A 54,869-nucleotide genomic window follows, 5' to 3' on the forward strand; every position below is an offset into this window, starting at 1 on the left:
CGCTGGCGCCTATGAGGCGGCGGGGGATCTGGGTCGCGCCATCCCGCTGCTGGAGCAGACGCTCGCCGACTGCCAGCGGGTGCTGGGCGGTGACCACCCCACCACCCTTGCCTCCCGTAACAACCTCGCTGGCGCCTATGAGGCGGCGGGGGATCTGGGTCGCGCCATCCCGCTGCTGGAGCAGACGCTCGCCGACTGCCAGCGGGTGCTGGGCGGTGACCATCCCGACACCCTCGCTTCCCGTAACAACCTCGCTGGCGCCTATGAGGCGGCGGGGGATCTGGGTCGCGCCATCCCGCTGCTGGAGCAGACGCTGGCCGACTGCCAGCGGGTGCTGGGCGGCGACCACCCCACCACCCTTGCCTCCCGTAACAACCTCGCTGGCGCCTATGAGGCGGCGGGGGATCTGGGCCGTGCCATCCCGCTGTACGAGCAGGCGCTGGCCGAGCGGGAACGAGTGTTGGGCGGCGACCACCCCTCCACCCTCGCTTCCCGTAACAACCTCGCCTACGCTTATCTGACGGCGGGGGATCTGAGTCGCGCCATCCCGCTGTACGAGCAGGCGCTAGCCGAGCGGGAACGAGTGTTGGGCGGCGACCACCCCGACACCCTCGCTTCCCGTAACAACCTCGCTGGCGCCTACCGGGTGGCGGGCGATCTGGGCCGCGCCATCCCGCTGTACGAGCAGACGCTGGCCGACTGCCAGCGGGTGCTGAGCGGCGACCACCCGACGACCAAGACGGTCCGGGCCAACCGCGATGTCGCCAGCAATCTGTGACACAGAATTAGATATTCCGTGTCACAGAGCCGCTTCTCTGCTCATCGCGGACTTGCGGTGCGAGGTCTCGGGCGGGAGGGCGACTCCGTAAAGTTCTGTATCACATCCCGGCCGGAGGTCAGCCGATGTCCGTCGCCCCGCCTCCCGCGGCCGCTTGCGGCCTGCCACCTCGAAGCCGGCCTGCGGCCCCTCGTAGTTGTCCGGCCAGGAGCCGGGCAGCCGCGGTCCTGGCCGGACTACTACGACAGCCTCACGTTGTTCCCCGGTTCGCTCGGAGGCGACCATGCGTTGAAAAATGTGGCCGCGTATTTGCCGTGACTGGCCGGAGATAGCCGTAAGAAGACGTAGACCACCGGAGCAAACAAGAGAGGCTCGCCACCGCGTTTCCGCTGGTGGCGAGCCTCTTCTCGCTGGTGTGGCAGGTCCAGGGTTCGAACCTGGGTAGGCTAAGCCGACGGATTTACAGTCCGCTCCCATTGGCCACTCGGGCAACCTGCCGTGTCATCCGCTCGCGGCGACAGACAGAAGAATAGCGGACTTTGGAGGCGCACGTGACATCGGTTTGTCCCGCGCCCGGTCCCCACCCCGGCGCCTCGCGGTCGCTAAGGTCAGAAGGGACGAAGAGAGGACACTCACACCGATGGCCGACAGCAGCTTTGACATCGTCAGCAAGATCGACCGCCAGGAGGTCGACAACGCGCTGAACCAGACGGTCAAGGAGATCGGACACCGCTTCGACTTCAAGGGCACTGGGGCAGCCATCAGCTGGTCCGGGCAGAACAACATCGAGCTCAAGGCCAACAGCGAGGAGCGGGTCAACGCCGCGCTCGACGTCTTCAAGGAGAAGGTGATCAAGCGTGGCCTCTCCCTGAAGATCCTCGACGCCGATGAGCCGAAGCTGTCCGGCAAGGAGTACCGGATGCTGGTCGCCCTCAAGGAGGGCATCGACCAGGAATACGCCAAGAAGATCTCCAAGATCATCAGGGATGAGGGTCCCAAGGGGGTCAAGGCTCAGATCCAGGGCGAGGAGCTCAGGGTCAGTTCCAAGAAGAAGGACGAGCTGCAGGACGTCATCGCGCTGCTCAAGGGCAAGGACCTCGACATCGCCCTGCAGTTCACGAACTACCGCTGAAAGGCGAGTTGATCACGGCGCTGACCTGGGCGACCAGCGCAGGGAGGCGCATCCGGGGCACACGATCGAGCACGCTGTCCACGAGGGCGCGCGTCTTCTCGTGTGCCTCGGGCCACTCCCTGACGTACGTGCTGAGCGTGCCCATCGGCGACGAGTGGCCGAGGGCGAGTTGGACGGTTTTCACCGAGGCGCCCTTGTGGATCAGCAGGGTCGCGAAGTAGTGCCGTCCTGCTCAGCCGCGTCGGCGGGCTGAGACCCGGGCAGGAGAGCGAGCCGGACGAGCCGGGATGGGCTCTCGAGGAGCAGGCGTTCGCCTGGCTGGAGGCCAACCACGCCAGGAGCGAGGCCGGGGGCGTCATCGGTGCGCTGGTGTCCCGCCTGCTGCGCGCCCCGAACATCGACGACGTGGTGGTGCGGCGCGCTCTGGGCTTCGCGCTGACCTGGCTGGAGGAGTACTCGGAGGAGTTCACGAGCCGCCACGTGCTCCCCGTCCTCCTCGACCACCAGGAACGTTTCGCGGAGCACGAGCGCCGGCTGCTGGGCCTCGCCCTGCGCTGGCTCGCCCGGCACCATGCGGTCTTCGGCGCGTTGCAGGTGTTGCGGCATTGCGTCGACCATCCCGGGCTCACCCCGCTGGAACAGCAGGAGTCGGCGCGGTACGCCTTCGCATGGCTGGGGGAACACGGGACGAAGAAGCGGGCGTCCTTCGTTCTCCGGCCGCTGGCGGAGCTCGACCACCTCAGCCTGGACCAGGTACGGCTCCTGACCGACCGGATTCTGGAGTGGTCGTCGCTGATGGTGGACCGGCTCGAGGACCTCAACAGGAAAGGGCAGTTGCGCAATCCGAGCGTGGAACGTCCTGACCCGCGTTACGTGCTGCAGCGGCTGCTCGCGCGGGCCGACCTTCCGCCGGGACAGCTGGCCAGGGTGGCGGGCGCGGCGCTGGACACCCGGCTCCTTCCCGGCCTGCAACCCGGCTTCGACTGGGAACTACCTGGACCCGCCTCCCTGCCGGACTTCGCGCTCGACAGCATCGAGGCGGCCGCGCATCTCGCTGAGGCAGGTGACGCGATCGCGAGCCTGCTGGGCGCGCGCGAACTCAAGGACCACAGGCCACAGCTCATCAGCCTCTCCCTGCGCTGGCTCGGCGAGCACAGCCGCAGGCCGGAAGCCGTGACGGTCTGCACAGCGGTCTTCAGGTTCCTCAGGCCTCTCGCGGACGAGCACGACGCGGTGACGCGGTTCGCGCTCGACTGGCTGGACGCGCACCCGGCCGATGCGAGGAGCGCCGTTCTGCTCCAGCATCTCCTCGGCCCGTCCGCCGCCGGGACATCTGCGGCGGCGATCCGGCACGCGGTCGTCTGGCTGGAGGCCCACGCCGGCGAGTACGCCGCGACGTTCGTCCTGACCCCGCTGCTCCGCCGTCCGGAGCGCTCCCCGCAGGACGAGGCGATCACCATCCGCCAGGCGCTCGACTGGCTGGAGCGGCACGGGCTCCGTCCCCGGTCGTCCTACCTGCTCGACAGCCTGCTGCGGCACGCGGGGCTGACCTCGGCGCAGCGCGACCAGGTCATCAGGCACGCCCTGGGCTGGGTGCGGGCCCACCAGAGCCGGCCCTCGGTGAGCACCGTGCTGATCTCCTGCCTGGGGTGCTCCGCGCTGCCCGCTGACCAGCTCCGCGAGATCTGCGGCGCGGTGCTGGCCTGGCTGGGCGGGCACGCCGGGGAGGCCGCCGCGCCCGACGTCGTCCGGGCGCTGCTGAGCCGCGACGACCTCGCCCACGACCAGGCCGTCCGCGTACGGCAGTATGCGGACGACTGGCTCGCCGTCCACGGCCTGGAACCTTCGGCCGGCTCGCTGCTCCCCGCCTACCTGGCGCGCTCCGACGTCGCTCAGGAGAGTGTCAGCGCGCTGGTCGGGCATGGCCTGGCATGGCTCGACGAGCACGTCACGAACTATGCGGCCCACCGGGTGCTGGGCGCGCTGCTCCGCCAGGAGCACCTGGGCACGGGTCACGCGAGACGTGCCGCGGCCCTGGCCCTGACCTGGGCGGACGAACACCGGGGAACCCCTCCTGTGGCCATGCTGCGCGACCTTCTCCTGGTACGGGACGACCTGCGCGCGGACCAACGCCGGAGAGCCATGGCGCTCCGGGCCGAACCCGGCGAGGAGTTCGAGGGCCGCGGGCGCCGGTGAGAGGCGGTGGGGACGGAGGACGCGACGTTTGGGCCAGGCCATCCGTCCGCCCGGCGGCGGGTCGCCCGCCCGCGCCGGGCGGCGGCATGACCGGCCCGATCGCCTCGCCAGGCGGCTGGCACCGCGCCCGCCCGACGGTACGGCGGTGCCTGCCGAGATTGACATCGAGACACCGGCGGAAAACGGCGTTTCGCCGGATCCAGTGGGTAAGCGTGGAGCATGAGTGATGCGCCGCGACACGTCGTCGAGCTCGCCGAGCGGCGGGCCAAGGCCAGGGCGGAACGGCAGTACGGGGCCGCCGACGCGCTCAGGCGTGAGATCGAGCAGGCCGGCTGGCTGGTGCGCGACACGGCGGCGGGGTTCGAGCTGAGGGAGAAGCCGCTGTTCGAGGTGTGGCCGTCGGTGCGGTCGATCCCCATCAGCGCGGTGACGGACGACCGCGTGGAGGGCCGGCTGCCGCCGATCGATCATTCCCTCGAGTGGGGCGCCGGCGAGGAGGAGAGCGAGGGCGCGCATACCTGGGAGCCGCATCCGGTGGCGGACGCCATGGTCCACGCGCAGCAGATCTGGGACTCCACGCTGGCCGTCAACCGGCTCGACGAGGCGGGCATCGACCTGGAGCGGCAGCGGATCGAGACCCATGAGGTGAAGGTCGGTGTGGGACTGGTGGTGGACGGCTGGGGGGAGGACGTTCGCGAGTGCGTGAGCGCGCTGCTCGAGCACACCACCGCCAAGATCCTCGCGCTGGACCTCGGCGACCTGGAGGGCGCGGGCACGGCGCTCCACGAGCTCGCGGAGGGCCATCACGAGCGCCTCACCGTGTGGCACGTCGCCGAGACGCCGCACTGGCGAGGGGGCACGGCCGAGTGGGGCGCGTGCCGTATGACGCTGATGCGGCTGGACACCTCCGACGTGCACGTCCTGATGGAGACCTCGACCGTCCTGGAGGGCGACGCGCTGACGCCGCTGGTCGCGGCGATCAACGACGGGGCCGTGGCGGCGGGCTGGAAGGGGGTCGAACCCGCGGAGGGCGGCATGGAGTGGCACGAGGCGGGTCCCGGCCGGGTGCGGGGGCTGCTGGGGTATCTCATGGCGGTACGGCGGGGCGCCGCGCTCGGCGCGTTCCCCGAGCAGGCGCGCTACTACCGCAACGCCGACCTGGAGCTGTCGCTCGCGCTGGAGGGCCCGCTGGTCGTCCCCGGCAAGAGGCTGCCGGTACGGCAGGGCCGCCACCACACCTACCACGACGTTTCCCACGACTACCGGGACAGGGAATCGCGCCGGACCTACGACAGGGTGCTGCGCATGCTGCGTTCCTCGTAGGCTTGGGGCTTATGCGAGACCAGAGGCTGCTTGCGCCGTACACGACACTCCGGCTGGGCGGGCCCGCGCGGGCCTACGCGGCGGCGACCTCGGCGGAGGAGCTGGTGTCCCTGGTGGCCGACGCGGACCGGCGGGAGGAACCGACGCTGCTGCTGGGCGGCGGCAGCAACCTGGTGGTGTCCGACGACGGCTTCGACGGCCTGGTGATCAAGGTGGCCACGCGCGGGGTGAGCGTCTCGCGCGACGGCGACCAGGTGGCGGTCGAGGTGCAGGCCGGGGAGGACTGGGACCCGCTGGTGGCCCGCGCGGTGGCGGAGGGCTGGGCGGGCCTGGAGTGCATGTCGGGCATTCCTGGTCAGGCCGGGTCGACACCCATCCAGAACGTGGGCGCGTACGGGCAGGAAGTGTCGCAGACGGTGCGCTGCGTGCGGGTATATGACCGGCGCACGCGCGAGGTGCGCGACGTCGAGGCGCGGCGGTGCGGCTTCGCCTACCGGACGAGCGCGTTCAAGCAGGACCTCGGCCGGTACGTGGTGCTCGCTGTGACGTTCTTGCTGGACATTTCCGAACTGTCGGGCGCGTTGACCTATCGGGAACTCGTCACCAGGGTCGGCGAGCGGGCGCCGCTCGACGAGGTGCGCTCGGCCGTCCTCGATCTGCGCAGGGGCAAGGGCATGGTGCTCGACCCCGCCGACCCCGACACCCTCAGCGCGGGCTCGTTCTTCACCAACCCGATCATCTCCGCCGAGCAGGCAGCCGCGCTCGGCGCCGGCACCCCTCGGTGGGAGATGCCCGGCGGCACCGTCAAGGTGTCCGCGGCCTGGCTGATCGAGCAGGCCGGGTTCCCCAAGGGCTACGCGCGCGGCCCCGTCCGCATCTCCACCAAGCACACCCTCGCGCTGACCAACCCCAACGGCGAGGGCACCACCGCCGACCTGCTCGCCCTGGCGCGGGAGGTGCGGGAAGGGGTGAGGGAGAAGTTCGGCGTCACGCTCGTCAACGAACCCGTGATGGTCGGCTGCGCGCTCTGAGCGCCGGGAGACCCGCCGTCCTAGCCGTGTATCCAGCGGGTGTCGGAGATCACCCAGTACTCGACGAACCTGCCGTTCTCCGCGCGGAGGATGTCGTGCCCGCTGAAGGTGATCCTGGTCACGCCCACGCCCGGGATGACGCCCGTGTGGTCGCCGGTGAACGTCCAGCGGGCGGCCACGGTGTCACCGTCGACGATCGGCCCCACGTCCAGCGTGACCGCCACGTTCGCGAACGGCTCGAACCCCTGCGCCAGCGCGCCTTTCAGCCCCTCGGGGCCGTGCACGTCCATGCCCGGCCAGTGCCCCACGAAGTCGGGCGAGACCAGCTCGTCGGCGAGATCGAAGTCGCCGTTCCACATCTCCAGCAGCCAGCGACGGTAAAGCTCGTCCATCGGGTAAGCTCGTTTCCGTATTCCGAAGGGGAGTAGTCCTCAATTCGCGCGATCGACATGCTGGCATCTGCCCGGTCGCGCGGGCCTGTAACAGGCGGACGAGACCTTCGGCCTGGCAACTCTGCCGGGCCGAAGTGTGCTGCCCTCGTTGAGTCGCTTCCGGTCCGGCCGTTTGGAAGAGGACCTGTGGAAGCTTTCTGGATCAGCCTTGCGGTGATCTTCGTCGCCGAGCTGGGCGACAAGAGCCAGTTGATGGCGATGACGTTCGCCACCCGATTCAAGCCCTGGCCCGTGCTGGCGGGCATCACGATCGCGACGACGGTGGTCCACCTGGTGAGCGTCGCCGTCGGCGGGCTGATCGGCGACGCGCTGCCGACCACCGCCATTTCCATCGCCGCGGGCATCGCGTTCCTCGGGTTCGCGCTCTGGACACTCCGCGGCGACGAGCTGACCGAGGAGGAGTCGCAGAAGGCCAAGCGCGCCACGCGCCACGTGCTGATCGCGGTGACCGTGGCGTTCTTCCTGAGCGAGCTGGGCGACAAGACGATGCTGGCCACGATCACGCTGGCGACGCAGCACGGGTGGCTCGGCACGTGGATCGGGTCGACCGTCGGCATGGTCGCCGCCGACGCGCTGGCGATCGTGGTCGGTCGGCTGCTCGGCCGGCACCTGCCCGAGAAGGCCATCCGGTACGGCGCGGCCGCCGCCTTCGCCCTGTTCGGTGTGCTGCTACTGGTGGAGCCGCTCCTCTGACGGCCCGAGCCGTCGATCCCGGGGCCGAGCCGTCGATCCCGGGGCGAGCCCTCGATCCCGGGGCCGAGCCGTCGGCCCCGGGTTCAGACGGTTAACAGGGCCAGGCGGTGGGCCGCGGCCGTCGCCTCACCGCGGGTCGAGACGCCCAGCTTGCCGAGGATGTTCGACACGTGCACGCTGACCGTCTTCGCCGAGATGAACAGCTCCGTCGCGATGTCCCTGTTGGTCCGCCCGAGGGCGACCAGCCGCAGCACCTCCAGCTCGCGCGGCGTCAGCAGGTCGGGCGCGGGCCCGCTCTCCTCCACGAGCCCGACGCCGAGGCGGCGGGCCAGGTTCTCGATCTCGATCACCAGCGGCGCCGCGGACAGGCCGCCGGCCAGGGGGTAGGCGGTGCGCAGCCGCGCGGCGGCGCCGTCCTTGTCGCCGGTCTTGGCGAGTGCCGTGGCGGCCCGCAGGAGTGACTTGGCGTGCGGGTGGGGCCGGTCGAGCCGTTCCCACGCGGCGGCGGCGGCGTCGAAGTCGCCGGTGAAGGTGAGGCGGTAGGCCTCGGAGACAGGGCCGATGACCACGAGCGACGCGGCCACCTCGGCGGCCATGGCGCGGACGGCGGCGGCCCGCTCGGGCACGGCGGGTGCCGCGGCGTCGCAGACGGCGCCGATGAGGGTCAGCAGCCGCCAGACCAGCCCTGCCTTGCTCGCCTGGGTGGGCCTGCTGAGCATCCGTTCGGCGACCGCGAGCGCGTGGTCGGGTTCGCCCCTGAGCAGGTGCCAGCCGATGTGCAGGCGGGTGCTGTTGGTGATGTCCTGCACGAAGGTCTCGGGGCGCTCGGTGAGCACCCCGAGTTCGGACAGGATGCTCTCCACCAGGTCCAGCTCGCCGCGGGCCATCGCGATGTCGGCGCGGGCGCGCAGGACGTGGTGGCGGACCCTGATGGTGGGGCCGAGGGTGAGCGCGTACTCGATGACCTGGACCGCCTCGTCCCACCGGCCCAGCGCCTCCAGGCACTCGGCCAGGTTGTTGAGGATGAAGGTGCCGGAGGTCCTGATCCTGCCGTACTTCTTGGCCAGCAGCTCGCCCTCGTGGGCCAGCTCGATGGCCTCGACGGAGCGGCCGAGGTCGTTCAGCGCGTCGACGTTGTTGGCCAGCGCGCGCAGGATGACCTGGCCGGAGCCCACCTCCTCGCCGATGCGCATGGCCCGCCGGTTGCTCTCGAAGGTGCGCTCGATGTCGCCGTCGAGGGAGTACCCGAGGGCCAGGTTCATGATCAGATCGGCTTCGATGACCTGGAGTCCGAGCGTCCTGGCCAGCTCCAGGCCCTCCTCGGCGAGCGCGGTGCCCTCGGCGAGCTCGCCCTTGAGCATGAGGTGGCGGCTGAGCTTCACCAGCACGTCGGCGCGGGCCGGACCGGGCTCGGGCACCAGGCTGAGCGCGTGCCTGAACTTCTCCTGCGCGCCGCGCTTGGCCTTGGCCAGCTGGAAGTTGCCCCAGCGGACCAGCAGCGCGGCCACCCGCTCGGGTTCGGCGTGCTCGTCGAGCTGGTCGAGCGCGGCCTTGACGAACTTGACGCCCTTGTCGATGTCGCCGCAGGCGTGGCTGGCCTCGGAGGCGCGTTCGAGCACGGCGGTGTGGTCCACGCCGATGTCGCCGCAGGCGCCCGGCACCTTGTCCCACAGCATGAGGACGCGTTCGAGCAGGGGGATGGCCTCGGTGTAGGCGAAGGCGCGGAACGACTTCTGGGCCGCCTCCCAGGCCGAGATGAGCGCCCACTGGTCGTTGCGCGCGCCGTACCAGTGGTGGGCGATCTCGACGGCTGCCCTGCCGGGCGGCACGAGGCCGCGGTCGCGGGAGATCTCCTCGGCGTAGCGTCCGTGCAGGCGCTGGTGCTCGCCGGGCAGCAGCTCGTCGTGTACGGCCTCGCGGATGAGCGCGTGCCGGAAGACGTAGGCCCGGTTGTCGGCGATCTGGAGCACGTTGCCCGCGATGGCGGGACGCAGCGCCGTCTCCAGGTCGATGTCCGACAGCCCGCTGACGGCCGAGAGCAGGGCGTGGCCGACGCGGATGCCGCCCGCGGCGGCGATGCGCAGGACGCGCTGGGTCTCCTCGGGCAGCCGTTCGACCGAGCCGAGGATGAGGTCGGTGAGGGAGTCGGGCACCTCCCCGGCGCCGTCGTCGCAGTCCATCAGGGCCTCGACGAACAGCGGGATGCCCTGGCTGCGCTGGTAGACGGTCTCGATGCGGGAGTACAGAGGGGGAGCGCCGAGGATCCCGGCCATCTGCTCGGCGACCTCGTCGCGCGACAGGCGCGGCAGGTCGAGCCGGATCACGCCCGCGACCCGCCCGAGCTCGGCCAGGACCGGCCGGAGGGGATGCTGGCGGTGCAGGTCGTCCGAGCGGTAGGTCAGGACCATGAGCAGCTGCGACTCGCGCAGGTTGCGGCTGAGGAAGGCGATCAGGTCGCGGCTGGACCGGTCGGCCCAGTGGATGTCCTCGATGACCAGCACGACGGGCCGCGGCTCGGCGAGCCGTTCGAGCAGGGTGAGGAACTGCTCGAAGAGCCTGGCCCGGCCGGTGTCGGTATCGCCGTCGGCGGACGGCTCGCCGAACTCGGGAAGCAGCCTGGCCAGGTCGCGCTCCGCGCCGTCGGGCAGCAGCGCGCCGATCCTGGCCGTGCCCATCTCCCTGACGAGCTGGCGGAGGGCGGCCGTGAAAGGGGCGTAGGCCAGCCCGTCGGTGGACAGCTCGACGCAGCCACCGAACAGAACCTGCGCGCCGTCGTTCGCGGCGCGCTCGGCGAAGCTCTGCACCAGTCTGGTCTTGCCGACTCCCGCTTCCCCGCCCAGGAGCACGGCGGTGGCCGCGCCCTTGCGGGCTTCGTCGAAGGACTCGGTCAGGACTGACAGCTCTGCTTCCCGTCCTACGAAGACGGGACTTACGGAACGCCCCAACACGTCCTCAAGCATGACATATGACCCTTACCGGTTAGGGGGGTTGAGAGGCCCGGCCGCGAGGGAGGATGCGGCCGGGCTCTCGTGACATGGTCATGACTTGCGGAGCTTGCCGAAGACCGAGCGGTGGCGACGCTCGGACTCACCGGACCGCTGGGCCTCGCGTACTCGGCGGTGCGCCGCGGCGGCCTGGCGGAGCTCCTGGGCGTGGGACTGCATGAGCTGGTATTCGATCTCGGGGTTCATGGCTACTTTCTCCTGTCTTTGCCGACATGTTTAGATTCGGGCTAAGGCCCACCCCGTCACATCGGTCGGATGCCTTATCTCTGCCGAACCATCGGCTTAGGACTACCTAGGACACGCCTGGGCATCGCCTTAGACAGGCCACGATGGTGCGCCGTGAGGCTATGGATGATCACCGCGGTGGTGGGCGCGTTGCTCGTCGCGGGCTTTCCCGTCGCAGCTCAGGACCATGAGTGGCGTGTCTCGGCCACGGCTGAGGCGAACATGTGGGGCGGTCTCGGCGAGGTCGGCGCCGGCGGGCCCGACGACGCCTGGGTGGTACGCGCGGGCCTGCCGGTCCTGCGCTGGGACGGCACGGCCTGGCAGGACGAGACCGACCAGCCCGTGCCGTACCTGGTGACGCCGGCCGGGCCGGGGGTGAGCTGGAGGTTCGAGGAGCATCCCGACCACATCGAGGTCCGCCGCCACGCGGCGGGCAGGTGGACCAGCCTGCCGATCGCGGTGGAGTCCGCGCACGTGACGGCGGCCGCCGCCACCGGAGCCGACGACTGCTGGGCGGCCGGGCTGCGGTTCGGCCCGTACGGCATGACCGACGAGCTCTGGCACTGGACGGGTACGGCCTGGCGGACGGTGCCCGCACCGCTGCCGATCAGCGACTTCGCCGCGGCTGCGCGGCGGGTGTGGGCGCTGAGCAGCCCCGGCGAGGACAAGCTCGGCTACGAGGGCGAGCGTGTCGCCTCGATCATGCGGTGGACCGGCACGGAGTGGGCGCGCACGCCGCTCCCGCGCGTCGACCTGCCCGAGGGCGGCTACCTGGAGCTCAACGACATCGTCATGCCGTACCCGGGGCTGGGGTACGCGGTGGGGGCGATCACGGTGGGCGGCCTGCCGCGCGAGGCGGTGCTGCTGCGCTGGAACGGCAGGGCGTGGCGGTTCCTCCGCCACCGGGCGCCCGCCACCGCCTACACCCGCGTGGCCACGGACGGAGGCAGCGGGCTGTGGCTGGCCGCGGCCCGGCCGGGCAGGCCCGACGCGCTCGTCCGCTTCGTGGACGGCGCCTGGACGGAGATCGTCGTGAACCCGCCGGGCACGGCACGCGCCGAGATCAGAGGTCTGGCCAACGTGCCGGGCACCACGCGGATGTGGGCGACGGTGGAGGAGAGCGCCCCCACGGGGGTACGGCAATTGGTGCTGACCTATCAATGAACATTCCGGCAGGTCCGGTTTGGAACTACCCGTCCGGGTCGGCGATGCTGTGATGGTGTCAACTGTGACTACCTCGCTCGCGGACGTGGCCTCCTCGGACGCCACGCTGCGCGCCTTCCTGCACGGCCTGCCCGGTGTCGACCGGGTGGGCGCGGACCAGCGGGCTGCCATGCTCTCCACCCGCTCCATCAAGACGACCGCCAAGGCCCAGGCCATCGACCTGGCCATCTCGATGGTCGATCTGACCACCCTGGAGGGCGCCGACACCGCCGGCAAGGTCCGGGCGATGTGCACCAAGGCGATGTACCCGGGCGCGGGCGCGCCGCAGGTGGCCGCCGTCTGCGTCTACCCCGACCTGGTGCCGGTGGCGGTCGAGGCGCTGCGGGGGTCGGGCGTGAAGGTGGCCTCGGTGGCCACCGCGTTCCCCAGCGGCCGATCCTCGCTCGAGGTCAAGGTGAGCGACACCGCGCTGGCCGTCGCCGCCGGCGCGGACGAGATCGACATGGTGATCGACAGGGGCGCGTTCCTGTCCGGCGGCTACCTGAAGGTGTTCGAGGAGATCGTCGCGGTGAAGGCGGCCTGCGGCGAGGCCCACCTGAAGGTGATCCTGGAGACGGGCGAGCTGGCGACCTACGAAAACGTACGGCGCGCCTCGTGGCTGGCCATGATCGCGGGGGCCGACTTCATCAAGACCTCCACCGGCAAGGTCGCCCCCGCGGCCACGCTCCCGGTGACGCTGGTCATGCTGGAGGCGGTGCGCGACTTCCGCGACCGGACGGGCCGCCAGGTCGGCGTGAAGCCCGCGGGCGGGATCCGCACGACCAAGGACGCGATCAAGAACCTCGTGCTGGTCAACGAGACCGCCGGCGACGACTGGCTCACCCCCGACTGGTTCAGGCTCGGCGCCTCCTCGCTGCTGAACGACCTGCTGATGCAGCGGCAGAAGCTCGCCACCGGCCGGTACGCCGGTCCCGACTACTTCACCCTGGACTGATCACGATGGTGTTCGAGTACGCCCCCGCACCCGAGTCGCGCGACGTCGTCGACATCCAGCCGTCGTACGGGCTGTTCATCAACGGCGAGTTCGTGGACGGCTCAGGGCCCACGTTCAAGACGGTCAACCCGGCCACCGAGGAGACGCTGGCCGAGGTCGCCACCGCCACCTCCGACGACGTGGACCGCGCCGTGCAGGCCGCCCGCAAGGCCTTCGGCGTCTGGTCGTCGCTGCCCGGCGCCGAGCGGGCCAAGTACCTGTTCAGGATCGCCAGGATCATCCAGGAGCGGGCCCGCGAGCTGGCCGTCCTGGAGTCGCTGGACAACGGCAAGCCCATCCGCGAGTCGCGGGACGTCGACGTGCCGCTCGTCGCCGCGCACTTCTTCTACTACGCCGGCTGGGCCGACAAGCTCGCCTACGCCGGCTTCGGCGACCGGCCGCTGGGCGTGGCCGGCCAGGTCATCCCGTGGAACTTCCCGCTGCTGATGCTGGCCTGGAAGATCGCCCCCGCGCTGGCCTGCGGCAACACGGTCGTGCTCAAGCCCGCCGAGACCACGCCGCTGACCGCGCTGCTGTTCGCCGAGATCTGCCGGCAGGCCGAGCTGCCGCCGGGCGTCGTCAACATCGTCACGGGCGCGGGCGAGACCGGCGCCGCCGTCGTCGCGCACCCCGACGTCAACAAGGTCGCCTTCACCGGCTCCACCGAGGTCGGCAGGATCATCGCCCGTACGGTGGCCGGCACGTCGAAGAAGCTCACGCTCGAGCTCGGCGGCAAGGCCGCCAACATCGTTTTCGACGACGCCGCCATCGACCAGGCGGTCGAGGGCATCGTCAACGGCATCTTCTTCAACCAGGGACACGTCTGCTGCGCGGGCTCCCGCCTGCTGGTGCAGGAGTCGGTGCAGGACGAGCTGCTCGACTCGCTCAAGCGGCGGCTGTCCACCCTCCGTCTCGGCGACCCGCTGGACAAGAACACCGACATCGGCGCGATCAACTCCGCCGCGCAGCTGGCCAGGATCAGGGAACTGTCGCAGGCCGGGGAGTCCGAGGGTGCCGAGCGCTGGTCGCCGGCGTGCCCGCTGCCCGACAAGGGCTTCTGGTTCCCTCCCACGATCTTCACCGGCGTGGCGCAGTCGCACCGCATCGCCCGGGAGGAGATCTTCGGCCCCGTCCTTTCCGTGCTGACCTTCCGCACCCCCGCCGAAGCGGTCGAGAAGGCGAACAACACCCCCTACGGCCTGTCCGCGGGCGTGTGGACGGAGAAGGGCTCGCGCATCCTGTGGATGGCCGACCGGCTCCGCGCCGGAGTCGTCTGGGCCAACACCTTCAACAAGTTCGACCCGACCTCGCCCTTCGGCGGCTACAAGGAATCGGGCTACGGCCGTGAAGGCGGCATCGCGGGGCTGGAGGCCTACCTTGACGTGTGATCATCGCCTGCGGCGCAGGCGGGCCCGGCGCGCCTACGCCACCCGCGGTCACGCCTACGCCCGCGCGGGCCGCCCTGTGCGGACCGGCTGGTTCGCCCACCGCTGCGGGGTCAGCCGCTGCGGCCAGATCTTCGTTCCCGTACGGCCGGCGGAGGAGAAGCGATGACCAGGTTGACCGTCCGCAAGACCTACAAGCTGTTCATCGGCGGGGCGTTCCCGCGTTCCGAGAGCGGAAGGTCGTACGTCGTGGCGTCCCCCAAGGGAGACTTCCTGGCCAACGCTTCCCGCGCCTCACGCAAGGACGCGCGCGACGCCGTGTCGGCCGCGCGCAAGGCGTTCCCTGGGTGGTCGGCGGCCACGCCGTACAACAGGGGGCAGATCCTCTACCGCGTCGCCGAGATGCTGGAGGGCCGCCGCGGCCAGTTCGCCGACGAGATCGTCGGGCTGGGCAAGAAGGCCGCCCTCGAGCAGGTGGACGCCGCCATCGACCGCCTCGTCTGGTACGCGGGCTGGTCGGACAAGATCGCGTCGGTGCGCGGGTCGGCCAATCCCGTCGCGGGGCCGTACTTCAACCTGTCGTCGCCCGAACCGACCGGCGTGGTCGCGGTGATCGCGCCCGCCGACCCGCTGCTCGGGCTCGTCTCCGTCGTGGCGCCGGTCATCGTCACCGGCAACACGTGCGTGGTCGTGGCGTCGGAGAGCTCGCCGCTGGCCGCGATCACGCTGGCCGAGGTCCTGGCGACCTCGGACCTGCCCGGCGGGGTGGTCAACATCCTCACCGGGCACCAGGCGGAGATCGCGCCCTGGCTGGCGGCGCACATGGACGTCAACGGGCTGGACCTCACCGGGGTGGCGGACGCCGACCTGGCGCTACGGTGCGAGCAGGACGCGGCGGAGAACCTCAAGCGGGTGATACGGCCTGCGGCGGCGGACTGGAGCGCGGACCCGGGGATCGGCCGGATGACCGCGTTCCTGGAGACCAAGACGGTCTGGCACCCGGCGGGGGTCTGACCGGCGACGGTTCCCGCCCGCCGACCACGCGGTTCGGCGGGCGGACTGCCGGGGGCTGTGGAAGCGGAACGGCTCACCCAGGTGCGCCGCGGCCGCGGGCACGTCGCCGCGGAAGCGGGCTTCGTGGTAGCCGCGGACGGCGCGGCGAGTCCGCTCCTGTGCGGTCATGGTCATGGCCGGGATCCGCTCTGGGCCAGGTGGTCGGCCAGGCGATGCTGGTTGGCGGCCAGCCGCAGGCACATGTCACGGAAGACGACCAGTTCCTCGGGCGTGAACCCGTCGAACATCGCCCGCATGGCGAGCTGCGCCGGCCTGCGGAACGCCTCGACCCAGGCGCGCCCGGCAGGCGTGATCTCGGCCAGGACGGCGCGCCGGTCTCCCGGGGCGGGGACCCGGCGGACCAGCCCGTCGCGTTCGAGCGTGTCGACCAGGCCGGTGACGTTGCGGGAACTGACGCCCGCGGCTCGGGCGAGGTCGCCGATGCTGATCCCCCGGTCGCCGGCGCTCAGCCGGACGAGCAGGTCGAGGGCGCCCGCGCTGACCCCTCTTCCCTCGGAGCCGTGGGCGCGCATGCGCTCGACCGCGTGATAGGCGGTGCGGACGGCCGCGGCCGCCTCCAGCGGCGGCAGGCCGTCCTCGTGGTCGGTGAACTGGGTCATCGCCGCTCTGACGCGGGGGTCGTAGAGATAACCGGCGGAGTCGGACTGGTAAGTATGTACGTCCTTCATAGTAAGAATGGAGATTAGTACCTACTTCCAGATCTGGCCAGTCCCGGGTGTCAGGTCAGTCATGCTTGTGGACCGTGACGGCCTGGATGGCCCACAACACGATCGTGTGCACGGGAGAGTCGTGCCGGGTCACAGCGGCGCCGTGCGCGTACTCGTCCAGGACGAGGACCTCGTTGACGCGGTCGAACTCGACGACGACGCCCTTGAGCGACTGGCCGCCGAGCAGGTGGACCGTCACGCGCTGCGGGCTTCCCTGCATGTCGGACAGCAGGTCCCGCCACACCTTCGCGGCGGCCATCCGTCGCCCTCTCTCGGACTCGGCCATGCGCTCACTTCCCTTCGGGGCACACGCACGCGCGGGCGGGGCTCACCGCTCTTCGATCGGCGTGTCCGACCAGCGGAGCAGGAAAGCCGCGGCGTCCCATCCGGTGTAGGCGATGTGGCGGATGATCTCGTCGCCGCGGTGGACGACGACCTGGAAGACGAAGTCCTTGTCGCCGAACTCGCCCATGATGCTGACCGTGGTCTCCTCGCCGGGCCGGAGGGGCTGGTCGGGCCAGGCCATGGCGGCGGCGTTGGCGGTGAAACGCGCCAGCATCGCCTTGACGATGGCCACGTCGTCGGTCATGAGGCCAGCCTGCCAGCGGCGTGGGCAAGAACCGGCAAAACCGGCTGCCCCGCCCGCGCGGGCGGCGGCAGGGCGCTAGCGGGGTTTGGCGCGGCGGGTGGGCTGGGCGGTGAGCGGGTCCTCGGGCCACGGGTGCCGGGGGTAGCGTCCGCGCAGCTCGGCGCGGACGGCGCGGTAGCCGTCCCGCCAGAAGGAGGCCAGGTCGGAGGTGACGGCGGCGGGCCGCCCTGCGGGGGACAGCAGGTGGATCAGCAGCGGCACCCCTGACACGCGGGGCGCCTCCTGCCAGCCGAACAGCTCCTGCAGTTTGACCGCCAGCACCGGTTGCTCGCCCGAGTAGTCGACGCGGATCCGCGAGCCGCTGGGCACCTCGATGTGCGAGGGCGCGTCGTCGTCGAGGCGGCGGTTCCACGGGACGAGCCGGCGCAGCGCGCCGGCCACGTCGAGGCGTTCGAGGTCGGCGCGGCGGCGGGCGCGGGACAGCTCGGGTTCGAGCCACCGGTCGGCGAGGCCGATCAGGTCGTCCATCGGCGGCCACGGGTCGCCGACGGCGCGACGGCAGAAGGCCATCCGGTCCCGGACGGCGACGGCCTCCCTGGTCCAGGTGAGCACGTTGTCCGTGCGCAGGCCGTGTAGGAGGGCGGGCCGGACGTCGGCGTCCTTCAACGGGCCCGACGACAGCTCGATGGCGCCCAGCCGTTCGACGACGCGGGCGCTGACGTCGCCGCGACGCCAGGCGACCTCCTCCTGGACGGTCACCGGCACGACCCGCCGGGCGAGGACCTCGTCGATGACGACCGCCTGCCTGATCCTGGCGGAGGCGGCACCGGTGGGGCGGTCGGCCACGGCGATGGCCAGCCATTCGGCGGTGCCGAGCCGGGAGCCCTCGGGCAGCTGTGCCCTGGTGCCCGAGGCCATGAGGAAGCCGCCGCCGCTTCTGCGGGCCACCCGCTCGGGGAAGGCCAGGGCGACCGCCAGGCCCGCGACCTCGTCGTCGGGGCCCTCGATACGGGCGCCGGTGAGCCGCCTGACCTCGCGCAGCCAGCGCGGGTCGCGGTCGCGGGCGGCCTTCCGCCAGACGTCCACGAGGTCGTCGCCGGCGTCCTTGGGGAGCTGCTCGGACAGCAGCGCCACCACCCCCGCGGCGCGCGGGCCCGCGTCGAGCAGGGCCCTGGCCAGGCGCGGGTGCAGGCCCGCCATGGCCATCCGCCGTCCCCTGTCCGTCACCCGGATCCGCCCGCGCGCGGGATCCCCTCCGGCGGCGTGGGGGAGGGCGGGACCGTCGTCACCCGGCGCGTCGCCGGCCGGGGGCGCGGCGATGCCGTCGCCCGGAAGGCCGGCCCCGTCGAGCGGTTCGACCGCGCCGAGGGCGCGGAGGGTGCGGACGGCGACCGACATCGCCGCCGCGGGCGGCCGGTCGAGCAGCGCGAGGCCGGCCGCGTCGGGGGCGCCCCAGCACGCCGCCTGCAACGCGAACTCCGTCAGGTCGGCCAGCAGGATCTCCGGCTGGGCCTGCGGGGCCAGCCTCGCGTGGGTGGCCGAGGTCCAGCACCGGTAGGCGGTTCCCGGGCCTTCCCTGCCCGCCCGGCCGGCCCGCTGGTCGGCCGCGGCGCGGGAGACGTGGACGGTGGTCAGCGAGCCGAGCCCGCGGGCGTGGTCGGTGCGCGGCTCCCTGGCCAGCCCCGAGTCCACCACCACACGGACGCCGGGCACCGTCAGGCTGGACTCCGCGACCGCGGTGGCCAGCACGACCCGCCGGGTGGCCGACGGCCTGAGCACCGCGTCCTGGACGTGGGCCGGGGCCTGGCCGTGCACCTGGAGGACGTCCACGGCGGTGCCGAGCATCGCGGCCACCCGGGAGATCTCGCCGACTCCCGGCAGGAAGCACAGCACGTCCCCCTCGCGCTCGGCCAGCGCGCGCCGTACGACGTCGGCCACGTGCGCCAGCAGCGCCGGGTCGACGCGCAGCCCGTGCGGGGGCGCGACGGGCCGTGGCGGCGGCGCCCACACGATCTCCAGGGGATGGGCGACGCCGGAGGCGGAGACCACCGGCGCGTCGCCGAGCAGCCGTGACCACGGCCCGGTGTCGGCGGTCGCGGACGCGGCGACCAGGCGCAGGTCGGGCCGGAGCGCCTCGCGGACGTCGAGCAGGAACGCCAGCGCGGTGTCGGCGTCGAGGTGGCGTTCGTGACACTCGTCGATCATGACGGCGTCGACGCCCGGAAGTTCCTGGTCGCGCTGGAGGCGCTGCAGCAGCACGCCGGTGGTCACGACCTCGACGCCGGGCCTGCGGCCCTCGCGGTGCTCGCCGCGGATGGTGTAGGCGACGTCCATCCGGCGCGCCGCCGCCCGTACGGCGAGCCTGCGCGGCTCGGCGACCAGCACGTTCATGCCCGCCTCCGCCAGCGCGAGCGGCACGACCGTGGTCTTGCCGGTGCCCGGCGGCGCGGTCAGGACGGCGCGCCCGCAGTCGTCGAGCGCCCGCAGCAGCGCGGGCAGCGCGCCGTGGATCGGCAGCGGGTGACCGGCCGGAGCCATCAGCCCGCCGCGCCGATGACCGAGTCGAGCAGGCCGGGGAAGCGGTCGTCGAGATCGCCCTTGCGCAGCGTCATGAACTTCTGCCGGCCCTCCTGCCGGGTCGAGACGACTCCCGCGTCGCGCAGGACCCGGTAGTGGTGGGACAGCGTCGACTTGTGCAGCCCGATCGCCTCGCCGACGCCCCGGCACGTCAGCTCGACCTCGGTCGCCAGCTTGACGACGACCTCGAGCCGCGCGGGGTCGGCGAGTGCGTGCAGCACCTCGGTGAGCTGGATGTCCTCGATCGCCGGTTGAGGTAGCAGGCGCATACCGTCACCCTGCCGCTTCGTTGGAAGGTTTGACAACAATCCAACTATACGCGAGCTTGGTCCCCATGACCCACAAGCTGTACGCCCTGGCCCTGGGGAACTTCTCCGTGGGCACCGGCATGTTCGTCACCGCCGGGCTCGTGCTCCCCATCAGCCATGACCTCGCCATCTCCCCCTCCGCGGCGGGCCAGCTCATGACCGTGTTCGCGCTGGCGTACGCGATCCTGTCGCCGATACTGGCCGCGCTGACCGCCCGGTTGTCCAAGAAGCGGGTGCTGCTCATCGGCTTGGGCGTGCTGGCGGCGGGCAACGCGTTGACGGCACTGGCGCCCACGTTCGGCCTCATGCTGGGCACGCGGGTGATCGCGGCCGCGGGGGCGGCCATGGTGACGCCCGTGGCCTCCGCCGTGGCGACCGCGTTGACCGAGCCCGAACGGCGGGGCCGCGCGCTGTCGGTGGTGATGGGCGGCCTGACGGTGGCGTCGGCGGTCGGCGTGCCGCTCGGGACGTGGATGGGTGGCGCGGCCGGCTGGCGCGCGGCGGTGTGGCTGGTGGTGGTGCTCGCCGTGATCGGCTTCGCCGCCGTCGCGCTGGTCGTGCCGGACGTGCGCATGCCCGCCTCGACCAGGATCCGCGACCGCTTCACCCCGCTCGCCGACAGGGGCGTGCTGGCCGTCCTGCTGACACAGTTGCTGATCTTCGCGGCGGCCTTCACCGCCTACACCTACATCGGCTCGCTGCTCGACCTGCCGCTGGCGGCCGTGCTGTGGGCGTGGGGCATCGGCGGGGTGGTCGGGAACGCGGTCGGCGGCCGGCTGACCGACGCCTACGGCCCGCGCAGGATGGTCTTCCTCGGCATCGCGGGGGCGACCGTGCTGCTCGGCCTCATCCCCGTGGCGAACCTCAACCTCGCAGTGGCGCTGGTGTGGGCGTTCGCGTGGGGGGCGCTGGGCTGGCTGATCGGCCCCTCGCAGCAGTTCAGGACGGTGGCCACCGTCCCGGACAACGTGCCCGTCGGGCTCGGCCTGCTGGCCTCCAGCCAGTACCTCGGGCTGTTCGTGGCGGGCATCGCGGGCGGTGTCGCCCTCGACTGGTACGGCAGGACCGGCGTGGTCGTGCTGGCCACCGCGCTGGGCGCGCTGACGCTGCTGTTCACGCTGGCGACCTACCGCCCCGCCAGGCAGGCCGTGGCGGCATAGACCAAAGGCCGATGCGCGGGCCGGGGGCGGCTCGCCAGACTGTGATCGTGACCGATCCACGTGACGAGCCCGCCCCGTTCGGCACGATCGTGCTGCTGACGACCCTGTCGGCCGTGGCGGTGGCCGCCCTCCAGTACTTCGTGGCCGAGCGGCTCAACCTCAAGCTGCTGCTGGTCGGCCCGATCGCGCTGGTGGCCTTCGAGGTCGTCGTCCACGAGGTGTGGTGGCGACGCTGGTGGGGCGCCGTCCCCGGCGCCCTCGCGGGCCTGGTCCTCTACTTCGAGGGCCGCCAGATGGTGGCCGAGCCCGTGGCGTACGTCGCGGCGTGGGCGCTGTTCGCGGTGGTCTTCTGCCTGGCCAGCCGGATCCCGCTGGGCGGTCTGGAGGAACGGCGGGCGGGCCCGGCGGGTCCGGGTCAGGACCCGGCCGAGTGAGATGGGTGGATCCGGGCGGGTGACCGGCCGGGCCGGCCCCGAGGGGTCAGGCGGGGATCCAGCCGAGTGACACGGCGGCGATGACGAAGAGGCCCAGCAGGATCCGGTAGATGACGAAACCGGTGAAGCGGTGGGTGCTGATGTACTTCAGGAACCAGGCCACCGCCGCGTAGCCCACCACGAACGAGATGAGCGTGGCCAGGATCGTCGGCCCCCAGTCGGGTGCCTGCCCGCCACCGATCTCGAAGAGCTCCAGCAGGCCCGACGCCAGCACCGCGGGGATGGCCAGCAGGAAGGAGTACTTGGCCGCCTCCTCCCTGCGGTAGTCGAGCAGCAGGCCCGCCGTGATCGTGCCGCCCGACCTGGACACGCCGGGGATCAGCGCGAGCGCCTCCGCGAAGCCGTAGACCAGGGCGTGGGTGGTCGACAGGTGCTTCTCCAGCGTCAGCTTGGCGCGCGCGGTGCGGTCGGCGAACCACAGGATGATCCCGAAGACGATCAGGGTCGTGCCGATCAGGCGCAGGTCGCGGAAGACGGTCTCGATCTGGTCCTTCAGCGTCACGCCCAGGACGGCGATGGGGATCGTGCCGAGGATGACGTACCAGCCCATCCGCGCGGGGAACAGCCGGCGCAGCTCGGGCCGCCACAACGAGCGCGTCCAGGTGGAGATGATCTCCCAGAGTTCCTTGCGGAAGTAGATGAGCACGGCGGCCTCGGTGCCGAGCTGGATGACCGCGGTGAAGGCCGCCCCCGGGTCCTCCCATCCGAAGAACGCCGAGACGACCCTGATGTGCGCGCTCGAGGAGATCGGCAGGAATTCCGTGAGTCCCTGGAGCAGCCCGAGGACCACCGCTTCGAACCAGCCGATCACGAGACACACCTTCCGTAGACAGTCGTGCAGGCCGAACGACTCCTGAGTGTGGCATGTGATCGCCGAACTCGTGTCACGGGCCCGGTGCGCCGGGGTCGGCCCGCAGGACGTGCGGATCGATGAAGGGCGCCCTAGGGTGAATCGGGTGAGGCCCCTGCTGCTCGTGGACGTCGACGGCGTGCTCAACCCGTTCGGCCGCCCCAATGCGGACTTCAGGCGATATACCTGCACAATCGGTGCAGACTCCTACACCGTCCACCTCAACGCCCGCCATGGCGCCAGGCTCATGGAGCTGGCCATCAGGACCCGCGCCGAGTTGGTGTGGGCGACCACCTGGGAGCACAGCGCCAACGAGTGGATCGCCCCGAGGATCGGCCTGCCCCAGCTGCCGGTCGTCTCGATGGAGCATCGGCGGCCGAGCGAGCGGGGCGAGTCGTTCAAGACCCCCTGCGTCGCCGACTACGTCCAGGGCAGGCCGTTCGTCTGGTTCGACGACCACCTGTGGCACGCCGACGAGGAGTACCTCCGCAGGCATCAGGGTGTCGACGACTTCCTGCTCGTGCCGATCGACCCGCGCCACGGCCTGACCTTGCGACATCTGGCCATGGCCGAGCGGTGGCTGACCCTGTCAGGGTTCAATCAGGGTCGCGGCTAGGAACGTCGATCGTGGGCAGCTCCGTTGAACAGGTGAAACGACACCACACGGAGGACTCGATGCACCGCTCGAGAGAACACCGCATCATCGCCGGCGTCTGCGGCGGGATCGCCGACCGTCTGGGCCTGCCGCCCACCCTCGTCAGGATCCTGTGGCTGCTGCTCTCCCTGATCCCCGGACCGCTGTGGGTCCTCTACGTCATCCTCTGGATCCTCATGCCCAACGGACCTGAGCGCCACTGACCCCGCCTATGCTCGAAGCATGAGGGAACGGTCGCTGACGCTCATCCAGGACGAACTCGTCGACTACGACAAGGCCATGGAACGCATGGCGGAGCTGGTCGACGAACGCCAGCGCGATGCGCGTCCCGACACGCTGTGGCTGCTCAGCCACCCCCCGGTCTTCACCGTCGGCAGGCGCACCCCGCTGCACCACCTGCCCGACCCCGCCCGGGGCATCCCCGTGGTGGAGACGGGCAGGGGCGGCCAGCTCACCTACCACGGGCCCGGCCAGCTGGTCGGCTACCTCATCGTCAAGCTCGGCGACGACGAGGGGATCGTCGACTACGTGCGCGAGGTCGAACTGCGCCTGGTCGCCGCCCTGGCCGAGCTGGGGCTGTCGGCCGAACGCCGCGACACCCCGCCCGGCTCCGAACTGCTCACCGGCGTCTGGACCACCGAGACCCGCCGCAAGATCGTCTCCATCGGCATGCGCCAGTCGCGCGGCGTCACCAGCCACGGCTTCGCCCTCAACGTCGACGGCGACCTCGAGCCGTGGACGTGGGCGGTCCCGTGCGGCATGCCCGAGGCCGACATGACCTCCCTCCTGCGCGAGCGGGGCTCCGCCGACATGGCCCAGGTCCGCACCGCCGTGGCGGGCGCCTTCGACGCCTCCTGAGCGCCTTCGCGCTCCCCGCTCGACCTCACCGGGGAAAGACCCGCACCTCGGCGTCGTGGGCGTTGCCCACCAGCTTGCCGTCGCATGTGATCAGTGGCGCTTCGAGGGCCTCGGCGAGGGTGAGGTAGCAGGCGTCATAAGCCGTGTAGTTGTGTCGCAACTCCCACACCCGCTCCGCGAGTCCTTGGAGCTCGTAACGGGAGATGTGGAGGGCGAAGTAGTCGATGCGGGCCTGCTCGGCCGCCTCTCGGGACAGTTTTCCGGCCAGTGCGAGCCCACGGAGCGTGGAGAGAACCTCGACGTCCAGCAGATGAGGCGCGTGGATGCTGCCCTGGAGCGCGTCGAGGAGTTCGCAGTCGGCATCGCGACCGGTGAGGGCCTCCACCATTGCCGACGAGTCAATGACAATCATCGCCTGCTCTCCGAGACGGCCTCGAGGATGTCGGCGGTTGAGGGACCGCCGCTGCGATCCCGCGACTTCAGACGGTTGACGATCTCGGCATTGGTCGGCCGGGCGGCGAGATCGGCAAGCTCCCTGGCGACATACGCGGACAGGGACATCCCTGCTTCTGCCGCCCGCTCCTTGAGGGCTTCCGCAACGGCTTCGGGCACATCTCGAATGTAGAGGGTGGCCATGGACTCATGCTAGCAATTTGCAAGCATCGGGGGTACGGCGGGCGCCGCCGTACCCCCGGGGGCTCAGCCGACGGTCTCGTCGACGGTTTCCTCGATGGTGCGGCGAGGGCCGGTGAACCACTTCCTGGCCGACAGCCGCCACCACAGCGCGATGCCGATCAGGACCCCGCCCACGGCGATGGGCGAGTAGTTCACCGCCGTCCAGGTGAAGTCCGGGCTCCAGGGCACGCCCGCGGGCGAGAGCGGCATGATGAAGTAGATCGAGATGATCACGATCTCGGCGACGGCGATCCAGCCGAGCACCTTGTACTTCGGGCCCAGCGTCCACGGGCCGGGCACGAAGCCGTCGCCCATGCGCAGCCGCAGGTAGATCGGGATCAGGAAGGCCAGGTAGAGGCCGATCACCGCCATCGAGACGACGGCGTAGAAGGCGATCGGCGTGCCGAGGCCGGCTGGCGCGTAGAGGGCGGGCAGCGTGATCAGCCCGGCGGCGACGCAGCCGGCGATGATCGCGTTCACCGGCGTGCGGTTGCCGTCCACCTTCGACCACAGCCGCCAGCCGGGGACGGCCCCGTCGCGGGAGAAGGCGTAGGTCATGCGCGACATCGAGGTCACGCAGCTCATCCCGCAGAAGAACTGGCCGATGGTGGAGATGGCGAAGACCGCCGTGGCCAGGTTCGCGGGCAGCGCCGTGTCGAAGATGGCGCCGACGAAGCCGAACTGCTTGTTGATCTCGTCGACGTTCGTGGCGGCGAACAGGAACGATAACAGCAGGACCCAGCCGCCGACCGCCGAGTAGAAGATCGACTGCCACAGTCCCTTGGCCGCCGACATCGACGCCCCCTGGGTCTCCTCCGAGACGTGCGCGCACGCGTCGAACCCGGTGATCGTGTACTGCGTGAGCAGGAAGCCCAGCGGCAGCACGAACCACCAGAACGTGGAGTCGGAGAAGCCCGAGTTGTTGATCGTCTCGGTGAACACGAAGCCGAGCGTCTGATGCTCGCTCGGCGCGAAGACCAGGATGGCGACCACGATCGCCGCGCCTGCCACGTGCCACCAGACCGAGATGTTCTGCAGCAGCGAGATGAGCCGGTGGCTGAAGATGTTGATCAGGGCGTGCAGCACCAGCACGATCACGAACAGCAGGAACGCCTGGGAGAGCGTGGCCTCCCAGGCGCCGCCGGTCAGGCGGTTGAGCGTGATGTTGAGGAACGTCGCGCAGCCGTAGTCGACGGACGCGGTGACGGCGACCAGCCCGATGAGGTTGAGCCAGCCGGTGAACCAGCCGTGGATCGGCTTGCCCATCCTCGCCGCCCACCAGTAGATGCCGCCCGCCGTCGGATACGCCGACACCAGCTCCGACATGCAGAAGCCGATGATCAGGATGAACATCGAGATCAGCGGCCAGCCCCAGGAGATGGCGATCGGACCGCCGTTGTTCCACGCCTGGCCGAAGGTGGTGAAGCAACCGGCCAGGATCGAGATGATCGAGAAAGAGATGGCGAAGTTGGAGAAACCGCTCCAGGTCCTCGACAGTTCCTGCTTGTAGCCGAGCTCGGCGAGCCGCCTGGAATCCTCGTCTAATGTCATGGGATCTCCTCGGGTTGTGCTAGTGCCTCCGGACGTCGTCGATCAGGCGGCCGACGCCGTCCAGGTCTCGTACGGCTCGCGCGAACTTGCCCGCCGCTTCGGCCTCGTAGTCGAAGTCGGCCTGCCGTACGAGCAGGCCGTGGTGGACGGAGAACCACAGGGTCCACGTCACGTTCGACATGATCTTGAAGAGCTGGACGCGGGAGTCGTGGTCGCCGCTGTTGAAGTAGGCCCTGGCCAGGCGCGCGGTCTGGTCGGGGTCGAGGTCCGCCTCGGCCGCTATGTCGCCGAGCTCGAAGGCGGGGTCGTTGTTGCCCGAGAGTTGGTAGTCGACGATGCGGATCTCGTCGTCCTGGGCGATGAAGTTCTCGGCCAGCAGGTCGTTGTGGCACGGAACGGTGGGGAACGCGGGGATCGCCCGCTCGATGTCCGCCACCGCGGGAAGGACGTCGTCGTAACCGGGCGGAACCGCCAGGTCATGAGCCTGGCAGCGGGCGCGGAACTCGCGCAGCTTGGCGAAGATCGAGAAATCGTTGACGAAGCGGGGTCCGGCGTGGAGGCGCCGGCAGGCCAGCGCCACCCTTTCTAGATTTTTGTTGATTTGTCCGGCGTTAAGGGTGATGCCGTCCAGGTATTCGATCAACAGTGCGTGCACCTCGGGAAAATGGCGCAGCACCGTGGGCCCGACGCCGGTCTCGGCGGCCCTGATCGTGTTCTCGATCTCCTGCTCGATCGGAATGCCCAGGCCGGCCGCGCACACCGCGGGATCCAGCACGCGCAGCAGCCATCGCTCGCCGTCCCCCGTCTCGACCTTGGCGATCAGGTGACTGAGGCCGCCCTTGATGGGGGTCTGCCTGACCGGCCGCCCGGCCCAGTCGGAGACCAACTCGATCACGTCTGGCATACGCGACTCCCTTTGGCCTACATTTAGACCATTCCGCTGCTGTGGGCAAGGTGACTCATGAGAAATGCGCCCATCAGACCTCCGCCACCCTTCCGCGCCAGATCCGGGTTCTGGTGGCGGTCCACCTAGCGCGTTTCTCATACGTACAGGGCGGTTTCGATCATGGGCATACCCGATTCGGCACAGGCGATCGTGATCGGCGGGGGTGTGGCCGGCTGCAGCGTGGCCTACCACCTGGCCCGCCTCGGCTGGCGTGATGTCGTGCTCGTCGAGCGGCACGAGCTGACCGAGGGCACCACCTGGCACTCGGCCGGGTTCGTCGGGCAGCTGCGCTCCACGGTCACGCAGACACGCATGATCATGTATTCGGCCGGGCTCTACCCCGAGCTGGCCGAGCTCACCGGGCTCGATCCCGGCTGGCACGGCGTCGGCGGGCTGCGGCTGGCGACCACGCACGAGCGGGTGGAGGAGCTGGTACGGCAGGCCGGAGCCGCCGAGACCTACGGCCTGGAGATGTCGCTGCTGTCCGGCAGGCAGACCCACGACCTGATGCCCATGCTGAACGACGAGGACGTCCTCGCCTCGCTGTGGCTGCCGGGCGACGGGTGGCTGGACCCGGCCGCGCTGGCGCGTGCCCTGGCGGAGGGGGCGGCGAAGCTCGGCGTCCGGATCGTCACGGGCGTGCGCGTCACCGGGATCGACGTGGCCGCGGGCGCGGTCCGCGCGGTCCGCCTGGCGTCCGCCGTAGGAGGCGAGGAGACCTGGACGGTCACCACCGGGACGGTCGTGAACTGCGCGGGCGCGGCGGCGGGAAAGGTGGGGGCACTGGCGGGGACGGACGTCCCGATCGTGCCCATCAAGCACCAGTACGTCGTGACGCACCCCGCCGGCATCCCCGCGGCCACGCCGACGGTGCGCGACCCCGACAACATCGTCTACTTCCGGGAGCACGAGGGCGGGATCCTGGTCGGCGGCTACATCCGCACTCCCGAGATCTGGGACGCGGCCGACCCGCTGGCCGAGTCGAGGATGCTGTTCGAGCCGAACCTGCCGAAGTTCAGGGAGTCGTGGGCGGCGGCCAGGCACCGGCTGCCGGTCATCGCCGAACGCACCACCGACGACTTCGACCCGTCGCAGGTGGCGCGGATCGTGCACGGGCCGGAGGCGTTCACCCCCGATGGCGAGTTCCTGCTGGGGGAGACGGCGGTGCGCGGGTTCTGGGTCGCCGCGGGCTTCTGCGTCCACGGGCTGGCGGCCGCCGGCGGCGTGGGCAAGGTGATGGCGGAGTGGATCGTCGAAGGGGTGCCCGAGTACGACCTGTTCGGGATGGACGTCCGGCGGTTCGGAAGCTACGCGGGGTCGGGGCGGTGGGCGCGCGCCAAGGCACTCGATTCCTACGCGAAGTACTACGACATCGTCTATCCAGGCGAGGAGCGCGTCGCCGCCAGGCCGCTGCGCCGCTCGCCGGCCTGGGCGCGGCAGGCCGGGCTCGACGCCGAGTTCGGGGAGAAGGCCGGATGGGAGCGGGTCAACTGGTACGGCTCCAACGCCACCGGCGACGGGCCGCGACCGCTGGGCTGGGCTGGCCGGGTGTGGTCGCCTGCCGTACGGGAGGAGTGCCTGGCCACGAGGGACGCGGCGGGCCTGTTCGACCAGACGTCGTTCGCGAAGCTGGAGGTGTCGGGGCCGGGCGTGCTCGACCGGCTCCAGTGGCTGTGCGCCAACGAGATCGACAGGAACGTCGGCGCGGTCGTCTACACGCAGCTGCTCAACCGGCGGGGCGGCATCGAGGCCGACCTGACCGTCACCCGGCTCGGCGAGGACAGGTTCCGCCTGGTCACCGGCACCGCGTACGGCACGCACGACGCCGCCTGGCTGCGCCGCCACGGCCTCGACGTCACGGACGTGACCTCCGCCTACGCCTGCTACTGCCTGTGGGGCCCGCAGGCGGGCGCCGTCCTGGAGCAATTGTGCGACGACGACCTCGGCTTCCCGTACCTGCAGGCCCGGCGGATCAGCGTGGCGCACGTGCCGGTGCTGGCGCAGCGGGTGACGTTCGTGGGCGAGTACGGCTGGGAGCTGTACTGCCCGGCCGAGTACGGCCTGACCCTGTGGGACGCGCTCGTGGCGGCGGGCCTGCCGTACGGCATGCGTCCCGGGGGCTACCGGGCCATCGACTCGATGCGCCTGGAGAAGGGCTACCGGATCTGGGGCCTGGACATCACTCCCGAGACGACGCCGTACGAGGCGGGGCTGGGCTTCGCCGTCCAGGCGGGCAAGGACTTCCTCGGCAAGGACGCGCTGGATCCCGCGCCGGAGCGGACGCTGCGGTGCCTGCTGCTGGCCGATCCCCGGCGGGTGTGCCTGGGCGGTGAGCCCGTGCGGGTCGACGGCGCGCCCGCCGGCAGGGTGACCAGCGGCGGGTACGGGCATCGGGTGGACGCCTCGATCGCCTACGTGTACCTGAGCGGGCGTCCGGAGAACGTGACCGTCGGTGTGGACGGCACCTGGGTGGCGGCCACGGTCGAGGAGCGCCCGCCGTACGACCCGGGGCACGAGCGGATCAGGTCACGTCCAGCACGATCTTCCCGCTGATCCGGCCGCTCCTCGCCCACACGGTGCTGGCCTCGTTCGACGGTGAGCTGGTGCGCCAAGCGCTCGGTACGCGAGCTGGCCACGGCCTTGACAGCGTGATCTCCATCCAACACCCTTTCACTATTGAAATAGTGAAAGGGTGTTGGCGGCGTGATCGACTTCCATCTCGACAGGGGCTCGGGGGTGTCCACCTACCTCCAGCTCGTCCAGCAGGTCAAACAGGCCCTGCGGCTCGGCACCCTGCGGCCGGGTGACCAGCTGCCCACCGCCAGGGAGGTCGTCGAACTCCTGGCGATCAACCCCAACACCGTGCTCAAGGCCTACCGCGAACTCGAAAGGGAGGGCCTGGTCGTCGGCCGTCCCGGTATGGGCACCTTCGTGGAACGCTCGATCGGCGGCGCCACACTGGCCGACCACACCCGGTTGCGCGCCTCTCTCTCCGCGTGGGTACGGCAGGCGCGCGAAGCCGGGCTCGCCGACGAGGACCTGCACGCGCTCTTCGGGGCGGTCGTCAGGGAGGTGGCGGCGTGATCGAGGTGACGGGGCTGAGGGTGCGGGGCAGACTGCGTGACTGCTCGCTCCACGTCCCCGCGGGCCGGGTGGCCGCACTCGTCGGGCCGAACGGCGCGGGCAAGACGACCCTGCTCCACACCGTGGTGGGTCTGATCACCCCGGACAGGGGTACGGTCCGGGCCACGGGCGACATCGCGTTCGTGGCGCAGGACAAACCGCTCTACGACTCCTTCACCGTCGCCGAGACGCTGACACTGGGGCGCAGGCTGAACCGGCGGTGGGACCAGCGCCTGGCGACCGCCCGGCTGGCCGAGCTCGGCATCCCGCTCGACCGCAGGGTCGGCCGGCTCTCGGGCGGCCAGCAGGCGCAGGTCGCGCTCACGCTGGCGCTGGCCAGGCGGCCCGACCAACTCGTGCTCGACGAGCCGCTGGCCAACCTCGACCCGCTGGCCAGGCACGAGGTGATGCGCTCGCTCATGTCCGCGGTCGCGGAGACCGGCATGGGCGTGATGATCTCCTCGCACGTGGTGTCCGACCTGGTCGACACCTGTGACTGGCTGGTCGTGCTGAACGCGGGGCGGGTCCAGGTCAGCGGCGACATCGAGGACCTGCTGGCCGGGCACCGGATGATGACGGGGCCGCCGGAGCTCACGCTGACTGCGACGGTCGTGGGCGGGAGCCGTACCGAGCGGGAGCAGAGCTGGCTCGTGCGGGGCGCTCCGGTCGCGGACCCGCGCTGGCGGACGCGGGCGGTCGGGCTCGACGACCTGGTGATGGCCTACCTGCGCAGCCCCGAGGCGGCGGCGCTGCCGCGACTGACAGGGGTGCAGGCGTGATCTGGCTGACCTGCCGGCAGCACAGGGGGCAGCTGCTGGTGATGTCCGGGTTGCTGGCGGCGCTCGGAGTGGTGTTCCTGGTGTCGTGGTTGGAGGCGACGGCGTTCGTCGCCTCGCACGCGGGACTCGGCGCGGGCGATCTCGACGCCGCGCTGGCCGAGCGCTACCAGGCCGTCTACACACTCTTCGGGTGGCTGCCGATCGTGGCCCCGGCGCTGGTCGGGGTGTTCTGGGGCGCGCCGCTGCTGGGCAGGGAGTTCGAGCGCGGGACCCACCAGCTGGTCTGGACGCAGGGGGTCTCGCCGCGGCGCTGGCTGGCGGTCAAGCTGTCGGTGCTGGGCGGGGCGGTGGCGCTGGGCGGGCTGGCCATGTCGGCGATGGTGTCGGCGTGGCGGCCGCTGTTCCGTACCGACACGTTCGGCAACATCGGCATCTTCAACATGCTCGGGGTGGAGCCGGTCGCCTGGTGGGTGTTCGCCTTCATGCTCGGGACCGCGGCCGGGGCCGTGCTGCGGCGCACGCTTCCCGCGATGGCGGTGGTCGTCGGGGTGCTCGCGGTCATGACGTTCACGCTGTTCAGCCTGAGTGACCACTACGCGACGCCGGCCAGGGTGGTGACGACGGAGGCGGGCGTCGAGCAGGACGCGCGGCTCGTGTCGCGGGCCTGGACGGATCCGGCCGGCGCCGAGATCGCCGTGCCGCCCTCGGGGGTGTGCCCGCGCGACCCGGGTCTGGGACGGGGGGAACGGGCGCAGCTCGCCTACGAGAGATGCCTGATCGAGAAGGGCTACCGCTACGTGTTCTACGTCCACGGCCCCGAGAGGTTCTGGCGGTTCCAGCTCATCGACGCGGCGATCCTGCTGGCGGGGGCGGGCGCGCTGGGGTGGCTCACCGTTCGCCGGGTCCCGAGGTCCGGCTGACGTCCGGGGCGGGTGCGCTGGGGCGGCCCGCTCTTCGCCGGGTCCCGAGGTCCGGCTGGCGTGCGGGGCGGGGGTGTACGGCTGGCGAGGCCAGCCGTACGAGGTGGTTGGCCGCCGGTCAGGTCCAGGAGACTCCGCGCTGCACGGTGCCACCCCCCTTCCCCTCGGGATGCCCACAGCATGAATCGTGATTTTTCGCTCTTTATGGTGATAAAGCGATCCAGGCTGCGTTCGTAATGATCGACAATTGCCCGGGGGATTTCAAGTCCTTGATCTCTTCACTCGATCTTGTTAGGTTGCAACCGTTTGCGATCTCTGGATACGGGTGGCGATGATCCATGGGAAAGCGGTCCGTGGGCTTCCGCGAGGTCTTCTCCGTCGCGGAATTCCGCCGTCTCTGGGGCGCGACCGTCATCTCCGAACTGGGTGACCAACTGGCCCGGGTGGCGGTGGTCGTCCTGGTCTACCAGCGGACGTCGTCGGCATGGCTGACCGCGCTGTCCTACGCGCTCACCTATCTTCCGGCGATTATGGGTGGCTCACTGCTCGCGGTTCTCGCCGACCGATATCCGCGCAGAAATGTGATGGTTTCCGCGGATCTCGCCCGAGCGATTCTCGTCATCCTGGTCGCCATCCCCGGAATGCCGCTGGTCGCGCTTTACGTGTTGCTCTTCGCCGTGCAGGCGCTGGAGTCGCCCGCGCGCGCCGCGAGGGCCGCCATCCTGCCCCAGATGCTCGACGGTGACCGCTACACCGTCGGTGTGGCCGCCTACCACGTGACCAACCAGGTCACCTACGTCGCCGGCTTCCTGGTCGGCGGTCTCGTCGTCGCCGCGACGGGGCCGGGGGCCGCGTTCGTGATCGACGCCGGCACGTTCGCGCTCTCGGCGACGCTCCTCGCCGGCCTGGCGGCGTACCCGCCCTCGGAACCGGCGCGGGCCGAGAAGGCGCGGCTGCGCGACCGCGTCGAGACGATCACCGGGCATCCCCGGCTCCGGTGGCTGGCCATGCTGGCGCTGCTGGCCGCCTTCTCGATGACGCCGCTCGCGCTCGCCGTGCCGTACGGCAGGCAGATCGGGCTGGACGAGGACCTGGCGAGCCTGCTCATGGCCGCCATCCCCGCCGGGTACGTGGCGGGGACGTTCGTGCTGACCACGAGGGTGCGGCCGGAACGGCGGGCGCGCCTGCTCGGGCCGCTGGCGCTGGCGAGCTTCGTGCCGCTGCTGGGCGCCGCCGCGCTGCCGCCGCTGGCGGTGATGCTGGCGCTCCTGGTGGCCTGCGGGGCGCTGACCGCCTACCAGGTCGTGGCCAACGCCGAGTTCGTGGCGCTGGTGCCCGACGAGCGGCGCGGTGGCGCGGTCGGTGTCATCGCGGCCGCGCTGACGGCGGCGCAGGGGCTGGCGATGGTGGTGGCGGGGATCGTGGCCGAGTTCACGGGCGCGGGCGGCGCCATCGCGATCTTCGGTACGGCAGGCGCGGTCGCCGCGCTGGCCCTGCTCAGAGGCCCGCGCGTGGCGGCCGGCCACGTCCTCACCGGCTGACCGGCCGGCCCGGCGCACCCCGCCGCGTGGCCTGGCGCACCCTGCCGGCCGGCCCGGCGCACCCTGCCGTGTGGCCCGGTGCGCCCACCGCGTGGCCCGGTGCGCCCGGCCGTGCGGTTTACGGCGTGCTCGGCTTCCGGTGTGCCCCGCTGTGCGGTTCCGGTGTGCTCGGCGCCTGCCGGGCGGCTCCCGGTGCGCTCGCTCGGCGTGCTCGCCCGGTGGTCGCGGTCAACTGAAGGCGTCGACGGCCGCCTGGTCGAAGGCTTTCAGGTCGTCCGGTTTGCGGCTGGTGACCAGCGTGCTGGGGCCGGCCGTGCAGACGACGACCTCCTTGTCCTCCCAGGTCGCGCCCGCGTTGCGCAGGTCGGTCCTGAGGCTGGGCCACGAGGTGAGCGTGCGCCCGCGGACCACGTCGGCCTCGATGAGCGTCCACGGCGCGTGGCAGATGGCGGCGACGGGCTTGCCCGCGTCGAAGAAGTCGCGCACGAAGCGGACGGCATCCGGTTGCATGCGCAGGAAGTCCGGGTTCGCGACGCCGCCGGGCAGGACGAGTCCGTCGAAGTCGGCGGCCGAGACCTCCGACACGGTGGCGTCCACCGGGAATTCGTCGGCTTTGTCGAGGTGGTTGAAGGCCTGGATCTGGCCGGATCGCGTGGAGATGAGCTGCGGCGTGCCGCCGGCCTGCGTGATGGCCTTCCACGGTTCGGTCAGTTCGATCTGCTCGACGCCTTCGGGGGCGACGAGGAAGGCGATGTTTCTCATGCTCGTCGCCGTGCCCTGAGGAAGGGGATCTATGCGCATAAACCCCTGGGGGGTATATAGTGATGCGCACGGGCTTCCCAGCAGTGAGGAGAGATCGATGACCGTCACCACGTATCAGGTCGAGGGTATGACCTGCGGACACTGCGTCAGCTCGGTGACCGCCGAGGTGGGCAAGGTGGCCGGGGTGAGCGAGGTGTGTCGTGCTGCGGCTCGGGCGGCTGCCACTAAGGGCCGGCTACGGCTCGGGCGGCTGCCACTAAGAGTCGGCTACGGCTCGGGCGGCTGCCGCCAAGGGTCGGCTACGGCTCGGGAGGTCGTCGCCAAGGGCCGTCGGCGCGAGGAGCGGCCGCGGGAGCGGGAGACCGGCCCAGGCCGACACGGCGACGCGACGACCTGCACGCCGGGCGGATCACGATGTGAAGCCCGGCGCGCGGCCTGTGGTCAGGGGGTTCCGCCGCGGGTTCCTTCTCGGCCGTGGCATTCGACAGCAGGAGCCGAGAAGGTCACTCCCGGGTGGCCGGACGGTGGCGGACCAGGTGGTGGAAGGCGCAGGCGGCCGCCGCGCCCACGGCGTACCAGAACAGGTCGGGCGGGTTGAACGTGCTGCCCAGCACCGGCGCCAGCACCCGTGGCAGGTTCAGCAGCTGCGCGAACTCGATCGCCCAGCTCGCCGCCAGCGCCACCCCCGCCGCCACCACGGGCCGCACCCGCGGGACGGCGAACACCACGATCCAGTACAGCAGCACCGTGTAGAACGCGTCACCCGCGTACTTCGAGAAAGGCCTGGTCACGAGGCCGAGAATGATCGTGACGACGGCGAGAAGCGTTATGCGGGTGCGCGGCATGCGATTACGCTAACGGGTCTTATGAGCGCAACACTTGTCGCGAAAGGTCTCGCCGCCGGCCACGGCGATCGGGTCCTGTTCTCCGGGCTGGATCTCGTGGTCGCCCCCGGCGACGTCATCGGGCTCGTGGGAGCCAACGGCGCGGGCAAGTCGACGCTGCTCCGTCTCCTCGCCGCGATCGACCAGCCGGAGAGCGGTTCGATCCGGCTCAGTCCGCCCACGGCGGTGGTCGGCCACCTTCCCCAGGAGCCGGAGCGGCGCCAGGACGAGACGGTGCGGCGCTTCCTCGCCCGCCGTACCGGGGTCACGAAGGCGCAGGCCGATCTCGACGCCGCCACGCAGGCCCTGGTGGAGTCGCGCCCCGGCGCCGACGACGCCTACAGCATCGCGCTGGAGCGCTGGCTGTCGCTCGGCGGCGCGGACCTGGAGGAGCGCGCGGACGAGGTGGCGGCCGACCTCGGGCTCGCGATCGACCTCGAACAGCCGATGACGTCGCTGTCCGGCGGCCAGGCCGCCCGCGCGGGGCTGGCCTCGCTGCTGCTCAGCCGCTACGACCTGTTCCTGCTCGACGAGCCGACCAACGACCTCGACCTCGACGGGCTCGACCGGCTCGAGGCGTTCGTGAAGGGGCTGCGGGCGGGCACCGTGGTGGTCAGCCACGACCGCGAGTTCCTGGCCAGGACGGTCACCTCGGTGCTGGAGCTCGACCTGGCCCAGCAGCAGGTCCACCTGTACGGCGGCGGCTACCAGGCCTACCTGGACGAGCGCGAGGTCGCCCGCAGGCACGCCCGCGAGCGCTACGAGGAGTACGCCGAGACGCGCTCCGAGCTGGAGCTGCGCGCCCGCACCCAGCGCGCCTGGATGGAGAAGGGCGTCAAGAACGCCCGCAGGAAGCAGCGGGACAACGACAAGATCGGCCGCAACGCCCGCGTCGAGACCACGGAGAAGCAGGCCGCCAAGGCCCGGCAGACCGACAAGATGATCGAGCGGCTGGAGGTCGTCGAGGAGCCGCGCAAGGAGTGGGAGCTCCGGATGGAGATCGCGGCGGCTCCGCGCGCGGGCGCGGTGGTGGCCACGATGCGCGGTGCCGTGGTCAGGCGGGGCGCCTTCACGCTCGGCCCGATCGATCTGGAGATCGGCTGGGCCGAACGGGTGGCGATCACCGGCGCGAACGGCTCGGGCAAGACGACCCTGCTCGGCGCCATGCTCGGCAGGCTGGCGCTCGACGCCGGCCACGCGGCGCTCGGCCCCGGCGTCGTGGTCGGCGAGGTCGACCAGGCTCGCAGGCTCTTCGAGGGGTCGGCGCCGCTGGTCGAGTCGTTCTCCGACGAGATGCCGCCCGGCGAGGTGCGCACGCTGCTGGCCAAGTTCGGGCTGAAGGCCGACCATGTGCTCCGGCCCGCCGACACGCTGTCACCGGGTGAGCGGACCCGCGCCGCGCTGGCCCTGCTGCAGGCCAGAGGGGTCAACCTGCTGGTGCTCGACGAACCGACCAACCATCTCGACCTGCCGGCGATCGAGCAGCTGGAGTCGGCGCTCGCCGGCTACCCCGGCACGCTGCTGCTGGTCACCCACGACCGCAGGATGCTCGACGCCGTACGGGTGGACCGGCGGCTGCGGGTGGACGGGGGTCAGGTCACCGAGACCGGGTGAAAAATAACACCGCGAATGGAAACGAGAGTGAAACAATTTTCCGACTCTCGTTGACACGTGATGTTGGGATGGTGTGCCTTTCTCTACAACAGGTCTCCCCCCTGCCTGAGAGTGAGGCACCAATGGGTAAATGGCTCGCGCGCCTGGCGGCGCTCGGGGTGGCTCTAGCACTGGCGGCGCCGGTCACCGCCGCGCAGGCAGATCCTGCTACGACGGGCAAGAAGACGGTCAGGATCGGTTCCATCCAGTCGGTCGACTCGATGAACCCCTTCCTCGCGGTACGGCTGATCGCGGGCCAGCTCCAGCGGTGGACGTCCCTGTTCCTCACCACGCCCGACCCCAAGACCCTGCAGCCCAGCCCCGACCTGGCGGAGTCGTGGGAGTCCTCCGACGACGGGCTCACCTGGACCTTCAAGATCCGCGACACCAAGTGGTCGGACGGCCAGCCGGTCACCGCCCACGACGCGGCGTGGACCTTCAACAAGATCATGACGGATGACGCGGCCAAGACCGGCAACGGCCCGGCCGTGGAGAACTTCGCCTCCGTCACCGCGACCGACGACCGGACCCTGGTCATCAAGACCAAGGCGCCGCAGGCGTCGATGCTGTCGAACCCGATCCCGATCGTGCCCAAGCACGTCTGGGAGAAGGTCGGCGACATGGCCACGTTCGAGAACGAGGCCTACCCCGCGGTCACCAACGGCGCGTACATCCCGATCGAGCACAAGAAGGACAGCTACGTCAAGCTCAAGGCGAACCCGAACTACTGGCAGGGCAAGCCCAAGATCGACGAGCTGCAGGTCATCTTCTACGAGAACCCCGAGGCCGCCATCGCGGGCCTCAAGAAGGGCGACATCGACCTGATCGGCCGCCTGGCCGCGCCGCAGTTCGAGGCGGGCGCCGGCGACCCGAACATCATGCAGTGGAACACCCCCGGCCGCCGCGCCGCGTACCTGCAGATCAACCACGGCGCCACCACCTCCGACGACAAGCCGGTCGGTGACGGCCACCCGGCGCTGAAGGACCCGAAGGTCCGCCAGGCCATCCACTACGCGATCGACAAGAAGACCCTCGTCGACCAGGTCCAGAACGGCCTGGCGGTGCCGGCCGACGGCTCGATCGTGCCCCCGATGTACACCAACTTCTTCTGGCAGGCCGAGGGCGAGGAGAAGGTCACCTTCGACCTGGCCAAGGCCAACCAGATCCTCGACGAGGCCGGGTACAAGAAGGGCGCCGACGGCGTCCGCACGATGCCCGACGGCAAGCGGAAGCTGGAGATGCGCTTCAGCATCCACACCGACACCCCGACCGAGGACAAGCTCGCCCAGTTCCTCACCGGGTGGTTCAAGGAGATCGGCATCACGCTGACCACCCGCAAGCTCGACTCCAACAAGTTCACCGAGGAGACCGGCAGCACCGCCCTGTTCGACATCGCGATCAGCGGCTGGTCGGTCAACCCCGACCCCGAAGAGGTCCTGGCCACGCACCTGTGCAGCAGGCGGCCCACCCCCTCGGGCGAGGGCGGCGGCACCGAGTCCTTCTACTGCGACAAGGAGTACGAGGGGCTGTACCAGTCGCAGCTCAAGGAGCTCGACACCGCCAAGCGGGCCGACATGATCAAGCAGATGCAGCGTCGCCTCTACACCGACGCGCCGGTCATCGCGCTCTACTACCCGAACAACCTCGAGCTGTACCGCAAGGACAGGATCACCAGCATCACCCCGGTCCCCGCCGGCAAGCAGGGTGAGGGCATCCTGTACGGCGGTGTCAGCGGCTACCCGATGGTCACCCTCGACGCCAAGGCCGCGCCCGCCGGCGGCTCGGGCGGCGCCGGCGGCGGCTCCAACACCGGCCTGATCATCGGCATCGCGGCGGCGGCTGTGGTGGTCCTCGGCGCCGGCGGCTTCCTGCTGTCCAGGCGGCGCAAGACCACGTCGGACGACCGCGAGTAATGGCCACCCCGCTCGAAACCGAACCCGCCGCCGTCCAGGCGGCGGCGGGTCCCGGCGAGGACCGCCCCACCTCCCGGGGCACGCTCAGATACGCCCTGACCAAGCTCGGCGGGGCGCTGCTCAGCATCGCGATGGTGATCGTCGCGACGTTCTTCCTGTTCCGCCTGATCCCCGGCGACCCGGTCATCGCCTACACGCGCGACGTACCGCTCAGCCCCGACCAGATCGAGCTGCTGCGCCGGCAGATGGGCCTGGACAAGCCGCTCATGCAGCAGTTCGCCGACTTCGTGCTGCGCACCCTGCAGTTCGACCTCGGCACCTCCTACGAGTACAAGCGGCCGGTGACGGACCTCATCGGCGAGCGGTTCGGCCCCACACTGCTGCTGACCGGCGTCGGCCTGCTCATCGCGGTGGGCCTCGGCCTGTGGCAGGGCACCCGCGCGGCGTGGAACCACGGCGGCCGCCTCGACCGCTTCTCCACGGGCGCCTCGCTCGTGCTGTGGTCGGTGCCGACCTTCTGGCTCGGCCTGCTGCTGCTCATGGTCCTCGGCGCGGGCATCGGCCCGATCCCCGGTCTGTTCCCCACGCGCGGCATGGAGAGCGTCGACGCTCCCGACGGCTTCGGTTACGTGCTCGACGTCGCCCACCACATGGTGCTGCCGTGCCTCACGCTGGTCGCCGTCGTCTACGCGCAGTATCTGCTGGTCATGCGCTCGTCGCTGCTCGACGAGATCGGCCAGGACTACGTGACCACCGCGCGCGCCAAGGGGCTGCGCGACGACCTGGTACGGCGGCGGCACGCCGTACCGAACGCGCTGCTGCCGACGGTGACGCTCGTCTTCATCCACATCGGGTTCGTGGTCGGCGGCGCCGTCTCCGTCGAGACCGTCTACTCCTGGCCCGGCCTCGGCCTGCTGTTCTACGAGGCGATCAAGGGGCCCGACTTCGCGGTCATGCAGGGCACGTTCATGGTCGTCTGCGTCGCCGTGATCATCATGAACACGCTGGCCGACGTGGCCTACCACGTTCTTGACCCGAGGGTGAGGTCGGCATGAGCGCCGTGACGTGGGCGCGCAGGCGCGCGTCGCTGACCCGGTTCTGGCAGCAGTACCGCCGGCAGCGGGCGGGCGTGGTCGGGGCCGTCGTCCTGGCGGTCTTCGTCGTGCTCGCGCTGATCACACCCCTGGTCACCGACCCCACCGGCATGGACGTCACGAAGGCGACCGGCGCCAAGATGGCCCCGCCGAGCCTCGACTTCCCGCTCGGCACCGACGAGTCGGGGCGCTCGATCCTGCTGATGATCCTGTGGGGCTCGCGCGTCTCGCTGCTCATCGGCTTCATGTCCGCGCTGCTCAGCATGGTGATCGGCACGATCGTCGGCATCGCGGCGGGCCACTTCAGGGGCTGGGCCTCCGCGGCGCTGATGCGGATCACCGACTGGTTCCTCGTGCTGCCCTCGCTGGTGCTCGCGCTGGTGCTCTCGGCCATCCTCGGCGGCAGCACCTCCACGATCATCCTGGCGATCGGCGTCACCTCGTGGGCCTCCACGGCCCGGCTGATCAGGGCCCAGACGCTGGCCGTCGAGGCCAGGCCGTACATCGAGAGGTCGCGCGCGCTCGGCGCAGGACACTGGCACGTGATGAGCCGCCACGTGCTGCCGAACGTCGCCCCGCTCGTCCTGGCCAACACCACCCTGCAGGTGGCCAGCGCGATCGTCGCCGAGTCGACGCTCGCCTTCCTCGGCGCCGACTCCGGCAAGGCGTCGTGGGGCCAACTGCTGCGCGGATCCTACGACTGGGGCGCGGCCACGGCGGGCGCCTGGTGGTACATCCTCGCTCCCGGCCTCTGCATCGTCGCGGTCGTGCTGGCGTTCACGCTGTGCGGGCGGGCGATGGAGGCCGTGCTCAACCCACGCCTCCGGGGGGTCAGCCGATGAACGTGTTGTCACTCGAGGACGTCTCGGTGACGTACTCCATCGCCTCGGGACAGGTGCCCGCCGTCCGCGGCGTGACGCTGTCGCTGGCGCCCGGCGAGGCGCTGGGGATTGCGGGCGAGTCGGGGTCCGGCAAGTCGACGCTGGCCATGGCGCTGCTGCGGCTGCTGCCGCGCGACGCCCGCGTCGACGGCAGGATCCTGCTCGACGGCGAGGACGTGCTGTCCATGAAGTGGGGACGGCTGCGCGCGGTGCGCTGGGCCGAGGCCTCCATCGTGTTCCAGGGCGCGCAGCACGGGCTCAACCCCGTGCGGCGCATCGGCGAGCAGATCGCCGAGCCGCTGCTGGTGCACGGCGTGGCCCAGCCGTCCCAGGCGCGTACGCGGGTGGCCGAGCTGCTGGAGCAGGTGGGGCTGCCCGCGTGGCGGGCCCGCAGCTACCCGCACGAGCTGTCGGGAGGACAGCGGCAGCGGGTGATGATCGCGATGGCGCTGGCGTGCTCGCCGCGCCTGATCATCGCCGACGAGCCGACGACGGCGCTGGACGTGATGGTCCAGGCCCAGGTCCTCACACTGATCAAGGACCTCATCGCCACGCACGGCATCTCCCTGGTGATGATCTCCCACGACCTGTCGGTCCTGGCCGACATGTGCGACCGGCTGGCCGTCATGTACGCGGGACGGCTGGTCGAGAACGGCCCCGCGCACGAGGTGTTCCACGCGGCCCGGCACCCCTACAGCAAGGCGCTGGCCGCGGCGTTCCCGACCGTCGGCGACCCCGCCTCCCGCATGGCGCCCAAGGGGCTCGGCGGCGATCCGCCCGACCCGATGGACCTGCCCTCGGGGTGCGCGTTCCATCCGCGCTGCCCGGTCGCGCTGGACATCTGCTCGACGCTGGACGTCGAGCTGTGGCCGGCGGACGGCACCGAGACGGCCCCGCACACCGCCGCCTGCGTCCGAGTCCGCCCCGACCTGACCGCGACCGCGTCCCCCTCCGGGGCGGCCGCGTCCAGTTCAGGGGAGGTCGCGGCGGCTCCCGGGGAGGAAGCGTCAGCCTCCGGCGAGGACGGTACCGAGGAGAAAGTCGCCTCCAGCGGCGGCAAGGAGATCTCATGACCACGACGCTCCTCGAAGCGCGGGACCTGCGCGTGGAGTTCACCTCGCGGGGCCGGCGCGCCCGCGCCGTCGACGGCGTCAACCTGGCCGTCGGCGAGGGCGAGATCGTCGCCCTGGTCGGCGAGTCGGGCTGCGGCAAGACCACGCTCGCCCGCACCCTGCTCGGCCTCGAGCGCCCCACCGAAGGCACTGTCCTGTACGGCGGGCGGCCCCTCACCTACACCACCAAGGCGCTCAAGGCCTACCGCCGCGAGGCCCAGCTCGTCCTCCAGGACCCCACCGGCTCGCTGAACCCCCGCCACACCGTCTACGAGGCGGTTGCCGAGGGCCCGCGCATCCACGGGCTGCCCGACGAGTCGCAGGTCGTCGCCGAGGCGCTGGCCAGAGCGGGCCTGCGGCCCCCCGAGCGGTTCTTCCTCCGCTACCCGCACGAGCTGTCGGGCGGCCAGCGCCAGCGCGTGGTCATCGCCGGGGCGCTCGCGCTGAACCCCCGCCTGCTGGTCGCCGACGAGCCGGTCGCCTCGCTCGACGCCAGCGTCCGCGGCGAGATCCTCGCGCTGCTCCTCAAACTGCGCGCCGACCTCGGCCTCTCCGCGCTGGTCGTCACCCACGACCTCGGCCTGGCGTGGAACATCGCCGACCGCGTCGCGGTGATGTACCTCGGCAGGATCGTCGAGTCCGGTCCCGTCGAGGAGGTGCTGAAGGAGCCGAAGCACCCCTACACGCAGGCGCTGCTGTCGGTGCTGCCCGAGTCGCCCGAACGGGTGGTGCTGACGGGCGAGCCGCCGGACCCCACGCGCATCCCCGGCGGGTGCCGCTTCCACGCCCGCTGCCAGGTGCTGGCGTCGGGCGCGGCGGCCTCGGCGGGAGTGGACGGCAGGTGCAGGTCGGAAGCGCTGCGGGTGCTGCCGGCCGTACCGGAGGCGCAGGCCGCCTGCCACTTCGCCAACAGGCCGGTACCGGACGAGGTCGCCCTCGGGTGACCCCGACGAGGGCCCGGGATCGCTCGATGGCGCCCGACTGTCAATACAAAGGATGACATCGGACTGATTCCCCCGCAGGAGGAAAAGGGCCGGCATCGGGTCAATCATGAAACCCATGTCGAGAACCGGCCTCCTGACGGGGGCGGGCCTGGCGGTGTTCGTCGTGGCCTACGCGTCGCTGATCCTCACCGGCACCACCATGATCCGCCAGTCGGCCGACCCCGGCGCCACGGGCGTCTCGCTGTGGGCGGCGCTGCTGCCACCCCTGGCCGCGATCGTCCTGGCCGCGCTCGTCGCGCCGCGCACGGCCGTACCGCGGCCGCTGGCCGGACTGCCGCGGCCCCGGCTGGTGAAGGAGACCTGGCTGCTGCTGGCGGCGGCTCTCGCCTTCCCCGTCGCGGTCGCGCTCGCCGGCCGCGGCCTGCTGTACCCCGTCGCCAAGATCCTCCTTCTGCTGGTGGTGCCGTTGGTCGGCTTCCGGCTGATCAGGGGCCGAGGGCCGGTCGCGAGGTCGATCCCGGCGCCCGTGACCTGGCTGGCGCCGCTACCCGCGTTCGCCGCGTGGTTCCTGCTGGCGGAGGTCAGCCCGCTGTCGCCGCCGCTGACGCAGCAGCTGCCGGACCCCGTCACGCTCGCCGTCGGCTCGCTCATCACCCTGCTGACGGCGAGCGTGCTGGAGGAGATCTTCTACCGGGCGTGGCTGCAGACCAGACTCGAGGCCCTGTACGGCACGCCGCCCGCCGTGCTCGCCACCGCGCTGCTGTTCGCCGCGATGCACGTCAGCCACATCGACCCGGCGGCCGTCGGCGTCGGGGTCGCCTCCATCGTGGCGGCGCAGGGGATGTTCGGCCTGATGCAGGGCTACCTGTGGGCGCGCTACCGCAACATCTGGGTGATCATCCTCATCCACGTCATCGTCAACCTCGTCTACGTCGACATGCTGCTTTAGATGTTCGGCGCCGTCCTCACCGCCGAGGGCGGGCCGGTGGAGCTGGGCGAGGGCTGCATCGTCATGGAGAACGCCGTCCTGCGCGGCACCCGGCGGGACCCGTGCCGGCTCGCGGCGGGCGGTCAGAAGGTGGGCGTGCCTTCCAGCCAGGTGCCGCGGACCTCGATGCGGCGCAGCTCCAGCGGGTCCACCCGGCGCGGGTCGGCCGACAGCCACACCAGGTCGGCCGCCTTCCCCGGCTCCAGCGTGCCGCGGTCGGCCTCGGCGAACGCCTGGTAGGCCACCCCCGCGGTGTAGGCGTGCAGAGCGTCCTCCAGGGAGAGCCGCTCGCCGGGCGTCCAGGCCGGCGTGCCGTCCACGGTCTGCCGTGTCGTCGCGATCTGGACGCCGAGCAGGGGCTCCTGCGAGCTGACCGGCCAGTCGCTGCCGAACGACAGCGCCGTGTCCAGGGCGCGCAACGTCTCCATCGGGTACTGCAGGTCCGCCCGGTCGGGGCCGAGCCTGGGCACCGTCAGCTCGGTCTGCAGCGGGTCGAGCTGGGCCCACAGCGGCTCGAAGTTGGCGATGACGCCCAGCTCGGCGAAGCGCGGCAGGTCGTCGGGGGCGACGAGCTGCGTGTGGGCGATGACGGGGCGGCGGTCCCACGCGGGGTTGTCCCGTACGGCCCGCTCGATCGCGTCGAGCGCGGCCCTGACGCCGCTGTCGCCGATGGCGTGGATGTGCACCTGGAAGCCGTCGGCGTCGAAGGCGGCCACCGCCTCGGCCAGCGCGGCCGGCTCCCAGACGGGCATGCCGCAGGAGTGCGGCGCGTCGACGTACGGCTCCAGCATCGCCGCGGTGCCGCCCTCGATGACGCCGTCGGCGAAGAACTTGACGGTGTTCGCGGTCACGAGTTTCGCCAGGGCGGCGTGACGGCGGGGACCGGAGTCCTGCTGGAGTGGCGTGTCCGGACGGGCGGTCAGCGGTGACCGCGGGGGGCTCGACCCGGCGTGCCGTACGGGGGAGGGCTGCTCGCCCGCGGCCACGGATCGAGCGTCGACCTCGGCGCGCAGCGCGGAGAAGCGCGCGCGCTGGGCGGTCCAGGTGTCGGGGTCGGCGCGGAAGCCCAGGTTGGCGCGGAAGCCGAGCCGTCCGCGCCGCGCCGCCTCCAGGTAGGCCTCCACCATGTACGGCTCGACCCACGCGTCCTGCACCCAGGTGATTCCCGCGGCGGCCATCGCCCCGCTCGCCTCGGCCAGGCCCTCGACCAGCTCGTCGAGCGACTTGGTGGGCACGAGGTCGAGCACCAGGTCGCAGGCGTGCCACTCCCTGAGCGTCCCGAGCGGGCTGCCGTCGTGGCGGCGCACGATCCAGCCGAGCCGCGGGTCGGGCGTCGAGGGGCCGATGCCCGCGCGCTCCAGCGCCGCGGTGTTGCACCACACCGTGTGGTAGTCGTAGGCGCGCAGCACCACGGGCCGGTCGGGCACCGCCGCGTCCAGCCAGCGGGCGTCGAACTCGCCGCCCTTCACGATGGCGGGGTCGTAGCTGCCGCCGACGATCCACTCCAGCGCGGGGTTCTCGGCCGCGTAGCGGGCGACCTCGGCGACGATCTCCTCCACGGTGGTCTTGTCCTTGATCTGCGGCCCCTGCGCCTCCAGCCCGCCGAACAGCGGATGGGCGTGCCCGTCGCCGAAGGACGGCATGAGGAAGCCGCCCTCCAGGTCGATCACCGTCACATCCGCCGCCGCGCCGTCCGGGGCCGGGTCCGCGATCCGTCCGCCGGACACGGCCAGCTCCTCGACGTAGCCGGAACCGGTCCAGATGGTGCCGTTGGTGAAGAGCAGGTCAGGCACGAGTGGCTTCCTCCGTGGTGAGCACGACGTAGCGGGCGGGCTCGCGGCGGCGGATGCGCAGCGCGAGCAGCGCCCCCAGCGCGAAGACGATCGGGACGGGCAGGATGAGCAGGGCGTTCACGGTGCCGGTCGCGCCGGTGATGAGCTCGAAGTTGGTCACCACGAGCACGATGATCACCGCGAGCAGGACGAACGCCGACAGCGGCGCGGCCAGCACCCGGCCCGCGCCGTAGCCACGCCGGTCCCTCCAGAAGAACGCGACGACGGAGAGCGCGGCGAGCGCCTGCAGCACCATCACCCCGATGATGCCGGTCCCGTTCGTCCAGAGGAAGATCACGGTGTAGGGGTCGGAGCCCGCGAGAATGCCCGCCAGGATGACGACCGCCGAGAGGACGACCTGTGTGATCACCGCCACGTACGGCGAGCCGTTGTGCTCCGAGATCCTGGCCAGCGGCTTGGGCAGCACGCCCTCCCGGCCGAGCGCGAAGAAGTAGCGGGTGGAGGCGTTGTGGAAGGCCAGTGCGGCGGCGAAGCAGCTCGTCACGATCAGCAGGTGCATCGCGTCCGCCGCCCACTTCCCCGCGAAGGAGGCCGTGGCGGTGAAGACCATGTCGGCGCCGCCCTCGCCGTTGGCCACGGCGACGGCCTTGTCCGCGCCGAACGCGTTGATGATCATCCAGACGGTGAAGGTGTAGAAGAGCGCGAGGAAGGCGACGGCGGCGTAGGTCGCGCGGGGCACGGTCCGCTGCGGGTCGCGGGCCTCCTCGGCGTAGATCGCGGTCGCCTCGAAACCGATGAAGGCGCCGATGGACAGCACGAACATGCCGCCCGCACCGCCGTTCAGCAGCTCGCCGGGGTTGAAGGGGCGCAGCGAGAGCCCTCCGCCGTCGACCAGCACCGCCGCCTCGAACACCAGCAGGATCAGCACTTCCAGCGCGAGGGCGACGCCCAGCACCTTGGCGCTCAACGTGATCTTCAGGTAGCCGAGCACGCCGACCGCGGCGACGCACAGCAGGGTCCAGATCTGCCACGGCACGTTCATGCCGAAGACGTCGGCCATGGTCGAGGCGGCGAAGACGCCGAAGGCGGCCATCAGGCCGATGCCGATGAGGTTGTAGGAGATGACGGCGACGTACGCCGAGCCGAGGCCCGTCGCCTTGCCGAGGCCTCTGCCGATGTAGGCGTAGAAGGCGCCCGCGTTGCGCACGTGCCCGCTCATGGCCGTGAACCCGGCCGCGAACAGGCCGACGACGACACCGGACAGCAGGTAGCCGAGCGGGGCGGCGACGCCGCCGATGCCGATGGCGAGCGGGGCGACGCCGGCCATGACGGTGAGCGGCGCGGCCGCCGCGACGACGAAGAAGACCAGGTCAGCGGTGCCGATGGCGTTGCGGGACAGAGGCATGGCCACCTCCGAAACTAAAGGCGTTAGTTTGTTGGTGGGACGGTACTCGAAGGGATGCGAAATGGGAAGACCGAGGCGGCCGATCCTCAGCAGGGACGGCATCGTCGCCGAGGCGCTGGCGCTCGTGGACGAGGAGGGCTCCGAGGCGCTGACCGTCACGCGGCTCGCCCGGCGGCTGGGCGTGCAGGCGGCTTCGCTCTACAACCACGTGGCAGGCAGGGAGGAGATCGTCGAGGGCATCCGCGACCTCGTCGTGGCCGAGATGGACGTCTCCGCCCTGGACGGCCAGCCCTGGCAGGAGGCGCTGGCCGTCTGGGCGAAGTCCTATCTGGCCGCCTTCGCCCGCCACCCCAACACCGCCAAGCTGCTGTCCACGACCACGATCAGGTCGGCGCGGACGCTGGAGATGTACGAGAAGGCGGTCACCCTCCTCGAGCGCGCGGGCTGGCCGAGCGACCAGGTGGTGGCGGTGTTCACCGCGATCGAGTCGTTCGCGATCGGCTCGGCGCTCGACCTGGCCGCTCCGAATGTCATGATCGATCCGTCGGAGCAGCCGGTACCGCTGCTGTCGGTGGCACTGAAGGACGCCCATCCCGGCCGGGCCATGGTGGCGTTCGAGCTGGGACTCGAGGCCATCATCCATGGTTTGGATGAACGTCTAAGACGATTGTGCTAAATTCGCCGAATGGGAAACAATCGTGAGGACCTGCTGGCCGGGGCGAAGCGCTGTCTGATCGAGAAGGGCTACACCCGCACCACCGCACGCGACATCGCCAACGCGGCCGGGGTCAGCCTGGCCGCGATCGGCTACCACTTCGGGTCGAAGGAGGCGCTGCTCAACGAGGCGCTGTTCGAGTCGATGAAGGAGTGGGGCGACTCGCTGGAGGCCGCCCTGACCGGCGAGACCGACCCCGACGCCACCCCGATGCAACGCTTCGAGACGGCGTGGCGGCGCGTCGTCGACTCCTTCGAGGAGCTCAGGCCGCTGTGGGTCACCCAGTTCGAGATCGTCGGGCAGATCGACCACCTGCCCGACATGCGCCAACACCTCTCGGCCGGACTGCACGCCGCGAGGCTCGGGCTGGCCGAGGTCTTCAGCCGGATCGACCCGGCGGTCGAGCCTGAACGGGCGCGCGTGCTCGGCTCCTTCTACCAGGCGATGCTGTCCGGACTGCTGATGCAGTGGCTGGTCGACCCGGACACGGCCCCCAGCGCCCATGACGTGGCCGAGGCGATGAGCCTGATCAACAACGGCTCCTGACTTGACCGGCGGGGGCGGTGCGTTGTGCCCCTCAGCCGGTCATGCCCCGGCCGGTAGTGATCAACGGTGGCCGTGGTCAGAAGGCGCTTATCGTGGCCGGTGCCCGCTCGGCCCTGCTCAGCGCCCGGATCACGGCCGTCGGGCCGTGCCGGTGTACGGCCAGCCGTGCCAGCAGATCGACCACCGGATCGATGACGTCCTCGGGCAGCTCGGGGGTCGGGACGCCGACGCTCGCCGCCAGGTCGTCGGAGTGGACGACGATCTCCATGAGCCTGGTGAGCAGGAAGTCGTCGAGCGTCAGGGACCACTGCGCCCAGGGCAGCCCGAGTGTCCGGTCTCCTGACTCGTCACGCAGGGCCGCCGAGAGCTGGTCGAGGCTCGCCTGGGCACGCGCGACCAGCGCGTCGGGCCCCTCGGCTGCCGCGTCCTCGCCGCCGCGCCTGATGCTGACGTTGGACTCGTGCCCGAGGCCGGCCGTGACCCATGCGGAGCGGGCGTAGTGCTCCTTGAGGGGGATGACCGGATGGGCCACGTCAGCGCCGAGCGCCGCCTCGACCCTGAAGATCTGCTGGGCGAGATGGCCTGCCAGGCCCGCCACGCTGAACTCGGTGAGGGCGCTCGGCTTGCCCCAGGCCGCCGCGACCACCGGGTCTCGCAGCAACGCGACCGCCGAGGCCGCAGCCGTCAGATACAGCTCCCTGATATCAGCCACGTCGCGATCCTACTCAGGGGCTCCGACAAATCCCCGGAGGGGGTTTTCGCCGGGCCCGCCGGATTCGCGAGGCTGTGCCGGCCCCTGATTTCGCGGGACGTGCTGAACCTTCCCGACTGTCCGAGGGTGCGGGTCGAGCGGCTTCGCGCCGTGGACCTGCCACGGGGAAGAGCCGGGAAGAGGTCAGCTGGTGACGCGGGCGAGGACGATGCCGCCCACGATCAGGCCCAGGGCGGCCAGCCGTCCCACGCTCACCGGGTCGTCGTTCAGCACGATCCCCAGCGTGATCGCCCCCACCGCGCCGATGCCGGTGAACACCGCGTACGCCGTGCCCACCGGAAGCGTGTCCATCGCCTTCGACAGCAGCCACACCGCCGCCGCCATCAGCGCCAGGGAGATCACGGTCGGCACCGGACGGGTGAAGTTCTGGGTCGGCTTGATGCTCTGCGACCACGCGACCTCGACGAGCCCTGCCAGTGCCAGGATGGCCCAGTTCATCGGGCCGCCTCCTTCCGTGCCTTTTCCACCGACTCCTCGTGCGCGGCGCGCAGGGGCGCGAGCCGGGGGTCGATCAGCGAGTTGACCAGTTCGGCGTTGACGAACCGCACGTCGGTGACCGCGAAGTGGCCCTCGAAGAAGTGCCGCAGGTAGCGCTCCTGGTGGTCGACGGGCTCGCGGGGCGTTCCGGGGCCGTACGCGCCGCCGCGTGCGGTGGTCACCACGAACGACCGTCCCTTGAGCGACATCTTCGGGAACGTGATCTGGTCCAGCCACGCCTTCAACGCCGACGGGATCGAGTAGTTGTACATCGGCGTGCCGATGAGGATCACGTCCGCCGCCACGACCTCGTCCAGCAGCGGTTCCAGGGTGTCCCATGCCCGCTGCTGCGCGGGCGTCCTGACGGCCTCGCGGTACCGCCCGATGTCGGTGATCTCGTTGGCGAGCACGTAGTCGCACAGCTCGGTCCAGGCCTCGTCGATGTGCGGGACGGGTGAGGCGGCCAGGTCCCGGTAGACGTAGCCGCCGTCGGGGTGGGCCGTACGCCAGGTGTCGGCGTAGATCTTCGACAGCTCGCGGGAGAAGGAGGCCCGTCTGGCGCTCGCGTCCAGGTGCAACAGGTTCATGATGAGCTCCTCGATAAGTGGACAGCGTGTCCGGTTGCGACCGTACCGCATAACCGGACAGACTGTCCACATGGAACGAGCAGACGCCGCCCGCAACCGCGCGAGGATCCTGGAGGCAGCCGCCGGCCTGTTCAGGACCAAGGGCGCGGCGAACGTCACGATGGACGACATCGCGAAGGCCGCAGGAGTGGGAAGGGGCACGCTCTACCGGCGCTATCCGGACCGGGCGTCGATCGCGACGGCGCTGCTCGACGAACACGAGCGGGCCCTGCAGGAGAAGCTGATCCGCGGGGACCCCCCGCTCGGTCCCGGCGCTCCGGCCGCCGAACGGCTGGCGGCGTTCTACGCCGCGATGGTCGACCTGCTGGAGGAGCACGCGCCCCTGGTGCTGGGCGCGGAGGTGGGACGCTCCCGGTTCGAGACCGGTGCCTACGGGTTCTGGCGCGTCCACGTGCGGTCACTGCTGGGCGACCTGCCGGAGGCGGACGCGCTGGTCGACGCGCTGCTCGCGCCGCTGGCCCCCGACGTCTACGCCTACCAGCGGGAGGCCAGGGGCCTCACTCCGGCGCAGATCGTCGCGGGGCTCACCAGGCTGGCCAGGACACTGGGCTGAGCCGGCAGGGGCGCACAGTCCACGGGCGCGCGCTACGGCGTGACGGCGGGAGGCGAAGTCCTGCTGGAGTACGCGTGATGGACGGGCGGCCACCGGTGACCCCGGTGGCCTTGAGCCGGCTTGCCGTACCGGAAGATCACCCGAACAGGGCGGAGACGGATTCGCCCTCGTGGATGCGGCGCATCGCCTCCGCGAGGGCGGGGGCGATCGACAGCACGCGGAGCTTGCCCTCCGGCTTCACGTCCGGGACCGGCACGGTGTTGGTGCACACGATCTCCAGCACCTCCGGCTGGTCGCTGAGACGCTCGACGGCGCCGGCCGCGAACAGGCCGTGCGTGCAGGCGATCCTGACCGAGTTGACCTCGCGCTCGCGCAGCCGGTCGAGCAGCTCGACCACGGTGGTGCCGCGGGCGATCTCGTCGTCGAGGACGATGACGTCCTTGCCGCGCACGTCGCCGATCACCGAGCTGATCGACACCTTGTCGTCGCTGAAGCGCTGCTTGGCGCCCATGGCCACCTCGACGCCCAGCAGCCGGGCGAAGGCGGCGGCCTCCTTGGCGTTGCCGAGGTCGGGGGAGACGACGACGGTGTTGGTCAGGTCGTACTGCTGGAAGTGCGCGGCCAGCTCGCGCAGCGCGTGGAGGTGGTCGACGGGCACGCTGAAGAAGCCGTGCACCTGCGGCGAGTGCAGGGTCATGGCGAGCACCCTGTCGGCGCCCGCCGTGACCATCAGGTCGGCGACCAGCCGGCCCCCGATGGAGATGCGGGGCGCGTCCTTCTTGTCGGAACGGGCGTAGGCGTAGTGCGGCATCACGACGGTGGTGCGGGCCGCCGACGCGCCGCGGGCGGCGTCGAGCATGAGGAGCAGCTCGACGAGGTGCTCCTGCACGGGCGGCACGAGGGGCTGGATGATGAAGACGTCTCGCTCGCGGCAGTTGGCCTGGAGCTGCACCTCGAGACAGTCGTTGGCGAAGCGGTGGAGGCGGACGGGGTGCAGGGGGGCGCCGAGGTGGGCGCAGATCTCCGCGGCCAGCTCGGGGTGGGCGCTGCCGCTGAAAACAGTGATGTCTCGCACGTCAGGCCAGCTTACTCAGCTGCCGGCGGTCCTCCTCAGCGGCTCGTCGGTCAGCCGGTACACGGTCCACTCGTCCATGGGGACCGCCCCCATCGACTTGTAGAAGGCGATCGACGGCTCGTTCCAGTCGAGGACCGACCACTCCAGGCGGTGGTAGCCGCGCTCCACGCAGATCCTGGACAGCTCGGCCATCAGCGCCTTGCCATGGCCGCCGCCTCTGGCCTCGGGCCGGACGTACAGGTCCTCCAGGTAGATGCCGTGGGTGCCGCGCCAGGTGGAGAAGTTCAGGAACCACAGCGCGTAGCCGACCAGCCGGCCGTCCTGTTCGGCCACGTGCGCGTGCAGCGCCGGGTCGGGCGCGAAGAGAGCGCTTTCGAGCTGCTCGGGGGTGACGCGCACTTCGTGGAGCGACTTCTCGTAGTCGGCCAGTTCGCGAATCATATCGATGATGGCGGGGACGTCCTGAATGGTGGCTCTGCGTATCACGCGCGCAGCCTACCCGCAGCCGTGTTAGCGTCGCCGCTCGTGACGGAGCGCATCCATGTCGGCAACGCCGCCGCCGACGCCCTCGGTGACCGCGGCTGGCTGCTGGGGCACTTCAAACCCGAGGGCGAGGTACGGCACAGCGAGCACGTCGAGGTCGACCACTCCTGGGTGGCGGAGGAGGAGTCGGTGGTCATGACGGTCCGCTGGCCTTCGGTCTCCGGCTACGCCGTCACGTGAACCTCACACATTCATGCGATGTCGTTGACCGCCCATAGGGGTAGATATCGGGCTATGGGTATCATTTCGCGCGGTTTCCGCGGCCGGCCCCGGGACGACCACGGCCGGCTGCCGCCCGGCCAGTACCAGGTGTACGACTTTCCGGTGCTGTCCGCCGGTCCGACACCGCGGATCCCGCTCGACCAGTGGGAGTTCGCGATCGACACCGAGGCCGGGCGGACCCACCGGTGGACATGGCAGGAGCTGATGGCGCTGCCCCAGGAGAGGCCCACCGTCGACATCCACTGCGTCACCAAGTGGTCGAAGTTCGACACCGGCTGGCAGGGGGTCTCCCTCGACGTGCTGTTCGAGGACGTGGAGACGGTGGCGGAGTACGCGCTCATCTACTCCTACGGCGGCTACACCACCAACCTGCCGCTGGAGGACCTGCTCGACGGCAAGGCGTGGATCGTCCACCGCTTCGACGACGAGGACCTGGAGCCCCGGCACGGCGGCCCCGCCCGGCTTCTCGTCCCGCACCTGTACTTCTGGAAGTCGGCCAAGTGGGTGCGCGGCATCAGGCTCATGAACGAGGACTGGCCAGGCTTCTGGGAGACGGCCGGCTACCACAACTACGGCGACCCGTGGCGCGAGCAGCGCTACGAGGGCGACTAGGCGGTCACGTGCCGGCGATCAGATGGCGCCGCGCCCGGCTGGCCGCCGCGCGTGCCGAGACCCCGACGGCGCGCACGCTGGTCTTCGACGTGGTGGACTGGCCGGGCCACCTGCCGGGCCAGCACGTCGACGTACGGCTGACGGCGCCCGACGGCTACACGGCCCAGCGCAGCTACTCGCTGGCCACCCCCGGCGGCGTCGAGCTCACCGTGGAGGGCCTGCCCGACGGCGAGGTCTCGCCGTACCTCGTGGAGGAGCTGGCCGTCGGCGACGAGATCGAGCTGCGCGGTCCCGTCGGCGGCTGGTTCGTGTGGCGTCCCGACACCGCGCCCGTGCTGCTGGTGGCGGGCGGCTCCGGCATCGTGCCGCTGATGGCGATGATCAGGGCCCGCCGTACGGCAGGCAGCACGACGCCCTTTCAGCTGGTCTACTCCGTCCGCACCCCGGCCGACCGCTACTACGGCGCCGAGCTCGACCGGGCCGAGCCCGGCCTGACCGTCACCCACCTGTACACGCGGGTCGAGCCGCGCCGCAGGATCGGCAAGCAGGACCTGCCGGGGCCGGGCCCCGACGTGTTCGTGTGCGGACCGACCGGTTTCGTCGAGGCTGTCGCCGACCTGCTGCTCGACCTCGGCCACGATCCCGCCCGGGTCAGGACCGAGCGCTTTGGAGGCTGACATGCACCTCGACGGCAACGCCCTGGCAGGACCGCTGGGCGAGATCTTCGCCGTGGACGTCACCGCGGCCGTCGGCCGCTGCGCCGCCTGTGGCCTGCGCGGCCCGGTCGCCGCCCTGCGGGTCTACGACGCGGGGCCGGGCCTGGTCGCACGCTGCCCCGGCTGCGAGGAGGTGGTGCTGCGCCTGGTCCGGGGGCCTCAGGAGGCGTGGCTCGACCTGCGGGGGACGGTGTCGCTGCGCATCCCGCTCCAGTAGTACTCGAGCACGTCCACCTCGAAGCCCTCGGGGAAGCGTTCCACGAACTCCCTGGCCCTGATGCCGCCGTGGCGTTCGTAGAAGGCGATGGCGGCGGTGTTCCGCTTGAGGACCTCCAGGTAGAGCTCGCGTGATCCGGCGTGGTCGCGCGCGTGGCGCAGCAGCACGCCGCCGATGCCGGAGCGCTTGAGTCCGGGCTCGACATGGAGGTTGTCCAGCAGGACCCGCTCGCCCTCGGGTACGAGGTAGGCGAACCCCGCCACGCCGTCGCCGCCGTCAACGACGAGCAGGTGCCCGGTGTGGCCGCCGGCCAGCCGCTCGCGCCAGAGGACGGCCTGCCGGTCGGCGAGCGGGCCGTCGAGGTAGTCCTGGGGGAGGATCCCGGTGTAGGCGGTCCGCCAGCTCCTGGTGTGCAGCGCGGCGACAGCCTCGGTGTCGGCCGCCGTGCCCTGTCTGATGTTCACCAGAGAATTGTCCGGGCTCATCACCCATGCCCGGGACGCGCGCCGGCGACCCCGCGCCGCCCTCCCGCGGAAGACGCCGCGCGGGAAGCCGGACATGGTCCGTCATACCAGTCGAAATCAGAAAACACTTGTGGTCCTGACTTGCGCCGCAAATGATTCCAGCCGGAATTTCGCCATCTGTTTTCCCGCGAAAAAGGCCGCTACCATGCGGTGACTCCGGCCAACCAATTCGGTGAGGGGTGACCATGGCGGCAGAATCGGAAAGCGGATCCATTCGGCGCCTGGACGACGTGGCCCGTGCCATTGTCGCCGAAGTCGCGCCCAAAGAAGCGGAATATTATTCCGTCATCGCCGCGGCCACCCGGAGAAATCCGCGCACGGCATTCCGGGGCGGCGGTGACGATCTTCTCGGGTTCTCGGCCGCCGACGCGGTGATGCTCGTGACCCCGATCGTGCTGACCGTCCTGACCGGCGCGGCCACCAACACGCTCACGCAGGCCGTCGAACGCACCGCCAAGCAGGTGTCCACGAAGGTCTGGAACAAGCTCTTCCCGCCCCGTCCCGCACCCATCGCCGCCCCCGCGACCGTCGTCCCGGTCTTCGAGCCCGCCCAGGCGAAGGAGACGGCGCAGGCGGTGGAGGACATCGCGCTCGCGC

Annotated in this window: 60 protein-coding genes, 1 tRNA gene and 1 pseudogene (1 of these 62 cut by a window edge); 37 read left to right on the forward strand and 25 right to left on the reverse strand. The window is 70.9% G+C overall.

Features of this window, described 5'->3' with window-relative positions; genetic code table 11:
* A partial coding sequence (locus ABZX22_RS38115; RefSeq protein WP_354919610.1) for a tetratricopeptide repeat protein occupies positions 1-778 on the forward strand: 778 nt, incomplete at its 5' end.
* A gap of 416 nt (positions 779-1,194) precedes the next feature.
* Here ABZX22_RS38115 and ABZX22_RS38120 read toward each other — a convergent pair.
* Positions 1,195-1,276: transfer RNA gene (locus tag ABZX22_RS38120), tRNA-Tyr, on the reverse strand.
* 142 nt (positions 1,277-1,418) lie between these two features.
* Between ABZX22_RS38120 and ABZX22_RS38125 the strand changes: the two genes are divergently transcribed.
* Positions 1,419-1,910: a YajQ family cyclic di-GMP-binding protein gene (locus ABZX22_RS38125; protein WP_354919612.1), complete on the forward strand. Its 492-nt coding sequence runs from the start codon at positions 1,419-1,421 to the stop codon at positions 1,908-1,910.
* Here ABZX22_RS38125 and ABZX22_RS38130 read toward each other — a convergent pair.
* The gene (locus ABZX22_RS38130; protein ID WP_354919615.1) at positions 1,894-2,094 is read right to left on the reverse strand and encodes a hypothetical protein; all 201 of its coding nucleotides are present in this window, start codon (positions 2,092-2,094) and stop codon (positions 1,894-1,896) included. The two genes, ABZX22_RS38125 and ABZX22_RS38130, sit on opposite strands and share 17 nt — an antisense overlap.
* Before the next feature lie 185 nt (positions 2,095-2,279).
* Between ABZX22_RS38130 and ABZX22_RS38135 the strand changes: the two genes are divergently transcribed.
* The 3 genes from ABZX22_RS38135 to ABZX22_RS38145 all read left to right on the forward strand — a co-directional run bounded on the left by ABZX22_RS38135 (position 2,280) and on the right by ABZX22_RS38145 (position 6,460).
* Positions 2,280-4,106 carry a hypothetical protein gene (locus ABZX22_RS38135; protein ID WP_354919618.1) on the forward strand — a complete coding sequence of 609 codons (1,827 nt, stop codon included), beginning with the start codon at positions 2,280-2,282 and terminating at the stop codon, positions 4,104-4,106.
* Between the two features lie 219 nt (positions 4,107-4,325).
* Positions 4,326-5,429, forward strand: coding sequence for a hypothetical protein (locus ABZX22_RS38140; RefSeq protein WP_354919621.1), 1,104 nt, complete (start codon positions 4,326-4,328; stop codon positions 5,427-5,429).
* Between the two features lie 11 nt (positions 5,430-5,440).
* On the forward strand, positions 5,441-6,460 hold the full coding sequence (locus ABZX22_RS38145; protein ID WP_354919624.1) for a UDP-N-acetylmuramate dehydrogenase: 1,020 nt from the start codon (positions 5,441-5,443) through the stop codon (positions 6,458-6,460).
* 20 nt (positions 6,461-6,480) lie between these two features.
* Here ABZX22_RS38145 and ABZX22_RS38150 read toward each other — a convergent pair whose 3' ends face one another.
* A complete protein-coding gene (locus ABZX22_RS38150; RefSeq protein WP_354919626.1) occupies positions 6,481-6,852 on the reverse strand; it encodes an ester cyclase in 372 nt (123 codons plus the stop codon).
* A gap of 186 nt (positions 6,853-7,038) precedes the next feature.
* Between ABZX22_RS38150 and ABZX22_RS38155 the strand changes: the two genes are divergently transcribed.
* Entirely contained in the window at positions 7,039-7,605 is a 567-nt protein-coding gene (locus ABZX22_RS38155; RefSeq protein ID WP_354919629.1) for a TMEM165/GDT1 family protein, read from the forward strand.
* Positions 7,606-7,688: 83 nt separating this feature from the next.
* Here the strand turns inward: ABZX22_RS38155 and ABZX22_RS38160 are convergent, their stop codons facing one another.
* Together ABZX22_RS38160 and ABZX22_RS38165 are read right to left on the reverse strand one after the other, a co-directional pair.
* Positions 7,689-10,553 carry an AAA family ATPase gene (locus ABZX22_RS38160; RefSeq protein WP_354919632.1) on the reverse strand — a complete coding sequence of 955 codons (2,865 nt, stop codon included), beginning with the start codon at positions 10,551-10,553 and terminating at the stop codon, positions 7,689-7,691.
* Between the two features lie 90 nt (positions 10,554-10,643).
* Positions 10,644-10,796, reverse strand: a complete 153-nt coding sequence (locus ABZX22_RS38165; protein ID WP_354919635.1) for a hypothetical protein — start codon at positions 10,794-10,796, stop codon at positions 10,644-10,646.
* Positions 10,797-10,949: 153 nt separating this feature from the next.
* Between ABZX22_RS38165 and ABZX22_RS38170 the strand changes: the two genes are divergently transcribed.
* The 5 genes from ABZX22_RS38170 to ABZX22_RS38190 are packed head-to-tail and all read left to right on the forward strand — an operon-like array spanning position 10,950 to position 15,431.
* The gene (locus ABZX22_RS38170) at positions 10,950-11,999 is read left to right on the forward strand and encodes a hypothetical protein (protein ID WP_354919638.1); all 1,050 of its coding nucleotides are present in this window, start codon (positions 10,950-10,952) and stop codon (positions 11,997-11,999) included.
* A 52-nt stretch (positions 12,000-12,051) separates the two neighbouring features.
* Entirely contained in the window at positions 12,052-12,993 is a 942-nt protein-coding gene (gene deoC / locus ABZX22_RS38175) for a deoxyribose-phosphate aldolase (RefSeq protein WP_354919640.1), read from the forward strand.
* 5 nt (positions 12,994-12,998) lie between these two features.
* Complete coding sequence (locus tag ABZX22_RS38180) at positions 12,999-14,420, forward strand: aldehyde dehydrogenase family protein (protein ID WP_354919643.1); 1,422 nt, start codon at positions 12,999-13,001, stop codon at positions 14,418-14,420.
* Positions 14,410-14,586, forward strand: coding sequence for a hypothetical protein (locus ABZX22_RS38185; RefSeq protein WP_354919646.1), 177 nt, complete (start codon positions 14,410-14,412; stop codon positions 14,584-14,586). Before ABZX22_RS38180 ends, ABZX22_RS38185 begins: the two co-directional genes overlap by 11 nt.
* Positions 14,583-15,431, forward strand: coding sequence for an aldehyde dehydrogenase family protein (locus ABZX22_RS38190; RefSeq protein ID WP_354919649.1), 849 nt, complete (start codon positions 14,583-14,585; stop codon positions 15,429-15,431). Before ABZX22_RS38185 ends, ABZX22_RS38190 begins: the two co-directional genes overlap by 4 nt.
* 170 nt (positions 15,432-15,601) lie before the next feature.
* Here ABZX22_RS38190 and ABZX22_RS38195 read toward each other — a convergent pair whose 3' ends face one another.
* The 5 genes from ABZX22_RS38195 to ABZX22_RS38215 all read right to left on the reverse strand — a co-directional run bounded on the left by ABZX22_RS38195 (position 15,602) and on the right by ABZX22_RS38215 (position 19,633).
* The gene (locus ABZX22_RS38195) at positions 15,602-16,159 is read right to left on the reverse strand and encodes a MarR family transcriptional regulator (protein WP_354919652.1); all 558 of its coding nucleotides are present in this window, start codon (positions 16,157-16,159) and stop codon (positions 15,602-15,604) included.
* Positions 16,160-16,214: 55 nt separating this feature from the next.
* Positions 16,215-16,484 (reverse strand): hypothetical protein, encoded by a 270-nt coding sequence (locus tag ABZX22_RS38200; RefSeq protein ID WP_354919655.1) that lies wholly within the window; start codon positions 16,482-16,484, stop codon positions 16,215-16,217.
* Positions 16,485-16,526: 42 nt separating this feature from the next.
* Complete coding sequence (locus tag ABZX22_RS38205; RefSeq protein WP_354919657.1) at positions 16,527-16,787, reverse strand: hypothetical protein; 261 nt, start codon at positions 16,785-16,787, stop codon at positions 16,527-16,529.
* A gap of 75 nt (positions 16,788-16,862) precedes the next feature.
* Positions 16,863-19,325: an ATP-dependent helicase C-terminal domain-containing protein gene (locus tag ABZX22_RS38210; protein WP_354919660.1), complete on the reverse strand. Its 2,463-nt coding sequence runs from the start codon at positions 19,323-19,325 to the stop codon at positions 16,863-16,865.
* Positions 19,325-19,633, reverse strand: coding sequence for a helix-turn-helix transcriptional regulator (locus ABZX22_RS38215; protein ID WP_354919663.1), 309 nt, complete (start codon positions 19,631-19,633; stop codon positions 19,325-19,327). Before ABZX22_RS38215 ends, ABZX22_RS38210 begins: the two co-directional genes overlap by 1 nt.
* Positions 19,634-19,698: 65 nt before the next feature.
* Between ABZX22_RS38215 and ABZX22_RS38220 the strand changes: the two genes are divergently transcribed.
* The gene (locus ABZX22_RS38220; protein WP_354919666.1) at positions 19,699-20,832 is read left to right on the forward strand and encodes an MFS transporter; all 1,134 of its coding nucleotides are present in this window, start codon (positions 19,699-19,701) and stop codon (positions 20,830-20,832) included.
* A gap of 47 nt (positions 20,833-20,879) precedes the next feature.
* Entirely contained in the window at positions 20,880-21,266 is a 387-nt protein-coding gene (locus ABZX22_RS38225; protein ID WP_354919669.1) for a hypothetical protein, read from the forward strand.
* Positions 21,267-21,312: 46 nt separating this feature from the next.
* Here the strand turns inward: ABZX22_RS38225 and ABZX22_RS38230 are convergent, their stop codons facing one another.
* Complete coding sequence (locus ABZX22_RS38230) at positions 21,313-22,137, reverse strand: undecaprenyl-diphosphate phosphatase (RefSeq protein ID WP_354919672.1); 825 nt, start codon at positions 22,135-22,137, stop codon at positions 21,313-21,315.
* A gap of 145 nt (positions 22,138-22,282) precedes the next feature.
* Between ABZX22_RS38230 and ABZX22_RS38235 the strand changes: the two genes are divergently transcribed.
* From ABZX22_RS38235 to lipB, 3 genes are read left to right on the forward strand one after another with little or no spacing between them, the layout of a single operon-like run.
* Complete coding sequence (locus ABZX22_RS38235; protein WP_354919675.1) at positions 22,283-22,792, forward strand: HAD domain-containing protein; 510 nt, start codon at positions 22,283-22,285, stop codon at positions 22,790-22,792.
* A 59-nt stretch (positions 22,793-22,851) separates the two neighbouring features.
* Entirely contained in the window at positions 22,852-23,034 is a 183-nt protein-coding gene (locus tag ABZX22_RS38240; protein WP_354919678.1) for a PspC domain-containing protein, read from the forward strand.
* Positions 23,035-23,053: 19 nt separating this feature from the next.
* The gene (lipB, locus tag ABZX22_RS38245) at positions 23,054-23,689 is read left to right on the forward strand and encodes a lipoyl(octanoyl) transferase LipB (RefSeq protein WP_354919681.1); all 636 of its coding nucleotides are present in this window, start codon (positions 23,054-23,056) and stop codon (positions 23,687-23,689) included.
* Positions 23,690-23,714: 25 nt separating this feature from the next.
* Here lipB and ABZX22_RS38250 read toward each other — a convergent pair whose 3' ends face one another.
* From ABZX22_RS38250 to ABZX22_RS38265, 4 genes are all read right to left on the reverse strand, one after another.
* Complete coding sequence (locus tag ABZX22_RS38250) at positions 23,715-24,101, reverse strand: type II toxin-antitoxin system VapC family toxin (RefSeq protein ID WP_354919684.1); 387 nt, start codon at positions 24,099-24,101, stop codon at positions 23,715-23,717.
* Complete coding sequence (locus ABZX22_RS38255) at positions 24,098-24,325, reverse strand: antitoxin (protein ID WP_354919687.1); 228 nt, start codon at positions 24,323-24,325, stop codon at positions 24,098-24,100. Before ABZX22_RS38255 ends, ABZX22_RS38250 begins: the two co-directional genes overlap by 4 nt.
* Positions 24,326-24,388: 63 nt before the next feature.
* A complete protein-coding gene (locus tag ABZX22_RS38260) occupies positions 24,389-25,915 on the reverse strand; it encodes an amino acid permease (RefSeq protein ID WP_354919690.1) in 1,527 nt (508 codons plus the stop codon).
* A gap of 19 nt (positions 25,916-25,934) precedes the next feature.
* Entirely contained in the window at positions 25,935-26,819 is an 885-nt protein-coding gene (locus ABZX22_RS38265) for a choline/ethanolamine kinase family protein (protein ID WP_354919693.1), read from the reverse strand.
* A gap of 162 nt (positions 26,820-26,981) precedes the next feature.
* Here ABZX22_RS38265 and ABZX22_RS38270 point away from each other — a divergent pair, with 162 nt between their 5' ends.
* The 5 genes from ABZX22_RS38270 to ABZX22_RS38290 all read left to right on the forward strand — a co-directional run bounded on the left by ABZX22_RS38270 (position 26,982) and on the right by ABZX22_RS38290 (position 33,224).
* Positions 26,982-29,414 (forward strand): FAD-dependent oxidoreductase, encoded by a 2,433-nt coding sequence (locus ABZX22_RS38270; RefSeq protein WP_354919696.1) that lies wholly within the window; start codon positions 26,982-26,984, stop codon positions 29,412-29,414.
* A 150-nt stretch (positions 29,415-29,564) separates the two neighbouring features.
* Entirely contained in the window at positions 29,565-29,945 is a 381-nt protein-coding gene (locus tag ABZX22_RS38275; protein WP_354919699.1) for a GntR family transcriptional regulator, read from the forward strand.
* Positions 29,942-30,763, forward strand: coding sequence for an ABC transporter ATP-binding protein (locus tag ABZX22_RS38280; protein WP_354919702.1), 822 nt, complete (start codon positions 29,942-29,944; stop codon positions 30,761-30,763). The genes ABZX22_RS38275 and ABZX22_RS38280 overlap by 4 nt, the downstream gene beginning before the upstream one ends.
* Positions 30,760-31,683: a hypothetical protein gene (locus tag ABZX22_RS38285; RefSeq protein ID WP_354919705.1), complete on the forward strand. Its 924-nt coding sequence runs from the start codon at positions 30,760-30,762 to the stop codon at positions 31,681-31,683. The genes ABZX22_RS38280 and ABZX22_RS38285 overlap by 4 nt, the downstream gene beginning before the upstream one ends.
* Positions 31,684-32,021: 338 nt before the next feature.
* Positions 32,022-33,224 carry an MFS transporter gene (locus tag ABZX22_RS38290; protein WP_354919708.1) on the forward strand — a complete coding sequence of 401 codons (1,203 nt, stop codon included), beginning with the start codon at positions 32,022-32,024 and terminating at the stop codon, positions 33,222-33,224.
* 228 nt (positions 33,225-33,452) lie between these two features.
* On the opposite strand, the gene ABZX22_RS38295 is transcribed toward ABZX22_RS38290, so the two are convergent.
* On the reverse strand, positions 33,453-33,986 hold the full coding sequence (locus ABZX22_RS38295) for a type 1 glutamine amidotransferase domain-containing protein (RefSeq protein WP_354919711.1): 534 nt from the start codon (positions 33,984-33,986) through the stop codon (positions 33,453-33,455).
* A 97-nt stretch (positions 33,987-34,083) separates the two neighbouring features.
* Between ABZX22_RS38295 and ABZX22_RS38300 the strand changes: the two are divergent.
* Positions 34,084-34,182 (forward strand): annotated as a pseudogene (locus ABZX22_RS38300) (cation transporter); the annotation flags it as partial.
* Positions 34,183-34,489: 307 nt separating this feature from the next.
* Here the strand turns inward: ABZX22_RS38300 and ABZX22_RS38305 are convergent.
* Positions 34,490-34,831 (reverse strand): DUF2809 domain-containing protein, encoded by a 342-nt coding sequence (locus ABZX22_RS38305; RefSeq protein ID WP_354919713.1) that lies wholly within the window; start codon positions 34,829-34,831, stop codon positions 34,490-34,492.
* Positions 34,832-34,852: 21 nt separating this feature from the next.
* On the opposite strand from ABZX22_RS38305, the gene ABZX22_RS38310 reads away from it, so the two are divergent.
* From ABZX22_RS38310 to ABZX22_RS38340, 7 genes are all read left to right on the forward strand, one after another.
* Entirely contained in the window at positions 34,853-36,484 is a 1,632-nt protein-coding gene (locus ABZX22_RS38310; protein ID WP_354919716.1) for an ABC-F family ATP-binding cassette domain-containing protein, read from the forward strand.
* 122 nt (positions 36,485-36,606) lie between these two features.
* Positions 36,607-38,436 carry an ABC transporter substrate-binding protein gene (locus tag ABZX22_RS38315; RefSeq protein ID WP_354919719.1) on the forward strand — a complete coding sequence of 610 codons (1,830 nt, stop codon included), beginning with the start codon at positions 36,607-36,609 and terminating at the stop codon, positions 38,434-38,436.
* On the forward strand, positions 38,436-39,491 hold the full coding sequence (locus tag ABZX22_RS38320; RefSeq protein WP_354919722.1) for an ABC transporter permease: 1,056 nt from the start codon (positions 38,436-38,438) through the stop codon (positions 39,489-39,491). Before ABZX22_RS38315 ends, ABZX22_RS38320 begins: the two co-directional genes overlap by 1 nt.
* Entirely contained in the window at positions 39,488-40,372 is an 885-nt protein-coding gene (locus ABZX22_RS38325; protein WP_354919725.1) for an ABC transporter permease, read from the forward strand. The genes ABZX22_RS38320 and ABZX22_RS38325 overlap by 4 nt, the downstream gene beginning before the upstream one ends.
* Positions 40,369-41,484 (forward strand): ABC transporter ATP-binding protein, encoded by a 1,116-nt coding sequence (locus ABZX22_RS38330; RefSeq protein ID WP_354919728.1) that lies wholly within the window; start codon positions 40,369-40,371, stop codon positions 41,482-41,484. The genes ABZX22_RS38325 and ABZX22_RS38330 overlap by 4 nt, the downstream gene beginning before the upstream one ends.
* Entirely contained in the window at positions 41,481-42,467 is a 987-nt protein-coding gene (locus tag ABZX22_RS38335) for an ABC transporter ATP-binding protein (protein ID WP_354919730.1), read from the forward strand. Before ABZX22_RS38330 ends, ABZX22_RS38335 begins: the two co-directional genes overlap by 4 nt.
* A gap of 115 nt (positions 42,468-42,582) precedes the next feature.
* Positions 42,583-43,416 carry a CPBP family intramembrane glutamic endopeptidase gene (locus ABZX22_RS38340; protein ID WP_354919733.1) on the forward strand — a complete coding sequence of 278 codons (834 nt, stop codon included), beginning with the start codon at positions 42,583-42,585 and terminating at the stop codon, positions 43,414-43,416.
* 122 nt (positions 43,417-43,538) lie between these two features.
* Here the strand turns inward: ABZX22_RS38340 and ABZX22_RS38345 are convergent, their stop codons facing one another.
* Positions 43,539-45,248, reverse strand: a complete 1,710-nt coding sequence (locus tag ABZX22_RS38345) for an amidohydrolase (protein WP_354919736.1) — start codon at positions 45,246-45,248, stop codon at positions 43,539-43,541.
* Complete coding sequence (locus ABZX22_RS38350; protein ID WP_354919841.1) at positions 45,241-46,653, reverse strand: APC family permease; 1,413 nt, start codon at positions 46,651-46,653, stop codon at positions 45,241-45,243. The genes ABZX22_RS38345 and ABZX22_RS38350 overlap by 8 nt, the downstream gene beginning before the upstream one ends.
* Positions 46,654-46,714: 61 nt before the next feature.
* Here ABZX22_RS38350 and ABZX22_RS38355 point away from each other — a divergent pair, with 61 nt between their 5' ends.
* Together ABZX22_RS38355 and ABZX22_RS38360 are read left to right on the forward strand one after the other, a co-directional pair.
* Positions 46,715-47,329, forward strand: coding sequence for a TetR/AcrR family transcriptional regulator C-terminal domain-containing protein (locus ABZX22_RS38355; protein ID WP_354919739.1), 615 nt, complete (start codon positions 46,715-46,717; stop codon positions 47,327-47,329).
* Between the two features lie 9 nt (positions 47,330-47,338).
* Entirely contained in the window at positions 47,339-47,914 is a 576-nt protein-coding gene (locus tag ABZX22_RS38360) for a TetR/AcrR family transcriptional regulator (RefSeq protein ID WP_354919742.1), read from the forward strand.
* A 76-nt stretch (positions 47,915-47,990) separates the two neighbouring features.
* Here ABZX22_RS38360 and ABZX22_RS38365 read toward each other — a convergent pair whose 3' ends face one another.
* The 3 genes from ABZX22_RS38365 to ABZX22_RS38375 form a co-directional block, all read right to left on the reverse strand.
* Positions 47,991-48,626 (reverse strand): maleylpyruvate isomerase N-terminal domain-containing protein, encoded by a 636-nt coding sequence (locus ABZX22_RS38365; protein ID WP_354919745.1) that lies wholly within the window; start codon positions 48,624-48,626, stop codon positions 47,991-47,993.
* Positions 48,627-48,809: 183 nt separating this feature from the next.
* Entirely contained in the window at positions 48,810-49,124 is a 315-nt protein-coding gene (locus ABZX22_RS38370) for a multidrug efflux SMR transporter (RefSeq protein ID WP_354919748.1), read from the reverse strand.
* Complete coding sequence (locus ABZX22_RS38375; protein ID WP_354919751.1) at positions 49,121-49,750, reverse strand: NAD(P)H-dependent oxidoreductase; 630 nt, start codon at positions 49,748-49,750, stop codon at positions 49,121-49,123. Before ABZX22_RS38375 ends, ABZX22_RS38370 begins: the two co-directional genes overlap by 4 nt.
* A gap of 70 nt (positions 49,751-49,820) precedes the next feature.
* Between ABZX22_RS38375 and ABZX22_RS38380 the strand changes: the two genes are divergently transcribed.
* Complete coding sequence (locus tag ABZX22_RS38380; protein WP_354919754.1) at positions 49,821-50,363, forward strand: helix-turn-helix domain-containing protein; 543 nt, start codon at positions 49,821-49,823, stop codon at positions 50,361-50,363.
* Between the two features lie 136 nt (positions 50,364-50,499).
* Here ABZX22_RS38380 and ABZX22_RS38385 read toward each other — a convergent pair whose 3' ends face one another.
* Positions 50,500-51,438 carry a ribose-phosphate pyrophosphokinase gene (locus tag ABZX22_RS38385; protein ID WP_354919757.1) on the reverse strand — a complete coding sequence of 313 codons (939 nt, stop codon included), beginning with the start codon at positions 51,436-51,438 and terminating at the stop codon, positions 50,500-50,502.
* Positions 51,439-51,453: 15 nt separating this feature from the next.
* Entirely contained in the window at positions 51,454-51,924 is a 471-nt protein-coding gene (locus tag ABZX22_RS38390; RefSeq protein ID WP_354919760.1) for a GNAT family N-acetyltransferase, read from the reverse strand.
* A gap of 39 nt (positions 51,925-51,963) precedes the next feature.
* On the opposite strand from ABZX22_RS38390, the gene ABZX22_RS38395 reads away from it, so the two are divergent.
* The 4 genes from ABZX22_RS38395 to ABZX22_RS38410 are packed head-to-tail and all read left to right on the forward strand — an operon-like array spanning position 51,964 to position 53,748.
* A complete protein-coding gene (locus tag ABZX22_RS38395; protein WP_354919763.1) occupies positions 51,964-52,161 on the forward strand; it encodes a hypothetical protein in 198 nt (65 codons plus the stop codon).
* 54 nt (positions 52,162-52,215) lie between these two features.
* Positions 52,216-52,815 (forward strand): sulfite oxidase-like oxidoreductase, encoded by a 600-nt coding sequence (locus ABZX22_RS38400; RefSeq protein WP_354919765.1) that lies wholly within the window; start codon positions 52,216-52,218, stop codon positions 52,813-52,815.
* An 8-nt stretch (positions 52,816-52,823) separates the two neighbouring features.
* A complete protein-coding gene (locus ABZX22_RS38405) occupies positions 52,824-53,492 on the forward strand; it encodes a ferredoxin reductase (protein ID WP_354919768.1) in 669 nt (222 codons plus the stop codon).
* A gap of 1 nt (position 53,493) precedes the next feature.
* Positions 53,494-53,748, forward strand: a complete 255-nt coding sequence (locus ABZX22_RS38410; RefSeq protein WP_354919771.1) for a DUF6510 family protein — start codon at positions 53,494-53,496, stop codon at positions 53,746-53,748.
* Here ABZX22_RS38410 and ABZX22_RS38415 read toward each other — a convergent pair.
* Entirely contained in the window at positions 53,691-54,212 is a 522-nt protein-coding gene (locus ABZX22_RS38415) for a GNAT family N-acetyltransferase (RefSeq protein WP_354919774.1), read from the reverse strand. The two genes, ABZX22_RS38410 and ABZX22_RS38415, sit on opposite strands and share 58 nt — an antisense overlap.
* A 245-nt stretch (positions 54,213-54,457) precedes the next feature.
* Between ABZX22_RS38415 and ABZX22_RS38420 the strand changes: the two genes are divergently transcribed.
* Positions 54,458-54,869, forward strand: partial view of a hypothetical protein gene (locus tag ABZX22_RS38420; protein ID WP_354919776.1) — the 5' portion only. 71 nt of this gene lie beyond the right edge of the window; only the first 412 of its 483 coding nucleotides appear in the window; the start codon lies at positions 54,458-54,460; its stop codon lies beyond the right edge, outside the window.

Source organism: Nonomuraea sp. NPDC003804 (assembly GCF_040610675.1).
Taxonomy (GTDB): Bacteria; Actinomycetota; Actinomycetes; order Streptosporangiales; family Streptosporangiaceae; genus Nonomuraea.

Coding starts and splice junctions, on each gene's coding strand:
- ABZX22_RS38125 (WP_354919612.1), top strand. CDS start 1,419: ATGGCCGACAGCAGCTTTGACATCGTCAGCAAGATCGACCGCCAGGAG.
- ABZX22_RS38140 (WP_354919621.1), top strand. CDS start 4,326: ATGAGTGATGCGCCGCGACACGTCGTCGAGCTCGCCGAGCGGCGGGCC.
- ABZX22_RS38145 (WP_354919624.1), top strand. CDS start 5,441: ATGCGAGACCAGAGGCTGCTTGCGCCGTACACGACACTCCGGCTGGGC.
- ABZX22_RS38150 (WP_354919626.1), bottom strand. CDS start 6,852: ATGGACGAGCTTTACCGTCGCTGGCTGCTGGAGATGTGGAACGGCGAC.
- ABZX22_RS38165 (WP_354919635.1), bottom strand. CDS start 10,796: ATGAACCCCGAGATCGAATACCAGCTCATGCAGTCCCACGCCCAGGAG.
- deoC (WP_354919640.1), top strand. CDS start 12,052: ATGGTGTCAACTGTGACTACCTCGCTCGCGGACGTGGCCTCCTCGGAC.
- ABZX22_RS38180 (WP_354919643.1), top strand. CDS start 12,999: ATGGTGTTCGAGTACGCCCCCGCACCCGAGTCGCGCGACGTCGTCGAC.
- ABZX22_RS38190 (WP_354919649.1), top strand. CDS start 14,583: ATGACCAGGTTGACCGTCCGCAAGACCTACAAGCTGTTCATCGGCGGG.
- ABZX22_RS38195 (WP_354919652.1), bottom strand. CDS start 16,159: ATGAAGGACGTACATACTTACCAGTCCGACTCCGCCGGTTATCTCTAC.
- ABZX22_RS38200 (WP_354919655.1), bottom strand. CDS start 16,484: ATGGCCGAGTCCGAGAGAGGGCGACGGATGGCCGCCGCGAAGGTGTGG.
- ABZX22_RS38205 (WP_354919657.1), bottom strand. CDS start 16,787: ATGACCGACGACGTGGCCATCGTCAAGGCGATGCTGGCGCGTTTCACC.
- ABZX22_RS38210 (WP_354919660.1), bottom strand. CDS start 19,325: ATGGCTCCGGCCGGTCACCCGCTGCCGATCCACGGCGCGCTGCCCGCG.
- ABZX22_RS38215 (WP_354919663.1), bottom strand. CDS start 19,633: ATGCGCCTGCTACCTCAACCGGCGATCGAGGACATCCAGCTCACCGAG.
- ABZX22_RS38220 (WP_354919666.1), top strand. CDS start 19,699: ATGACCCACAAGCTGTACGCCCTGGCCCTGGGGAACTTCTCCGTGGGC.
- ABZX22_RS38240 (WP_354919678.1), top strand. CDS start 22,852: ATGCACCGCTCGAGAGAACACCGCATCATCGCCGGCGTCTGCGGCGGG.
- lipB (WP_354919681.1), top strand. CDS start 23,054: ATGAGGGAACGGTCGCTGACGCTCATCCAGGACGAACTCGTCGACTAC.
- ABZX22_RS38250 (WP_354919684.1), bottom strand. CDS start 24,101: ATGATTGTCATTGACTCGTCGGCAATGGTGGAGGCCCTCACCGGTCGC.
- ABZX22_RS38255 (WP_354919687.1), bottom strand. CDS start 24,325: ATGGCCACCCTCTACATTCGAGATGTGCCCGAAGCCGTTGCGGAAGCC.
- ABZX22_RS38260 (WP_354919690.1), bottom strand. CDS start 25,915: ATGACATTAGACGAGGATTCCAGGCGGCTCGCCGAGCTCGGCTACAAG.
- ABZX22_RS38265 (WP_354919693.1), bottom strand. CDS start 26,819: ATGCCAGACGTGATCGAGTTGGTCTCCGACTGGGCCGGGCGGCCGGTC.
- ABZX22_RS38270 (WP_354919696.1), top strand. CDS start 26,982: ATGGGCATACCCGATTCGGCACAGGCGATCGTGATCGGCGGGGGTGTG.
- ABZX22_RS38290 (WP_354919708.1), top strand. CDS start 32,022: ATGGGAAAGCGGTCCGTGGGCTTCCGCGAGGTCTTCTCCGTCGCGGAA.
- ABZX22_RS38295 (WP_354919711.1), bottom strand. CDS start 33,986: ATGAGAAACATCGCCTTCCTCGTCGCCCCCGAAGGCGTCGAGCAGATC.
- ABZX22_RS38305 (WP_354919713.1), bottom strand. CDS start 34,831: ATGCCGCGCACCCGCATAACGCTTCTCGCCGTCGTCACGATCATTCTC.
- ABZX22_RS38310 (WP_354919716.1), top strand. CDS start 34,853: ATGAGCGCAACACTTGTCGCGAAAGGTCTCGCCGCCGGCCACGGCGAT.
- ABZX22_RS38315 (WP_354919719.1), top strand. CDS start 36,607: ATGGGTAAATGGCTCGCGCGCCTGGCGGCGCTCGGGGTGGCTCTAGCA.
- ABZX22_RS38320 (WP_354919722.1), top strand. CDS start 38,436: ATGGCCACCCCGCTCGAAACCGAACCCGCCGCCGTCCAGGCGGCGGCG.
- ABZX22_RS38325 (WP_354919725.1), top strand. CDS start 39,488: ATGAGCGCCGTGACGTGGGCGCGCAGGCGCGCGTCGCTGACCCGGTTC.
- ABZX22_RS38330 (WP_354919728.1), top strand. CDS start 40,369: ATGAACGTGTTGTCACTCGAGGACGTCTCGGTGACGTACTCCATCGCC.
- ABZX22_RS38335 (WP_354919730.1), top strand. CDS start 41,481: ATGACCACGACGCTCCTCGAAGCGCGGGACCTGCGCGTGGAGTTCACC.
- ABZX22_RS38340 (WP_354919733.1), top strand. CDS start 42,583: ATGTCGAGAACCGGCCTCCTGACGGGGGCGGGCCTGGCGGTGTTCGTC.
- ABZX22_RS38350 (WP_354919841.1), bottom strand. CDS start 46,653: ATGCCTCTGTCCCGCAACGCCATCGGCACCGCTGACCTGGTCTTCTTC.
- ABZX22_RS38355 (WP_354919739.1), top strand. CDS start 46,715: ATGGGAAGACCGAGGCGGCCGATCCTCAGCAGGGACGGCATCGTCGCC.
- ABZX22_RS38360 (WP_354919742.1), top strand. CDS start 47,339: ATGGGAAACAATCGTGAGGACCTGCTGGCCGGGGCGAAGCGCTGTCTG.
- ABZX22_RS38370 (WP_354919748.1), bottom strand. CDS start 49,124: ATGAACTGGGCCATCCTGGCACTGGCAGGGCTCGTCGAGGTCGCGTGG.
- ABZX22_RS38375 (WP_354919751.1), bottom strand. CDS start 49,750: ATGAACCTGTTGCACCTGGACGCGAGCGCCAGACGGGCCTCCTTCTCC.
- ABZX22_RS38380 (WP_354919754.1), top strand. CDS start 49,821: ATGGAACGAGCAGACGCCGCCCGCAACCGCGCGAGGATCCTGGAGGCA.
- ABZX22_RS38400 (WP_354919765.1), top strand. CDS start 52,216: ATGGGTATCATTTCGCGCGGTTTCCGCGGCCGGCCCCGGGACGACCAC.
- ABZX22_RS38410 (WP_354919771.1), top strand. CDS start 53,494: ATGCACCTCGACGGCAACGCCCTGGCAGGACCGCTGGGCGAGATCTTC.